This is a genomic window from Allocoprococcus similis, assembly GCF_054660775.1.
The window spans coordinates 57,672-115,342 of the sequence record NZ_BAAHSG010000007.1; the positions used below are offsets into that span (position 1 = coordinate 57,672).

General features: G+C 44.6%; 44 protein-coding genes (2 of these 44 cut by a window edge). 40 read left to right on the plus strand and 4 right to left on the minus strand.

The genetic code is table 11. The features are described 5' to 3' along the window. The 14 genes from ACYQ5K_RS04135 to ACYQ5K_RS04200 form a co-directional block, all read left to right on the plus strand. Window positions 1–533: the final stretch of a nitrogenase component 1 gene (locus ACYQ5K_RS04135; protein WP_173688625.1), read on the plus strand. It extends 583 nt beyond the left edge of the window; only the last 533 of its 1,116 coding nucleotides appear in the window; its start codon lies beyond the left edge, outside the window; the stop codon is at window positions 531–533. A gap of 455 nt (window positions 534–988) precedes the next feature. Next, window positions 989–4,045: a prepilin-type N-terminal cleavage/methylation domain-containing protein gene (locus tag ACYQ5K_RS04140; protein ID WP_459777281.1), complete on the plus strand. Its 3,057-nt coding sequence runs from the start codon at window positions 989–991 to the stop codon at window positions 4,043–4,045. Then, window positions 3,997–10,800, plus strand: coding sequence for an autotransporter outer membrane beta-barrel domain-containing protein (locus ACYQ5K_RS04145; RefSeq protein WP_459777282.1), 6,804 nt, complete (start codon window positions 3,997–3,999; stop codon window positions 10,798–10,800). The genes ACYQ5K_RS04140 and ACYQ5K_RS04145 overlap by 49 nt, the downstream gene beginning before the upstream one ends. 14 nt (window positions 10,801–10,814) lie before the next feature. After that, complete coding sequence (locus tag ACYQ5K_RS04150) at window positions 10,815–11,654, plus strand: hypothetical protein (RefSeq protein WP_178024735.1); 840 nt, start codon at window positions 10,815–10,817, stop codon at window positions 11,652–11,654. Then, on the plus strand, window positions 11,641–12,054 hold the full coding sequence (locus tag ACYQ5K_RS04155; RefSeq protein WP_178024733.1) for a type IV pilus modification PilV family protein: 414 nt from the start codon (window positions 11,641–11,643) through the stop codon (window positions 12,052–12,054). Before ACYQ5K_RS04150 ends, ACYQ5K_RS04155 begins: the two co-directional genes overlap by 14 nt. A 2-nt stretch (window positions 12,055–12,056) precedes the next feature. Then, window positions 12,057–12,812 (plus strand): hypothetical protein, encoded by a 756-nt coding sequence (locus ACYQ5K_RS04160; protein WP_178024731.1) that lies wholly within the window; start codon window positions 12,057–12,059, stop codon window positions 12,810–12,812. 96 nt (window positions 12,813–12,908) lie between these two features. Then, window positions 12,909–13,358 carry a prepilin-type N-terminal cleavage/methylation domain-containing protein gene (locus tag ACYQ5K_RS04165; RefSeq protein ID WP_178024729.1) on the plus strand — a complete coding sequence of 150 codons (450 nt, stop codon included), beginning with the start codon at window positions 12,909–12,911 and terminating at the stop codon, window positions 13,356–13,358. Window positions 13,359–13,429: 71 nt separating this feature from the next. Then, a complete protein-coding gene (locus tag ACYQ5K_RS04170) occupies window positions 13,430–13,876 on the plus strand; it encodes a hypothetical protein (RefSeq protein WP_195230317.1) in 447 nt (148 codons plus the stop codon). Between the two features lies 1 nt (window position 13,877). Continuing rightward, a complete protein-coding gene (locus tag ACYQ5K_RS04175) occupies window positions 13,878–14,660 on the plus strand; it encodes a prepilin peptidase (protein WP_178024726.1) in 783 nt (260 codons plus the stop codon). 85 nt (window positions 14,661–14,745) lie between these two features. Continuing rightward, the gene (locus ACYQ5K_RS04180) at window positions 14,746–15,939 is read left to right on the plus strand and encodes a type II secretion system F family protein (protein WP_178024724.1); all 1,194 of its coding nucleotides are present in this window, start codon (window positions 14,746–14,748) and stop codon (window positions 15,937–15,939) included. A gap of 45 nt (window positions 15,940–15,984) precedes the next feature. Next, window positions 15,985–17,412 (plus strand): hypothetical protein, encoded by a 1,428-nt coding sequence (locus ACYQ5K_RS04185; protein WP_178024722.1) that lies wholly within the window; start codon window positions 15,985–15,987, stop codon window positions 17,410–17,412. Beyond that, window positions 17,409–18,074, plus strand: a complete 666-nt coding sequence (locus tag ACYQ5K_RS04190; protein WP_459777283.1) for a hypothetical protein — start codon at window positions 17,409–17,411, stop codon at window positions 18,072–18,074. The genes ACYQ5K_RS04185 and ACYQ5K_RS04190 overlap by 4 nt, the downstream gene beginning before the upstream one ends. 6 nt (window positions 18,075–18,080) lie before the next feature. Continuing rightward, on the plus strand, window positions 18,081–19,751 hold the full coding sequence (locus tag ACYQ5K_RS04195) for a GspE/PulE family protein (protein ID WP_459777284.1): 1,671 nt from the start codon (window positions 18,081–18,083) through the stop codon (window positions 19,749–19,751). A 47-nt stretch (window positions 19,752–19,798) separates the two neighbouring features. After that, a complete protein-coding gene (locus tag ACYQ5K_RS04200) occupies window positions 19,799–20,869 on the plus strand; it encodes a type IV pilus twitching motility protein PilT (protein WP_459777285.1) in 1,071 nt (356 codons plus the stop codon). A gap of 88 nt (window positions 20,870–20,957) precedes the next feature. Here the strand turns inward: ACYQ5K_RS04200 and ACYQ5K_RS04205 are convergent, their stop codons facing one another. Both ACYQ5K_RS04205 and ACYQ5K_RS04210 read right to left on the minus strand, forming a co-directional pair. Next, entirely contained in the window at window positions 20,958–21,767 is an 810-nt protein-coding gene (locus ACYQ5K_RS04205; protein ID WP_459777286.1) for an ABC transporter permease, read from the minus strand. Beyond that, complete coding sequence (locus ACYQ5K_RS04210; RefSeq protein ID WP_173688612.1) at window positions 21,760–22,527, minus strand: ABC transporter ATP-binding protein; 768 nt, start codon at window positions 22,525–22,527, stop codon at window positions 21,760–21,762. The genes ACYQ5K_RS04205 and ACYQ5K_RS04210 overlap by 8 nt, the downstream gene beginning before the upstream one ends. 187 nt (window positions 22,528–22,714) lie before the next feature. On the opposite strand from ACYQ5K_RS04210, the gene ACYQ5K_RS04215 reads away from it, so the two are divergent. From ACYQ5K_RS04215 to ACYQ5K_RS04275, 13 genes are all read left to right on the plus strand, one after another. Then, the gene (locus tag ACYQ5K_RS04215; protein ID WP_459777287.1) at window positions 22,715–23,377 is read left to right on the plus strand and encodes an epoxyqueuosine reductase QueH; all 663 of its coding nucleotides are present in this window, start codon (window positions 22,715–22,717) and stop codon (window positions 23,375–23,377) included. Window positions 23,378–23,453: 76 nt separating this feature from the next. Continuing rightward, on the plus strand, window positions 23,454–24,833 hold the full coding sequence (gene argH / locus ACYQ5K_RS04220; protein ID WP_008372312.1) for an argininosuccinate lyase: 1,380 nt from the start codon (window positions 23,454–23,456) through the stop codon (window positions 24,831–24,833). Between the two features lie 183 nt (window positions 24,834–25,016). Next, entirely contained in the window at window positions 25,017–26,102 is a 1,086-nt protein-coding gene (gene asd / locus ACYQ5K_RS04225; protein WP_459777288.1) for an aspartate-semialdehyde dehydrogenase, read from the plus strand. Window positions 26,103–26,202: 100 nt separating this feature from the next. Further along, window positions 26,203–28,308, plus strand: coding sequence for a polyphosphate kinase 1 (gene ppk1, locus ACYQ5K_RS04230; RefSeq protein WP_173688608.1), 2,106 nt, complete (start codon window positions 26,203–26,205; stop codon window positions 28,306–28,308). A 115-nt stretch (window positions 28,309–28,423) separates the two neighbouring features. Then, window positions 28,424–30,475, plus strand: a complete 2,052-nt coding sequence (locus ACYQ5K_RS04235) for a DNA topoisomerase (RefSeq protein ID WP_195230325.1) — start codon at window positions 28,424–28,426, stop codon at window positions 30,473–30,475. Further along, window positions 30,472–31,143 carry an LbetaH domain-containing protein gene (locus tag ACYQ5K_RS04240; protein WP_195230328.1) on the plus strand — a complete coding sequence of 224 codons (672 nt, stop codon included), beginning with the start codon at window positions 30,472–30,474 and terminating at the stop codon, window positions 31,141–31,143. The genes ACYQ5K_RS04235 and ACYQ5K_RS04240 overlap by 4 nt, the downstream gene beginning before the upstream one ends. Before the next feature lie 6 nt (window positions 31,144–31,149). Beyond that, window positions 31,150–31,953 carry an MBL fold metallo-hydrolase gene (locus ACYQ5K_RS04245; RefSeq protein WP_195230330.1) on the plus strand — a complete coding sequence of 268 codons (804 nt, stop codon included), beginning with the start codon at window positions 31,150–31,152 and terminating at the stop codon, window positions 31,951–31,953. Window positions 31,954–32,380: 427 nt separating this feature from the next. Next, on the plus strand, window positions 32,381–32,602 hold the full coding sequence (locus ACYQ5K_RS04250; RefSeq protein ID WP_195230332.1) for a hypothetical protein: 222 nt from the start codon (window positions 32,381–32,383) through the stop codon (window positions 32,600–32,602). Window positions 32,603–32,712: 110 nt separating this feature from the next. Further along, on the plus strand, window positions 32,713–33,786 hold the full coding sequence (gene recA / locus ACYQ5K_RS04255; protein WP_459777305.1) for a recombinase RecA: 1,074 nt from the start codon (window positions 32,713–32,715) through the stop codon (window positions 33,784–33,786). 8 nt (window positions 33,787–33,794) lie between these two features. Further along, a complete protein-coding gene (locus ACYQ5K_RS04260; RefSeq protein ID WP_195230456.1) occupies window positions 33,795–34,406 on the plus strand; it encodes a regulatory protein RecX in 612 nt (203 codons plus the stop codon). Window positions 34,407–34,478: 72 nt separating this feature from the next. Beyond that, entirely contained in the window at window positions 34,479–36,029 is a 1,551-nt protein-coding gene (gene rny / locus ACYQ5K_RS04265; RefSeq protein WP_008372294.1) for a ribonuclease Y, read from the plus strand. Between the two features lie 180 nt (window positions 36,030–36,209). Next, window positions 36,210–36,749, plus strand: coding sequence for an NUDIX hydrolase (locus tag ACYQ5K_RS04270; RefSeq protein WP_459777289.1), 540 nt, complete (start codon window positions 36,210–36,212; stop codon window positions 36,747–36,749). 65 nt (window positions 36,750–36,814) lie between these two features. Next, window positions 36,815–37,357 (plus strand): stage II sporulation protein M, encoded by a 543-nt coding sequence (locus tag ACYQ5K_RS04275; protein WP_459777290.1) that lies wholly within the window; start codon window positions 36,815–36,817, stop codon window positions 37,355–37,357. A 97-nt stretch (window positions 37,358–37,454) separates the two neighbouring features. Here ACYQ5K_RS04275 and ACYQ5K_RS04280 read toward each other — a convergent pair whose 3' ends face one another. Next, a complete protein-coding gene (locus ACYQ5K_RS04280; RefSeq protein ID WP_459777291.1) occupies window positions 37,455–38,762 on the minus strand; it encodes an oligosaccharide flippase family protein in 1,308 nt (435 codons plus the stop codon). Between the two features lie 136 nt (window positions 38,763–38,898). On the opposite strand from ACYQ5K_RS04280, the gene ACYQ5K_RS04285 reads away from it, so the two are divergent. From ACYQ5K_RS04285 to ACYQ5K_RS04330, 10 genes are all read left to right on the plus strand, one after another. After that, a complete protein-coding gene (locus tag ACYQ5K_RS04285) occupies window positions 38,899–39,342 on the plus strand; it encodes an RrF2 family transcriptional regulator (protein WP_008372284.1) in 444 nt (147 codons plus the stop codon). Further along, the gene (gene nifS, locus ACYQ5K_RS04290) at window positions 39,335–40,519 is read left to right on the plus strand and encodes a cysteine desulfurase NifS (RefSeq protein ID WP_173688602.1); all 1,185 of its coding nucleotides are present in this window, start codon (window positions 39,335–39,337) and stop codon (window positions 40,517–40,519) included. Before ACYQ5K_RS04285 ends, nifS begins: the two co-directional genes overlap by 8 nt. A 35-nt stretch (window positions 40,520–40,554) precedes the next feature. Continuing rightward, window positions 40,555–40,998, plus strand: a complete 444-nt coding sequence (gene nifU / locus ACYQ5K_RS04295; RefSeq protein ID WP_008372281.1) for a Fe-S cluster assembly scaffold protein NifU — start codon at window positions 40,555–40,557, stop codon at window positions 40,996–40,998. Between the two features lie 23 nt (window positions 40,999–41,021). Next, window positions 41,022–42,101: a tRNA 2-thiouridine(34) synthase MnmA gene (gene mnmA, locus ACYQ5K_RS04300; protein WP_173688601.1), complete on the plus strand. Its 1,080-nt coding sequence runs from the start codon at window positions 41,022–41,024 to the stop codon at window positions 42,099–42,101. Between the two features lie 107 nt (window positions 42,102–42,208). Continuing rightward, window positions 42,209–43,012 (plus strand): histidinol-phosphatase HisJ family protein, encoded by an 804-nt coding sequence (locus ACYQ5K_RS04305; protein ID WP_173688600.1) that lies wholly within the window; start codon window positions 42,209–42,211, stop codon window positions 43,010–43,012. A gap of 137 nt (window positions 43,013–43,149) precedes the next feature. Further along, complete coding sequence (gap, locus tag ACYQ5K_RS04310; RefSeq protein WP_195230343.1) at window positions 43,150–44,163, plus strand: type I glyceraldehyde-3-phosphate dehydrogenase; 1,014 nt, start codon at window positions 43,150–43,152, stop codon at window positions 44,161–44,163. 193 nt (window positions 44,164–44,356) lie between these two features. Continuing rightward, a complete protein-coding gene (locus tag ACYQ5K_RS04315; RefSeq protein WP_178025176.1) occupies window positions 44,357–45,550 on the plus strand; it encodes a phosphoglycerate kinase in 1,194 nt (397 codons plus the stop codon). A 127-nt stretch (window positions 45,551–45,677) separates the two neighbouring features. Next, complete coding sequence (gene tpiA, locus ACYQ5K_RS04320; protein WP_173688597.1) at window positions 45,678–46,427, plus strand: triose-phosphate isomerase; 750 nt, start codon at window positions 45,678–45,680, stop codon at window positions 46,425–46,427. A 149-nt stretch (window positions 46,428–46,576) separates the two neighbouring features. Continuing rightward, a complete protein-coding gene (gene gpmI / locus ACYQ5K_RS04325; protein WP_195230344.1) occupies window positions 46,577–48,115 on the plus strand; it encodes a 2,3-bisphosphoglycerate-independent phosphoglycerate mutase in 1,539 nt (512 codons plus the stop codon). A gap of 379 nt (window positions 48,116–48,494) precedes the next feature. Beyond that, a complete protein-coding gene (locus tag ACYQ5K_RS04330) occupies window positions 48,495–49,799 on the plus strand; it encodes a PLP-dependent aminotransferase family protein (RefSeq protein WP_173688595.1) in 1,305 nt (434 codons plus the stop codon). Between the two features lie 945 nt (window positions 49,800–50,744). On the opposite strand, the gene ACYQ5K_RS04335 is transcribed toward ACYQ5K_RS04330, so the two are convergent. Continuing rightward, entirely contained in the window at window positions 50,745–54,986 is a 4,242-nt protein-coding gene (locus ACYQ5K_RS04335) for a 2-hydroxyacyl-CoA dehydratase (RefSeq protein ID WP_173688107.1), read from the minus strand. A gap of 261 nt (window positions 54,987–55,247) precedes the next feature. Between ACYQ5K_RS04335 and ACYQ5K_RS04340 the strand changes: the two genes are divergently transcribed. The 3 genes in view from ACYQ5K_RS04340 to ACYQ5K_RS04350 are tightly spaced (at most 44 nt apart) and all read left to right on the plus strand, a layout consistent with a single transcriptional unit that may run on beyond the window. Continuing rightward, window positions 55,248–56,081 (plus strand): hypothetical protein, encoded by an 834-nt coding sequence (locus ACYQ5K_RS04340; protein WP_195230346.1) that lies wholly within the window; start codon window positions 55,248–55,250, stop codon window positions 56,079–56,081. A 44-nt stretch (window positions 56,082–56,125) separates the two neighbouring features. Then, on the plus strand, window positions 56,126–57,562 hold the full coding sequence (pyk, locus tag ACYQ5K_RS04345; protein WP_173688109.1) for a pyruvate kinase: 1,437 nt from the start codon (window positions 56,126–56,128) through the stop codon (window positions 57,560–57,562). A 20-nt stretch (window positions 57,563–57,582) separates the two neighbouring features. After that, window positions 57,583–57,671, plus strand: the beginning of a protein-coding gene (locus tag ACYQ5K_RS04350; RefSeq protein WP_173688110.1) for a diaminopimelate decarboxylase. The gene runs 1,213 nt beyond the window's last position; the window shows 89 of its 1,302 coding nt (coding positions 1–89); it begins with the start codon at window positions 57,583–57,585; the stop codon falls past the right edge of the window.

Sequence of the window (57,671 nt, forward strand, 5' to 3'; positions counted from 1 at the left end):
TGGGAGATGAACCGGATGCATTTTTGCAGGCAGGAGAAGCAGAGGTGAATCTGGTGGTATCTTCAGTCGGACTTCGTGCAGCGAAGGTGCTGGAAGAAAAGTTCGGAACCCCGTATGTGGTTGGAACGCCGATTGGTTCTTATACAGAGCGGATTGCGAAAGCACTGGAAGAAAAAGAGCAGATATCATATCGAAAAGACCGGATGCAGGGAAGAAAAGATCGGAAGGTGACGTTGATCGGGGAGCCTGTGATCATGGAATCCCTGGCGGCAGGAATCGAAGAAAAGTATGACTGCCGTGTGGAGGTGCTTTGTCCACTGGAAGAAACAGATGGCTTACTGGCAGATGGGGACAGATGGGTTCATGGAGAAGAAGAGATGGAAGAGGCATTGAAAGCTGCTGAGATCATTGTGGCAGATCCGTTATATAAACCGATCTGTCCGAAGAACTGTGAATTTTATGAGCTGCCGCATATTGCATTTTCCGGAAGGATTTATCTGAAAAAGCTTCCGGTGCTGGGAAAACTGGTTTAAGGACCGGATATGCGTGCCGAAGCAGCGGTTATGAAAAAAGAATATCTGTAAAAAGAGAAAATGCTTTTTGGAGAAAGATCTGAGAAGGATTTTCTTTTTTTATTTCCTAGGAAATTCCGAAGGAACTTCCTAGGAAATAAAAGGCACTACGTGCCGGAGATGCGCACTCGCACGAAGATGAAGAAAGTCGCAAGCGACTGCGCTCGGCGCGAGAATATGCCAAGGCACATTCTTTTTTCTTTCATTTTATGGGTTACTGACAGACCGTCTTTTTTGAAGGTTAAAATAGCAGAAGAACGTGACAAATGGCGGAGAAATGCAGAGTAACGAGGTAAAAGGTGAGAAAAAAATTACAAATAACATTAAAAATGATGCTGTTTTTTTGCGAAAGAACTGCTATAATCTACTATGTATAATTAGAATTTGACGAATGAATATATAGTAGGTGTACGAATATGAGGAAAAACAGAAAAAAAGGATTTACAATGGTCGAACTGATTGTAGTACTCATCATCCTTTCGATCATTGCAGCAATCGCAGTTCCGTTTTTTATCAATTACTGGCGGAAAGCGGAATTTAGAAAAAATGAGGAGAATGCCAAGACAGTCTATCTGGCAGCAGAGTCGAAGCTTACCTATTACCGGTCATCCGGTCAATGGGACAGCTTTAAGAAGCAGGTTGAGAAAAAAGGGATCAAGTATAGCGGCTCGGATCTGAAGCTGAATGGTAAAATTTATGCGATCACGCTGGATGCAGATTTTTATGACAGCAAGAATTCAAAGAAGAATCCGGTGCTTACGCTGATCGATGATTATACCTATGATAAAGATATATACAAAGGTGCGATCGCAATTGAAATTGATATCGAATCCGGTGAAGTGTATTCTGCATTTTATGCAACAAAATGCGACAGTCTGAATTATGCCGAGAAAGATGAAAACCATTCGCTTACCATGCTTGACAGGGAATATGAAAGCAGAAGCAAACGACTGCTTGGTTATTATTCTGCAGATGATACGGTAAATGCAGTCAATCTTGGTACAACGAAGCTTCGTATTGCAACGATCAGTCTTCAGAACAGTGAACGGTTGTCGCTGAACTGGTCAAGTAATGTCGGCAACAGTCTGGACGTAAGCTATGAGATTACTTTCTATTTAAAAGGAAGTGACAAAAAGCTTTTCAGCATGGTTGTATCGCCATATGATCTTCGGAAAAACGGATGGTCCATTGATCAGAATAAGTCGGACCGTGGACAGATGGCATCGGTTACTCTGAAGGATGAAAACAATAAAGAAAGTGAAGGATGGGAGTTCCCACTGACCTACAGCGATAATAAGTACTCTCTGGTTCTTGATGCCATGATGTCTGCGAAGACACAGGCAACGCTGGCATCGGATCCATCTGCTTATGAGAAAACGTTGAGCACAAGCATCTGCCGTCTTGCTTCGATGACATCAGCAAAAGATCTTGCAAAGGCACAGAATATTTATGCGACGGTAAAAGCAACATCTTACGCAGGAAAGGATTCGGCAAATCTGATCCAGAAGGAATATAAAGACAGTGAGTCGGTATCATCTAATACAGCGAATACCATGTATGCGGACAGCACATCCAAAAATGATGTAAAGATTGCTGCGTACCGTCATCTTTCCAATATCCGGTATTATGCAGAGGAAGGAAATCCGACCTTCACACTTACCAATAAAAATATGGACTGGACTTCAGCCGGTACCGGTGTGTATCAGCTGACGCAGCAGGCTTCGGGTAATGTCTCCGGACAGAAGAATGTCCTGAAGCTGTCCTGGAAAGAAAACAGTAAAACTTCGGTCAGTGATTTCCCGGTGATTGCAGAGCTTCCTGCAGGCTATACGTTAAAAGGAAAGGGAGGAAGTACGCTGCTCTCGAATCTGAAGCTGGGTGAGGACTCGATTATTGATGATACAACAGCAGACGAACTTCAGACTGCTGCAGCAGTACAGAAAACCAGGAGAACCGAAACGAAGGCAGCAGGTCAGGTGAGCAGACCAGAGTATCTGGGACTGTTCTGTGAAGTAAAGGGAACAATCGAACAGGTGACGATCCAGAATCCGAAACTGACCTTTGGAACGGAAAAGGCAGATACCAGGAAGTATTCGTCACTGAAAGGAATCGGAATCCTTGCCGGGCGAAGCGAGGGAAATATATCAGATACGGCAGTGACCGGAAAAGATACGGCAGTCAATGTATCGCTTGAACAGACTGGTGCAGGGGCATCCGACAGATCTGCTATGGTAGCGGTCGGCGGAATGATCGGAACGATGGCAAATGCAGATGGCACTACGGTAGCAACAGGGAAGGCAACAAAGCTTTCTATGTCAGGGACTATGAATGTCACGATCCCGGATACTAACTCCCAAAGTGCGGCAAGAGGTATCGGCGGGATTGTCGGATATGCAAATCTGCCAACCAAAAAGAATGGTGCCAAAATTGAAAAATGTGAAAACCATGCGAATATTAACGGTAATTACTGTACAGGCGGAATTGCCGGAAAGGTAACCGGTACATTAGAGGCTGCGACCTATCAGGATGGTGTGTTAAGAGAAATGTCGGACCTGACAGACTGCAGTAATGACGGACTTGTACTTTGCACCGCTTCTTCCGCTACAGACGGCTCAGAAGAAGGAAAATATTTTGGCGGCGTTGTCGGGTACGGGAAACAGACGCTTCTTTATGGAGCTTCGAGTGCAGCCGGACAGACGGGGTATGTTTATGATGTAACCCAGAAAGATGAATTACTTCGTGGAGAATATGTTGGTGGAATCATTGGATACGGAAACATTTCCATGCTTGCCAACTGTTCTACAAAGAGCGGTGGATATGTTCTGGGATCTAGGTATGTCGGCGGAATCGCCGGTGGCCTTAGAGGTCTTGACCAGGCGATCCGGGCGCACGGCGGAGTCTCTGTCACAACCAATGGAAACTATGTGATCGGAAACAGTTATGTGGGAGGAATCGTTGGTGAGAATGCAGATGCGGTTGTACTTACGGACTGCATCAACAATGGTGTGGCAGCAGGTTATGAGGAATATGTTGGAGGGATTGTTGGATATAATGCCAGCGAAGCGACAATCTCAGACTGCGCAAGCTACTTATCCGATTATGATAATTCTATTTACAATACGATCGTAAATAACTGGGAAGCAAAAGCGGATTATGCAGGTGGAATTGCAGGATATAATGATGGCACCATTCTGTTTTCCGAGGAAAGCCAGAATATTACGGTCAAATCTGTTTCCAGTATCGTGGTTGGAGAAGATTATGTCGGGGGCGTAGTTGGATTCAACGATGTGAATGCCACGATCAAGGTAAACTATACCCTGATTGGTGGACGCATTTATGCATTCGGAAAATGTGCAGGCGGTGCCTTTGGATTAAATGCGTCGGCGTCTGTGACGGAATCAGACTTAAAGATCCGTCCACAAGTGTGGAAGGTCAGCTTTTTGTCGGCGGATGTATTGGAGCGAATCTGGTAAATACAAATAACGATCTTGTGATGGATGGAATCCATACAGATAACATCCTTGGTACGATCAAAGGAAAGGCATTCTGTGGTGGCGTGGTTGGATATATCAGCACCTATTCTACAACAGAAGGAGAATTGCGGGAAAATGCAGATAAACTGCTGCCGGAGCTGAGTGCGGACAATATCCCGGTATATGCGAGTGGATATACCAATACCAATACGGCAAAGATCACAGTCACAACAACGAATAATCTTCCGATCACTGCCAGTCTGTATACAGGAGGGATTCTTGGATACAGCGAAAAGAACAGTAAGATCGTAGTGAAGAATTGTACCAATTCAGGAAATATTTCTCTGACATCTGCGGCGTTTGGTGAATCGGTCGGAACGGTGAAGCTGGGGACATTTGCAAAAAAAGAGATTGATTCGGGCATAGATCTGCCAGATGAGGCGGAAAATCTGGAGCTGCACCTGGTAGGTGGAATTGTCGGAGTCAATCTGAAGAATCAGATCATCGACAACTGTACCAACAAGGGAAGTTTATCCGGCTTCACAGGAATCGGCGGAGTGGTCGGACTGAATGCGGGACTCATTTATCAGTGTACTCTCAGCGAGCATTTTGGAAATGCAGCGCTTAGTTATGTCGGTGGAATTGCCGGACTGAATATCGGAAGCGATACGACATTTACAGATGGAACAAGAAACTACACAGCAGGAACCATTGAAAAATGTAGTACCATGTCAGGAAAGACCATTTCCGGTAATCAGAATCTGGGGGGAATCGTCGGCTGGAATCTGACCAAAGGTGTGATAAGAGAGAACACCAGCTATGCAAATATTTCTGCTGCCAGTGATAATGTCGGTGGAATCGCAGGTAGAAACAGCGGTACGATCCAGGTTGCTGAAGACGAGAATATCAGCCGCAGCATTATGAGCAGTCACGGAACAAATGTGGGCGGTATTATTGGTATTAATGAAAAAACAGGAACTCTGCGTGTTACCGGAGATGGCGGAACAAACGGAGAAATTGTAGCTGTCGGAAGCGGAGCACGGATCACCGGCTATGAAAATGTCGGTGGAATTGTTGGAAACTATCTGGGTCAGGATTCTCTTGGCCAGTCCGGAACACAGTATCTGATATGTAAGGCGAGTCAGGTACGGGCAACCCATGGAATGGTCGGAGGAATTGTCGGTACAACCAGTGGAAATGTGACCAATACAATCAACCGGGCAGGAAAAGTAACTGCGGATTCCGGATATGCGGGAGGAATTACGGCAGTTAATGCGGCAAAGATTTCAAACAGTAAAGATTACGGAAGTGTGAGCAGCAGTTCCGGATATGCCGGAGGAATTGCGGCACAAAATGAAGCCGATGGAATCATTGAGAACTGCAACGTTCAGGGAACAAAAACGAAAAAGGCAGAGATTTACAGTCTGGGCGTTATGGACGCAGGAGCAATCTGTGCGGTGAATAACGGGACGATCCTTGGAAGTGCACCGGAAGAAAACGTAGTGATCAGCGGAAGTGCGGTCAATATCGGAGGAATTACCGGATTGAATAACGGAACCGTAGGAGATTCCCAGGCGACCGGAAGAGTGACAGAAATCACAACCATGCCGGAAATCAATGTACAGCAGACTGCGCTGGTTGTCGGAGGCGCTGTCGGCATGAACCAGGGGACGGTGGCGAGAGTTTCAGTAAAAGGTGTGGACTTTAAGAATTTCAGTGGATATAAATATCTTGGCGGAGTTGTTGGGAGCAATGGAAATGCTACTGTTTTACAGAATGGGGCAAATGATGTTTCGGTTATCAATTGTACTTATTCCGGAGAAATAAAAGAAGCAAGTAGTGAAGCGGGAAACTCTTATGGCGGAATTTCCGGAATTAATTATGCACTGCTGAGAGATAATGAAGTTACTTATATTAAAATGAATATTCAAGGAGTTTACAGTGCCACAAGTTCAAATACAGCAGAACAAAAAGAAGCACTTTCAAGTCATGCCGGTGGAATTACTGGGAAAAATGAGGAAAATGGCTGTATTGAGGGGTGTATGCTTGCAGATAATGAGTCAAGCAGTCTGAGTGCAGAGGCTGGTATGCTCGGTGGAGTAACCGGATTCAATAAGGGCGAGATCGTGATGTCAGGAAGTGGAAAAACTTCTGAAATAATCTATGATAATGAACAAGAAGATACGCTTGATGCGATGAATCTGAGAGCAAGAAATTCCGGATTGAAAGAAGATGGAAGTAAGTACATCAACTATAATAATTGGCTGAGTCGAAAAATATATTCTGATAATACAAGTATTACATCCGTAAAATTGCAGATGTATATGAATGCAAATGGAAATTTGGGAGGAATTACTGCATTTAACGGAACTACAGGATCTGTTAATAAGTGCGTATCGGGAAACTGGTTCATCTTGAATAAGTCACAGGCGCTTAGTGTAGGTACCGGTGGAATTATCGGAATGAATGAATCGGAAAATGATTCGACATATTTGATTAATGGTGCGTTTGTAGGACGTGAGCTGTCGAACGGAATTTCTAACCGATTTGCGGGTGGAATCATTGGAAATCAGAACAATTCGACATCCAGTGACTGGAATATTAAAAACTGTATTAATTACGGAACAATATATTGTTATAATACCCATTATTCTGGTGGAATTATGGGACAGTGGACAGGAACCGGAGGAACCATAGAAAAATGCCGCAATTACGGAAATTTGCAGACAACCTTTGGTGCAGACTGGATTGGTGCATCCGGAGGAATTGTAGCACAGCTATATCATCCATATGAACAAAATACATATAATGTTATAAGTTGTAACAATTATGGAAGTATTTACAAACAAAATGGCTCAAGCGGAAGCGGTGCAAACGATAGTGCGGGAATACTAGGGAATATCACAACTTACAGAACAGCTAATGTCAGTCGGGGACAAAGTTTTATAGTACAGATTCTTGATTGCGTAAATGAATCAGGTGTACAGATTTATTCGGCATCTATGGCATCGGGGATTTTTGGCTTCTTGTCCTGTGATAATGCGAATGGTACAGCTATACAAACATCGACGCAGAATGTTGTTATGCGAATAGAAAGATGCCGGAATTTTGGTAATAAGTTAAATGGCGATAATTTTGCTACTGGTATTTTTGGAGACCGGTATAGTGAAAATAATGCGGCCGGTGCATCATGGTCGGAAAATACGATTGTAAAGGATTGTTATTCGCTGAATCTGGGAAGTAATAATTATAACAAAACAAAATATCCGATTTATTCAGTTGCAAGTGATTTTACAAAAAAAGGAAGACCAAAGGCTATGCCTGAAGAAAACCGGAAAGGCAATTATTATCTTGATGGATCAAATTCTACGAATCCATGGGCATTTACTAATATTAGAATTTCCAAAAGTAAATCGGGGAGTGGAAGCGCTCAAAATGGTTTGACGGAAGGTGGCTTGCAGTCATACGGAAAAGGCGACTGGAAAGATTTTAATACCTATACATTTGATTATTTCTTTATGTATGATATGGATAGAGAACAATATTTTGCTACATACATCTATCCGCAAAAGACGGTAAATGGATCTTCATGCCGGCTGGATGATCGTTACATAAAATATAATAATGAAGTTATAGGTGAAGTCTTATTTTATCTGGATAAAGGGGAAGTGCCAACATGGAATAAATTATATGGAACTTATATTTCAACTCCGGATAATGTGCTTGTAGAAGATACCAGAACCAGTTATCGGCGTTTGGAAGGAATTGTTTCGAATTCCGGAACTGAGAAGATCCTTGCTCCGGCTTCGGCAGAAGCCACAGTTGCTGATGGAAAGATTTTGATGCTGGTTACGCCAAATGATCTTGTGGGGGCTGCAACACCGGAAAAATGCGATCCATTTGCTTATGTTGTATCAATCACGGATGAACAAGGTATGACAAAAGAACATGTGATGTATACAGAAGAAGCGAGCTTTGATATACCGGCAGGAATGTCAGGGACGCTAAAGATTGCAGTCAGATCAAAGAGCATGTACGATAATATAGAAGAGTCAGAGCCTATAACAGCAGAGGTGAGACAGGGAGAAGGAATACTGCCGACTCCGGATGTAAAAGTAGAGCTGATTGAAACCGGAACAGGATCGGGACAATATACCTATCGTTATAGTTTAAATAATCTGGATGTTTATAACAAGAAGTATTCAGGATGGCAGGTAAAGATCAGCCTGTTTGGTCGGTATGAAACATTGATTCTAGATGCTAAAAATCCTACAGGAAAGCTTTCCATTGATTATTCTGAAAAGTGGTATCAGATTAATGCGCAGGCGATAGGAGAAGACTATCAGTCATCAACACTTACTTCTGTACCCGTATATCTCCCGAATTATCAGCCGCAAATTAAGGTGGGAACTTATAACGGCAATGACAGAGTAAAAGCAACAACATCAATCAGTGGTAGCAGCCTGGATGATCTGAAGATTGATGTTACGCTTGAGGGAGCAAATACAAATATTGTAGAAATCCCTACCATTTATCGTGCAGAACTGATTGGAACATGGAAGAGCGGAACTTCAGAAAAACAGAATGTTGTGTTTGCAAAAACCGATATGATGTCAGTATCCAAAGGAAATGCAGTAGCAACATTTGCAAATCTTCCAGATTATCTGCGGGATGCATCGAACCTGAAGATTCGTCTCTGGTATTCACAGTCTGGTCTTGGACCGGTCTACACTTATTATGATGTAGATACAGAAAGTGCTGCAAATATAACTGAGCTGGCTGGTGTTGAAGAGCAGACCGACGGAACAGAAAAATGTGAATGGAAGTATAGTTTCAGTACGGTTTTGAAGAATAACAGTGGATATTTTAATGATTATAACTATACTTCGGGCAGACTGTTCACCTGGCTTGCAGCCCCGGTACTCGATCAGAAAGACGGATCCAACCTGGAACCGACCTACGATGATGAGAACCGGATGCAGTATACCTTCTCATGGGACAAGAATGTAGCTGCGACATCCGATCCGAAGTACAAGATCGAGATGACCGGTATTGATGCAGACGGAAAGGAAGTTACGATTGATACAAGCGCATATAAAGAGAGCGGGCGAAGCTTTACCGCAGACGGAGATGACTGGAATTACACTCAGATCCGGTTGAAAGTAACCCGTATCGGAGATGCATCAAAAGGTCAGATCGGACTTTCTACCACAGCGACCTACAACGTATCACAGCGTCTGGAAAAACCGGGACAGCCATCGGTAGTGAATGTGGATGAAAATGAACTGAACTACAGTGTCAGCTGGGAAAAAATCGCAGATGAGACGTATTGTATGGGATATCAGATTTATGTTCGTGAGTACAGCAATTCTGGCGAGCCTGGAAAAGAAACAGCCATGGGAGATGTGGTCTCGAAGCGTGAAGCAAAAGATGGCAGCTATTCAAAGACGATCGATCTGGAAGCTTATGCGGGTAAACGAATCGTTGTCTATCTGGTAGCCAAAACAAGTAATAAGAATGTCTATGTAGACAGTGCTCCGGGTGTGACCTATGAACTGGAGATTCCGAGCAGACTTGCAGCTCCGGTACTGAATAGATGGCAAGTCAGCTGGACACACGATAAGGAGAAGCCGGTAGATGCGGAAGATTTCAAAAATGGAACAGCAGATGGTCTGAGAATCGACATTACCGCATCAAAAGAGAGCATTCCACCTGGAGGCAGTGCATACCTTCTGAAAGCGTATGTATATAATACACAGGCAGATGCAGAAGCTTCTACGGTAGAAAATCCAGGTAAGAATGTAGTAAAGATTTATCCGCAGACTTATGAGGATAATTTCGTTCCGGTTCAGATGAACATGGAAAACGCACAGGATTATTACCACTTTATGAATAATTTCTCGATTCGCTATGCCGGTAAATGGATCGCGTATTACACCAGAATTTCTTCCGGTAACAGCAGTGTCAGCTCACGGTGGGTGAAAGTCGGAACGGTACAGCTTCCGTATGCAAAACTGACAGCACCGGAAGTAGAAGCAGATACCGTGGGAGAAGAAGAGAAGGTAAAAGTAACCGATACGCCGGAAGTGCCTTCCCATGAAGAACAGTGGAATGCAGAGCGTACGGTGCTGAAATGGAGCAGTATCGACTGTGCAGAAGTCTATTCGATCAATCTGAAAGGAAAACTGACAGAGACAGAAGCCGGACAGGATAATAAGCTGGAAGGAAAACTCCGGGTTATCGAAACGACAGAAACGGTGGAGGGAGAAGAACAGAAGAAAGTAGAACTTCAGCAGTATGTATACCGCAAGGTAAAAGAGAAGACAGAGACTTCTGAGGAAGAATGGAAATGGATCTGGGAGAATGTGAAGGAAAAAGAAGATGATTCACAGGAAGATGTACCGGATGAGGAAAAAATCCATACTTTTGAACCGGAAGTATACAATGTGACGATTGAGTCAAATTATGTTTCAGACAGTGGAGCTTATAATTATTACACAATTACGCTGAAACCGGTGATTATCGCCGAGCCAGACGGAAAAGGCGGATTCCGTTACACTTTGAAACTTCCGGATCTGGAATCTGTGAAAGATACGAATGAAGTTTCTGTGGAACATGGTAATTTTATCGTGACAGAAACGGCAGTGTTTAAAGCAGATGTACTTGCAAATGTAAAAGCAGAAGACGCGGGAAGTGGCAACGGAAGTGATGCATATGTGGCATCAAAGGAAACTGAGATCAAATGGAGTCGGTAAATATGGAGGAAGCTATGAGACATACAGGCTGGCAGCAGCTGAAAGCAAATGAAAAAAAAGGTGTATCCATGGCAGTGGTGCTTTGCGTATCCGCGTTCTTTATCGCTTTTGCGGCTGCCATTCTGTACACGGCGGGACTCATGACGGCGCAGTCGAATCTGCGCCTGAAGGAGGAGCGCTGTTACCAGCTGGCAAAAAGCTATGCAAAGGTATTGGATGGAGAACTGAAAGCCGGAAATACTTCTTCGGGTACGAATTTCTATATTTTTGCGAACAGCTTTCTGGAAAATTCCCAGTACGCGGTTTATAACGATGAAACAGCGTCCAGTGCAGAGGCGACGAAATACAAATTTGTTGCAGATGGGACGAATATAGAGGATCTTTCGAAAGGGCAGATTGAAGACGGATATGGGAATCTATGTATTTCTCTTGCAAAAGAGAAGGTTGGAAGTTCTGCAGGGGATTTGAAAAACGGAGAACTTGATGTCAGTACGGCAACTGATTACACGGCACAGATCGAGGCACTGCAGAATACAGTAGTCAGGCAGTATGTGCTGATGGTTGGAGTGACCGCTTACTATGAGGATGCATCGTATACTTATACCGCAGAATATACAAGAGAAGAAACTTATGATGTGAAGTTTACCTATAAGGGACAGAATATCATATGGGTAGCAAATGAGACCGGAGGGGGCGTCTGGAAGGTCGGAAGTACGGCCGGAAACGAGTGCGTTTTTTCAGATGGTGGAAAAATCGAATATACATACCAGACCAGTGAACCGCTTTCACGGAAATTTGTGGAAGACACGGGAGAGATTACGATAACAGGAGGCGATGGCGATGCACAGAATTAAAAGAATAAAAGCGAAAGCCGGAGAAACCCTGGTAGAAGTCATGGCGAGTATGTTCATTTTCCTGATCATGTTCGGAGTGCTGGAGGGAGCCATTTCCTACAGCAATTCGGCATTGAAAAAGAATAAAGAAATCCGTGCAGACAATGCGGCTGTCCTTGAGGGACTGCAGTCTTCGGAAGAAACGGTAACGGGAAGCCAGAAGAAGATCCGGTTCCGTGCGGCGGATTCCGGTCTGACACAGATTGGAAATGTAGTATTTTCCGTAGATGCAACTCTGGATAGCAAACAGGTCACTTATACAGATGCTGAAAACCGGAAGCAGAATACAATCTTTTATCTTTATGGACCGGTGGCAGCTTCATCAGAGTCCAGACAGACAGATGCTGAAGGAGGAGACTGATCATGAAACGACTGAGGAGCCTGCTTCAAAAAAAAGAAGGAACGACGCTGGTCGAGACTATGGTATGTCTGCTTCTGATCAGTATTATGCTGGCGATGGCAGCATCCGCTTTAAGTGCAGCATCCCGCATTTTTGTCCGGGTGCAGAGGATGCAATATGCACAGTCTATACTGGATACCGCAATGACGGAATTGAGAACAATTACCCAAAATGCGAGTGGGTATGTGAAAATCTATGATATTCCGGCAGATTCAGTAGAAAAAAGTGAAAACATTACAGGAAACATTACAAAAAGTACTGGAAATTTGCGCGGAAATACGGTAGAATTTATAAATGAAGAGGGTTATGTCGTCCTTGTTTCTACGAACGGATGCGAGGATACGGACCTGTATATTCAGAACAATCGAACCGGTCAGGCGTCGGCTGTGGACAGTGGGCAGTTACTGACCAGATATTATTTCCGCAATAGCTCAGAGAACAGTTATATCTATTTGAAGGATGGAGTTCCGGTGGCGCGCGCAGTTGCCACGGTATTTGGAACAGGGTTTTATATGAACAATTATCTGGAAGTGATCTATTCTTTTCCGGAAGGAACCAAAAGTGGTGATCAGGTAGACTGGATCAGCGCGACCGTGAATCTGTACAGTGACAAAGAACTGACGAATCTGGTTGCTACGGACTCAGAAATTCTGGAGTTTAAGCACAGTGTGCTTTGCTGCGAGGAGATTACGGCAAAGGAGGAGACAGGTTCAGATTGAGAAAATTTATATTTATATGATATGAGCGCATGCACCGAAGCGTTTATATAGAAACAAAAGATACTTTAAGAGGAGTGACGAAACATATTTAAGAAAATGAAAGAGAACAAGAAAAAAGGTTTCACACTGGTAGAACTTATCGTTGTACTGGTAATTCTTGCAATCCTGGCAGCTCTGCTGATCCCGGCACTGACTGGATATATTGATAAGGCGAAGAATAAATCAGTTGTTGCTGAAACACGTCAGGCTGTAATGGCTGCTCAGACATTGTATGATGAAGAATATGCTAAAATTAAAACTGGTGAAACAGTTACACTTGATACTACTGGAAAATTTACAAAAGAAGAAATTGCATCATTAGCAGAATTAGGTAAAGATACAATTATTAATGTAACGGTAGAAAATAATAAAATTAAAACATTGGTTTATGATAATGGTCAGAAGAGATGTACATATAATCCTGCTAATAGCAAGAATAATTCAGATGGCGATTATAATGTTGGAAAATCTGGTGAAGATACAACAACTGGTGGGAATACAAATTAAATTGTAATTTAACGAGAACATTGATTTTTATCGTACATAAAAAGTGAAAGATTAGAAAAGGAAACGAAAGCGTGGCTGTTAACAAAAGTGTGCAAAATGCAATTAAATACCGTTGGATAAGGTCGGCACTTAACGTTTTACTTATTCTTCTGCTTACGATCGTCCTCATTATACCTGGGGTGCTCCGGTTGATTTATCGGGCAGACTCCCAGGTGGCTTTGGGAAATGCAAAATCGGTGCGGGTAGCATTCCAGGTAATCGGGACTGAGGCGTACGGCAGTAATGGATCATTCGGTGACACTTCCCATAAGGGAGGTGTCGCCGACGGTTTATATGATGAAATCATTAAACTCAGTAAAGCACCCGGAGATTTCTGGGTATTACAGACCGATGAGACCGGTTATCAGGTCCTTCGGTTTATTTATCAAGAAGGGGAATATACTGTCTGGTATCAGGCAGACGATCCTTCACCATATAAGGTGTATCATGAAGAGACCATGATCGATACCGGAGATTGAGATGTTAGTAGTTTTAGAAGGAATTTTATGGACGATACGGTTCTTTTTCGGAGCCTGTATCTTTAGTTTTTTAACGGTCGTGATCGACCGGTTACCCCGTGGGGAAAATTTAGTACGCGGGAGAAGCCACTGTACAGGCTGTGGCAGAGAACTGACTGCATGGGAACTGATCCCGTGTGTGAGTTTTCTGTGTCTGGGCGGAAAGTGCAGAGGATGTGGGGAGCGGATCCCTTTAAGATGTTTTTGGACAGAACTTACAGGTGGAGCAGCTTTTATCGGCTGCGTGACCAGATATGGCTGCGGCAGATCAGGCGTAATATCGCCAAGAGGCGCAGTGATTTTTGCATATTTAGGAATATTACTTGTGGTAGCCCTGATTGACTGGGATACACAGATGATTTATGATAGATTTCATATTATGATTTTGATACTTGCAGTTTTTGATTTCCTGCTTTATCCGGAGCGGGGAATTGTGACAAGATTGATCGGTGCTCTGATCATTTCCGTACCGATGCTGATCCTGGCACTGGTGATCCCGGGAGCATTCGGGGGCGGAGATATCAAGCTGATGGCAGCAAGCGGACTGCTTCTTGGCACGGCATCTACCGTGTGCGCGATGTTTATCGGAATTGTAACCGGAGGCGGTTATGCGGCGGTGATGCTTGCCGGAAAGAAGCTTGAGAAGAAAGACCAGTTTGCATTTGGACCATTTCTTGCACTGGGACTTGCAGCAGCCGTTTTCTGGGGAGATCAGATTGCAGCGTGGTATCTGCATTTTCTGTAGAGGAACTGCAAAGAAGTGAAATAGAAGATCCATCATGTGAAAATGACATGGTTTGATGTTAGACAGAAGAGAGGATTTGTGGAGGATGGCGAAATTTCGATATGTCGCAAAAGACATGGGCGGAAAAACCTACAGAGGAACGACAGAGGCGACTTCAGAGGCGGCACTGATCCAGCAGCTTCGGGAACAGGAGCTGTTTCTGGTAGAATCGAAGAACCTGACAAAAGTAAAAGGATATAAGAAATTAAAGGCAAAACAGCTGGCAGCATTTTGCCGGGAGCTTTCTACGCTTCTGGCATCTGGTGTCAGCCTTGTGCGTGCTATGGATATTCTGGTGGACCAGGAAGGACTGGATCCAAAAGAAAAGGAGATCTATAAAGATGTACTTCAGGATCTGAGAAAAGGGGTTCCTCTTTCTGAGGCGATGGAGTCCAAACAATGCTTCCCGGATCTGATGATCGGAATGCTCCGGTCAGGGGAGGGAAGCGGAAATCTTGATCAGGTGACAGACCGTCTTGCCGTGCAGTATGAAAAAGAATATAAGCTGACACAGCAGGTTCGCTCTGCAATGACTTATCCTTGCATTCTTCTGGTGCTGTGTGTAGCGATCGCAATTTTGATCGTTACCTTTATTCTGCCACAGTTCCAGTCTTTGTTTGATCAGATGGACAGCCTTCCGTGGGTGACGACCGTTCTGATTGCAGCTTCTGATTTCCTGACAAAGAAATGGTATCTTGCGATCCTGATCGTAGTGATTGTTTTTGCACTGGTCCGGATTATTATGGGAATCCCGGCAGTCCGACATCAGATCGATTACCGGAAGGTTCATCTTCCAATATTTGGAAAACTTTTCAAAGTTGTCTATACGGCACGTTTTGCCCGTACTTTAAGCAGTCTGTATTCCAGTGGTATGCCGATTGCACTTGCAATCAGTGTTGCCGGGAAAACGATCGGCAATGTCTATATCGAGGAACAGTTTGAAGAAGTTGTGACCGAGGTCCGGAGTGGTGTGCCGCTTTCACGGGCACTCAGGCAGGTGGATGGACTGATGAAAAAACTTGCCAGTACGATCCTGGTCGGTGAGGAAAGTGGACGGCTGGATGTGATGCTAGATTCGATTGCCGTGTCTATGGAAGAAGAGGCAGAGCAGGCGACAAAGCAGATGGTTACATTACTGGAACCGATCCTGATCATTTTTATGGCGCTGATCGTCGGATTTATTATGATTGCAGTCATGCTTCCAATCTATCAGTCTTATGCAGCAATTGAAAATGCATAGCAGGTGATTACAGGAAGCTGAGTTTAGATACAAAGGAGGAACAAGATGAGCGATACCGTCATCATTTTGCAGGATGAATGTATTCTTGCTGCTGAAGGAAAGGCAGGCAAATCACCAAAGATCCAGAAGGTAGAACGGATACCGATCGATGTATTTGGAGATCCTTTTGAACAGTGGAAAGAGGCATTGGATAAATATAAAAAGAAACACAACCCATCCCAGGTGAGACTGGTGCTTCCGACATCCTACTCATCTGCCAGAGTAACGCAGATCCCTTATGCCAAGGGAAGACAGCTTACCAGGCTTGCGGAGAATGTCATGGCGGAAAATGGCAGTGACTGGGTACAGGATTATGCGGTGATCAAAGCAGACAGAAAGAAAGGAATCTGTCTGTGCTGCGGAGGCGCGGAAGAGGATGTCCTGAAAAAGATCCGGGAGCTGACAAAAGAGGTCGGGATTTCGGTTCAGTGGATTTCTGTCCCGATGGAGTGTTATCTGAATACACTGGGACAGTTGAAATCCTACCAGAATGATACTGAGATCGTTCTCCTGTTTGAAGAAGGAAGTGTGACGAGCATTTTGTTCCGGGAAGGCCAGTATCTGTATTCTACAAGAAGCCGCATCTTCAGTGAGAGAGGAACGCTGGATTTTGGTACGGAGATCGTGCGGAATATTTCCGGTATTTTGCAGTTCTACTCCACCACAAAATCTGATGTGCCGATCACAAAAGTATTTTACGCCGGATGCAGTACGGATGATTTTGAAGTCAGTGAGGACGGAATCCATGCGATGAATCTGGAAGTAGAACCGTTGGATGCAGAATTTGATTTTGCCCCTCCAGAAAATGTGGATGACTGGCTGATCTGCATTGGTGCCATGATCAGTACCAGGCAAAAAGAGATCAATTTAAACAAGGTCTGGAAAGGAGAGGGCACGGCTGGTGTAACGAAAAAAGAAAGTCTTGCAAAGCATCTGATGTTTCAGGCGATTACGTTTGGTATCTGCCTTGTGGCCTTGATCGCAGTGATGGTCTGGAATTATGCAGAATCTCACAAGAATGAGAAAATTGAAGACTGGATCAACGATCCGCAGATCCAGAGCGAATATCAGGAAGCAAATGCGGTACGTGAAGAGAGCGACCGGCTGGATTCCATACAGAATCAGGTCGAACAGACGAAATCCAATCTGGCAACCTATCCGGATCTGGATGCGGAGATGATCGCGAAGATCGTGGATGTGGGCGGAAGCGCCATGACAGTCCAGATTAAGACGATGGATTCCGAGACGGGAGAGCTTACATTTAATGCGGTCAGCTCGGCGGTTATTGATATTCCGGCATATGTAAGAAAACTTTCCGAGACAGGGCTGTTTTCAACGGTAAATTACAGTGGATATTCGTACAATGACGGAGAATATTCGCTGATGCTTTCCTGTGTGTTAAAGGGAGCAGAGACAGGAGGTGAGGATCAGTGAAAATCGATATGGAATTAAAACCAGGTGACGTGGTCCTTTTAAAGGTGCTTGCCTGTGTATTGATCCTCTTTTTCATGGCGCGTTTTCTGATCTTTCCGGGAATGGAAAAACATCAGGATCTGGTGGCAAAAAAAGACGACCTGACGATCGAGAAGCAGGAAATGCAGTGTACGATCAGCAGTAAGGCATCGACGGAGAAGAAAATCGCGACGCAGAAAGAAAATCTGAAAAAAGCACAGGAAGGTTTTTATGACCTGATGGAAAACCGGGAGGTCGATTCCCTGATTACGGGGCTTGCACTGAAACACGATCTGTTTCCGGTGTATTTGAATATTGAAGATCCGGTGGCAGGTATTCCGGCGGCATATCAGCTTTCTGAAGCTTCAGAAGATTCTTCGGCAGAAGAGTCGCAGAGTACACTTCCGTATGTTCAGTATGTGAATACGACAACGGTTACGATCACTCTGCAGGGACAGGAAGCGCAGATCCGGGAACTTCTGGATGATATTGCGAAGAACTATCCGGGAATCCAGGTGCGTTCTTTTGATATGCAGTCCGGCACTTATGTGGACAGCAGCCTGCAGAAGACAGAGCAGATGAACTGTAATTGTGTACTGGCTGTATACACCTGTGGAGAACTTAGTAATACTAAAGGAGAGTAAGCGAACGTGAAAAAGAATCTGAGAATCGGAGAGATTCTGGAAGAAAAGGGTTATGTGACCGGAGAGCAGATGTCACAGGCACTTGCCTATCAGAAAGAACATAGAGAGATGCGAGTTGGACAGATTCTGATGGAACTGGGATTTGTCACGGAAAATCAGGTACTTGAAGCACTGGCGAACAGACTGAACCTGGAAATTGTAGAAGTATCACAGATCCAGGTCAATCTGCAGGCAGTAGGGATGATTTCGAGAGAGCTTGCGGAAAAAAATCTTTTCCTTCCGGTCAGTCTGAAAGGAAAAGTACTGGGACTTGTCACTAATGATCCACTAAATTATTTCGCACTGGAAGAAGTCAAGCAGCAGACCGGGTGTCAGCTGGAGATTTATTTGAGTGAGGAAGTACCGCTGCGTAAGGCGATTTCCTACTATTATGCGGAAGTCAATGCGCGGAATGCGGCAGAGCAGGCGAATGTGGGATTTGCGACAACGGAGGAACTGGAGATCGAAGATCTGGATGCTTCCAATGATGAGGCACCGATCATCCGGCTTTTAAATTCGCTGATCGAGCGTGCAATCAAAACCGAGGCGAGTGATATTCATATTGAACCATTTGAAAAAGAGACGAAAGTCCGTATGCGTATCGACGGTGTGATCATGGAATATGTCACGATCCAGAGAAATATTCATGCACCATTGATCGCCCGTATCAAAATCCTGTCCAATTTGGATATCGCAGAGAAGAGAATCCCGCAGGACGGACATTTCCGTGTTAAGATCAATGACAGTTTTGTCAATATCCGTGTTTCCGTTTTGCCGACAGTGTTTGGGGAAAAAGCGGTTCTGCGTATCATGGCAGCAACCGGACATATGGAGCATGCAGATCATTTTGGAATGGATGATTTCAGCTATAATCAGTTTTTTCCGATGCTGAATTATCCGAATGGAATTATTTATATTACAGGACCGACCGGAAGTGGAAAATCAACGACACTTTATATGGTTCTGGAATATTTGTCCGGAAGACATGTCAATATTTCCACGATTGAGGATCCGGTGGAAAAGAACCTGCCGGATATCAACCAGACACAGGTTAATCCGGTAGCCGGTCTGACCTTTGATGTAGGACTGCGGGCCCTGATGCGTCAGGATCCGGATATCATCATGGTCGGAGAGACTCGTGACGGTGAGACTGCCGGAACATCGGTCCGGGCTGCGATCACAGGGCATATGGTTTTAAGTACCCTTCATACCAATGATGCGGTATCAAGTATTGTCCGTCTGGAAGACATGGGCGTGGAGACGTATCTGGTTGCCAATTCTCTTGTCGGACTTGTAGCACAGAGACTGGTTAGAAAAGTGTGCCCGCACTGTGCAAGACAGATGGAGACAACCGAACAGGAACGTCTTTTCCTTGGGGAGGATGTGCGTGTGGTTACAAGGGGAACCGGATGTACCAAGTGTAATAACACCGGATATAAAGGTCGGGTTGCAGTTCATGAGATCCTTGCGATCAACAATGATATCCGGCGGATGATCATCAATCATACATCGATCGAAGAGATCACACGATATGCAAGAGAAGTGCAGCATATGCGGACGCTGAAGGAAAGTGGACTGATCCTTGTGAAGGAAGGGAAGACAACGCCGGAAGAGCTGCTTAAGATCAGTTACGAATAAAGCGGTTCTGCTTTTTGGCAGAACGGGGAAGATGGAGGAAAGAAGAGATGTCACAGCTTGGAAACAGTCAGGAAAAAATAGATACGATCATCCGTGAGGCAAGAGAAAAAAAGGCTTCGGACATCCATCTTTCGGAAGGAATGCCGGTCTGGTACCGTGTCAACGGACGCCTGATCCAGGCAGAGACACAGATACCGTCAGAAGAAATGGCAGAGATGCTGACGGACATTTTAAGTGAGCGTCAGAGAAAACTGTTTGATACGGGAAAGGATGCGGATTTTGCGATCCGTACTTCAGATGGTCATCGCCAGAGAGTCAATGTGTTTCGTCAGCAGAAGAAGATGGCGGCAACGATCCGCCTTCTGAACGCGCATATTCCGACGCTGGAAGAACTGAAGATGCCAACGCTTCTTTATCAGCTGGCAGAAGAGCCACGCGGTCTGATCCTGGTGACAGGACCGACCGGAAGTGGAAAATCAACCACACTTGCGGCAATGATCGAGCATATGAACCAGGTCAGTGACCGCCATATTATTACGATTGAAGATCCGGTTGAGTATGTCTATGAGAATAAAAAGTCCCTGATCCATCAGAGGGAGGTAGGAGAAGATGTGGAAAGCTTTGCAGCGGCACTTCGCAGTGCACTCCGTGAAGATCCGGATGTGATCCTGGTGGGAGAGATGCGTGATTATGAGACGATCCAGGCAGCACTTCTTGCAGCAGAGACAGGACATCTGGTGCTTTCAACACTGCATACGACCGGTGCGACGCAGACGGTAGAACGTATCATTGATGCCTGCCCGACCAGTGGACAGAATCAGGTGCGCATCCAGCTTGCCGGGACCTTAAAGGGGATCATCAGCCAGTGCCTGATCCCGTGTGAGGGCGGTATGGCGCGTGTGGCGGCGACAGAGCTTCTGACCGGTACGGATGCGATCCTGAATCTGGTCAGAGAGGGAAAGACACATCAGATCGGAAGTATCATGCAGGTCAGCGGAAATGCAGCGATGCATACCCTGAATATGGATCTGTCAAGACTGGTAAAGCAGGGCTATATTTCCAGAGAAAATGCGCTTGCCTATACGAATAATAAGGCGGAGATCCAGCAGTATCTGTAAGGACGGAGCCGGAAAATCATAACAGAAAAGTGGAGCAGTACCACGGAGAAAATCCGGTGGTTACTGCTCCATTATGATTCGAGCAAGATTATCCGGAAATTTTACACCGGCCCAGATACCATTTTTCAACCAGTCCGATCAGTGCGTACAGCAGCATGGCGATCACGCAGAGGATACAGATACTCATCAGCAGCCAGTCGAGCTTGAAGACCTGGCTTCCATAAATGATCATATAGCCAAGCCCTTCCCTGCCGCCGATAAATTCTCCGATGATCACACCCACCAGGCAGAGCCCGATATTGACTTTCATGGTGCTGATGATCGCCGGAATACAGCTTGGAATGACCACTTTGGTGAGCGCATGAAGCCGGTTTCCGTGAAGTGTATAGATGAGCATGATCTTATCGGAATCTACTTCGGAAAATTCGGAGTAAAGGTTCAGGATACTTCCGAAGATCGCAACCGACATTCCGGCTATAATGATCGTTGTGCGGTTTGCACCGAGCCAGACGATGAGCAGCGGGGCGAGGGCAGATTTTGGCAGGCTGTTCAGGACCACCAGATAAGGCTCCAGGATTTCCGAAAGCTTCCGGAAGAGCCAGAGAAGGACGGTGACAAAAAGGCTGAAGAAGATCACCAGGATAAAACTGACCAGGGTTTCGTAAAGGGTTATTCCAATATGACGGAAAATACTGCCGTCACCGGTCATTTCCAGAAAACACAGGGCAATCCGGGAAGGGCTGCTGAAAATGAAAGAGTCGACCAGCCCTGTATTTGCTGCAAATTCCCAAAGGAAGAGAAAGGCAAGCAGGATGGAGACTCTGGAAACGGCAACGATCCGTTTATGTCGGCGGTGCATATTCAGGTAATGCAGCTGGTTTTTAGATAGTTCATTCATCCGGGTTCAGCTCCTTCCAGATCAGATTGAAATAAGTCTTAAATTCCGGGGCATTGCGGCGGGCAAGCGGGGAAAGTCCCGGATCAGAAAAGGAAACATTGACCGTCTGCCCGATGGTTGCCGGTCGGCTTGTGAGAACAAGGATCCGGTCGGCGAGACTGACTGCTTCGGCAAGGTCATGGGTGACAAGGATCGCTGTTTTTTTCTCTTTTTTGATAATCTGCCCGATGTCATCACTTACATTTAACCGGGTCTGATAATCCAGGGCAGAAAACGGTTCATCCAGAAGCATGATATCCGGTTTCAGGACCAGTGTGCGGATCAGTGCGGCTCTCTGGCGCATTCCACCGGAAAGCTCGGACGGTCTTGCATTTGCAAAGGCATTCAGACCGTATTGTGTAAGAAGGGCTCTTGCCAGTGCGCGGGAACGGGTGGTCAGTGCGTGTTGGATCTCGAGACCGAGAAGAACGTTCTGATAGATGGTACGCCATTCGAGCAATTCATCCTTTTGCAGCATATAGCCGATGCAGGAGGTATTGTCCGGATGATAGCTGCCGTTTATTTTGATGAGACCTTTTTCCGGGGTGAGAAGACCCGCAATCAGGTGGAGCAGCGTGGATTTTCCGCACCCGGAGGGACCGACCAGAGCAATAAATTCTCCTTCGCGGACCGAAAAGGTGATGTCTTTCAGAGCGTAGGTTTCTCCTTCCAGTGTATGGTAAGCATAATGAACGTTTTTCAGTTCCAGTGCATATTGCATGATAATCCTCCAGATACAGAAACGATCACTTTCTTTTACTTTCAGTTTATGAGAAATAAAAAAAAGCGTGTGTGAATCCGGCGGGAATGGAGTGGAAAAAGAAAAACAGGGCAGAAAAGATATTGTGCGAAGAGAATAGCTGCACTATAATAAGAAGCAAATCTGCAATATGAGGAGAGATGAACAGATGCAGAAAAAAAATTACCAGAAAGAACTGGATAAAAAGATAGAACAGATCGTATCGGAAAAGAAGGTTCCACGCCTGTTCCTTCACAGCTGTTGTGCACCATGCAGCAGTTATGTGCTGGAATATCTGTCGGAATATTTTGAGATTACGGTTTTTTATTACAATCCAAATATTTTTCCTGAGACCGAATTTGAAAAGCGGATCCATGAACAGGAGAAGTTGATCCGTGAGCTTCCGGCGAAGCATACGATCCATTTTCAGGCGGGAAATTATGACAGTGAAAAATTTTACGAGATGGCGAAGGGACTGGAGATGATTCCGGAAGGCGGTGAGCGGTGCTTTAAGTGCTATGAACTCCGGCTACGGGAGGCGGCAAAGCTTGCCAAAGAGGGTGACTATGATTATTTCACCACCACACTTTCCATCAGTCCGCTGAAAAATGCGCAGAAGCTGAATGAGATCGGGGAAAGACTTGCCGGGGAATATGGAGTGGCTTATCTGGTTTCGGATTTTAAAAAGAGAAATGGATATAAGCGTTCAACCGAGCTGTCAAAGATTTACGGACTTTACCGCCAGGACTATTGTGGCTGTATTTATTCCAAAAATCAGAGAGAACGGGAAAAGAAACTCCGGGAGGAAGAGGGAAGTTCTGTGAAAAGTTAAGAGGGGAACTTTACAGAATCCGACATTCTGTGGTACACTAAAGCACAGAATTACGTTGAAGAAAAGAGGGAAAGCTATGGCACAGTTATGGGGAGGACGTTTTACGAAAGAAACCGACAAACTGGTTTATAATTTCAATGCGTCCATTTCATTTGATAAACGATTTTATGAGCAGGATATCCAGGGAAGCAAGGCACATGTTATGATGCTGGCAAAGCAGGGGATCCTGACAGACGATGAGAAGCAGCAGATCCTGGACGGACTGGAGAGTATCCGCAGGGATGTAGAGAGCGGAAAGCTTGAGATTACAGAGGAATACGAAGATATCCACAGTTTTGTAGAGGCAAATCTGATCGACCGGATCGGGGATGCAGGGAAGAAGCTGCATACCGGAAGAAGCCGTAATGACCAGGTTGCACTGGATATGAAGCTTTATACAAGGAGCGAGATCACAGCACTGCAGGGACTGGTTGTAGATATGCTCCGCGAACTTCTTGCGATCATGAAGGACAACACCGAGACGATCATGCCGGGATTTACCCATCTGCAGAAAGCACAGCCGATCACACTGGCACATCATATGGGCGCTTATTTTGAGATGTTTAAAAGAGACCATATGCGTCTGAAAGATATTTACAAGAGAATGAATACCTGTCCGCTTGGATCCGGAGCACTTGCAGGAACCACTTATGATCTGGACAGAGCATACACCGCAGAGCTTCTCGGATTTGACGGACCGACACTGAACAGTATGGATTCGGTATCGGATCGCGATTATCTGATCGAGCTGATGAGTGCACTATCTACGATCATGATGCACTTAAGCCGTTTCTCGGAAGAGGTGATCATCTGGAATTCCAATGAATATCAGTTTGTCGATATCGACGACAGCTACAGCACCGGAAGCAGTATCATGCCGCAGAAAAAGAATCCGGATATTGCAGAACTTGTTCGTGGAAAGACAGGACGTGTATACGGTGCGCTGACTTCGATCCTGACTACGATGAAGGGAATTCCGCTTGCTTACAATAAAGATATGCAGGAAGACAAGGAACTGGTATTTGATGCCATCGACACTGTCAAGGGATGTCTGGCTTTATTTACCGGAATGCTCGCAACCATGAAATTCAATAAAGAACGTATGCTGGAAAGCTGCAGACACGGATTTACCAATGCAACAGATGCAGCTGACTATCTGGTAAATCATGGCGTACCGTTCCGTGATGCACATGGAATCGTAGGAAAGCTGGTACTTTATTGCATTGATAAGAAGATTGCGTTAGATGATATGTCGCTGGAAGAATATAAGGAGATATCTCCGGTATTTGAAGAAGATATTTATGATGCGATCAGTATGGAGACCTGTGTCAATAAGAGAAATACGATCGGTGCACCTGGACCGGAAGCTATGAAAAAGGTGATCGCGCTTCACGAAGCGTATCTGGAAGAGTGCTAATCGTTATAAGGAAAATGCGCATTGCTGGTCACAGGTACTGGGAACAGTAACATGAGCGTTAATAAGTAGACATAGTTTTTCAATTGTCAGGGTTGAAAAATGTCGGAAAATGCGCTATGATATACAAATCACGCGTACAAATGTGCGCATCAAAAAGACAAAACAGGAAATGAGGACATAAAAATGGATCAGAAATTAAGAGTAGGTATTCTTGGTGCAACAGGAATGGTAGGACAGAGATTTATCTCTCTGCTGGAAAATCATCCGTGGTTTGAGGTAGTAACACTGGCTGCAAGCCCGCGTTCCGCAGGAAAGACATATGAAGAAGCAGTCGGAGACCGCTGGAAAATGGACACTCCGATGCCGGAAGCAGTCAAGAAGATCGTTGTACATAATGTCAACGAGGTAGAAGAAGTTGCAAAGACAGTTGACTTTGTATTCAGTGCAGTTGATATGTCAAAAGATGAGATTCGTGCGATCGAGGAAGCATACGCAAAGACAGAGACACCGGTTGTATCTAATAACAGTGCCCACAGATGGACACCGGATGTACCGATGGTAATCCCGGAAGTAAACCCGGAACATTTTGCAGTTATCGAAGACCAGAAAAAGCGTCTTGGAACTACAAGAGGATTTATCGCAGTAAAACCAAACTGTTCGATCCAGAGCTATGCGCCTTGCCTTGCAGCATGGAAAGAATTCGGACCGAAAGAACTGGTTGTTACAACCTACCAGGCAATTTCGGGTGCAGGAAAAACCTTTAAAGACTGGCCGGAAATGGTAGAGAATATCATTCCATTCATCGGCGGAGAAGAAGAAAAGAGCGAGCAGGAACCGCTTCGTGTTCTCGGCAGAGTTGAAAATGGACAGATCGTAAAAGCAGATTCTCCGAAGATCACATGCCAGTGTGTACGTGTACCGGTTCTTAACGGACATACCGCTGCCGTATTTATCAATTTTGAAAAGAAACCAACCAAAGAGCAGCTGATCGAAAAACTGGAAAGTTTCAAAGGCTTCCCGCAGGAAGCAGAGCTTCCGAGTGCACCGAAGCAGTTCATCCGCTATATGACAGAAGACAACCGTCCGCAGGTAAAACTGGATGTAGATTATGAGAACGGAATGGGAATCTCGATCGGACGACTCAGAGAAGATTCTATTTATGATTACAAATTTATCGGACTTTCCCACAATACAGTCCGTGGTGCGGCAGGCGGAGCAGTTCTGTGCGCAGAGACTCTGACTGCAAAAGGATTTATCACAAAGAAATAGCTTTTGCGGGGAAGTTTAAAAGAAGTTAACTTTTCTTTCTTCTGATTCAGTGGTAGAATGAAATCATACCAGTGTAAAGGAAGATTGAAGGTGGGCTAATATGAAAAAAGAAATGCAGAACTATACACAGAACAGAGAACTGTCCTGGCTGAAGTTCAATCAGAGGGTACTGGAGGAAGCAAAGGATTCTTCAGTACCCCTTCTTGAAAGAATGAAGTTTGTATCCATTTTTACAAGCAACCTGGACGAATTTTTTATGATCCGCGTAGGAAGCCTGTATGATATGTCGCTTACGGATAACAGCACGATCGACAGCCGTTCGGGGATGAATCCGAAAGAGCAGCTGGATGCAATCTTTGCGGCTGTGGCACCATTGTATAAAGAGAGGGACAAGACCTACTCGGAGATCAAGAAGCTGCTGAATCCATACGGTGTCTGTGGACTATCGATAAAAGAGCTGGAGCAGCAGGAAAAGAAGTATGTGAAAAAGTACTTCAAAGACCAGATCCTACCGATTCTGTCTCCACAGATCGTGGATGCCAATCATCCGTTCCCGCATCTGCTCAATAAGGAACTGTATGTGATCGCAAGTCTGAAGCAGAATGGAACTTCCATGATCGGAATCGTACCGGTTCCACAGTTTGTGTCAGATATCTTATATCTTCCGGGCCATGATATCCGTTATATCCGTATGGAAAAGGTGATCATGGAATATCTGGATGTGGTGTTCGACAAATACGAGGTATCGAACAAGAATTATATCTGCGTGACAAGGAATGCAGATGTGTCGCCGGATGATGAGGCACTGGAGATCAATGATGATTTCCGCCTGCTGATGCAGGAAACCCTTCACAAGCGCCGCAGAATGGCAGTTGTCCGCATGGAGACAGCGGAGCCGCTGGATAAGGAACTGGAAAAGTATTTCTGTGACAAATTTAAGATCATACCGGCACAGATCTACCGGACCAAGATGCCGATGAAGCTGGATTATATTTTTTCGATTATGGATAAGGTTCCGGCATCGTTGAAACGTTCTCTGATCGACGAACCGTTTACTCCGCAGCCGTCCCGCTATCTGACGGATGGAAAAGTGATTCCGCAGGTAAAGAAAAAAGATATACTTCTTTCTTATCCGTATGAGAGTATGGATCCGTTTCTGCGTATGATCAAGGAAGCGGCTTATGATCCGACCGTTCTTACGATCAGGATCACAATCTACCGTCTGGCAAAGAAGGCACGGCTGGTAGAGTACTTATGTGCAGCGGCCGAGAACGGCAAAGAGGTTACGGTTTTGATCGAGCTGAGAGCCAGATTCGATGAACAGAACAATATTGACTGGTCCGAACGTCTGGAAGAAGCAGGATGCCGTGTGATTTACGGATTTGAAGGTTATAAGGTGCATTCCAAGATCTGCCTGATCACTTACCGGAACCGCAACAATATCGAATACATTACGCAGGTGGGAACCGGAAACTACAATGAAAAGACGGCAACCATGTACACTGATGTATCGCTGATCACAGCGGATAAGGGAATCGGAGAGGATGCAGCCATCTTCTTCAAGAATATGTCCATTGGCAATCTCAATGGAAGCTATCAGCACATTATTGTTTCACCGACCAGTCTGAAACCAAAGGTGCTTTCGCTGATGGATGAGGAGATCAAAAAGGGAACGAACGGGCGGATCATCATGAAGATGAACTCTGTGACGGATGTAGATTTTATCCAGAAGGTTTCCGAGGCATCAAATGTAGGGGTGAAGGTGGATCTGATCGTCCGTGGGATATGCTGTATCCTGCCGGGAGTCAAAGGGTACACAGAGAATCTCCGTGTGACCAGTATTGTCGGACGTTATCTTGAGCATCCACGTATTTTCCTTTTTGGAACCGGAGCGGATCAGAAGATCTATATCGGTTCCGCAGATATGATGACGCGTAATACGGAAAAACGCGTGGAAGTGGCATGTCCGGTTTACGATGAAACTATCAGGAAACAGCTGACACATATGCTGAAGATCATGCTGGCAGACAATGTAAAAGCGCGTGAATTAAAGAGTGACGGCAAATACTACAAGAAAGAAAAAGGAACTTCAAAAGTCAATTCCCAGGAATATTTTATGCGTGAAGCAATCACCGTCAGACATCCGGAAGGACGGACAAGAGAAAGCTTCATTGATAAAATCCGGAAGATTTTTCGAAGAAAATAATTTGTTTTATGTTCTGAATATGATATGATAAAAAAGTGGAGCTGGTATCAGCTTCACTTTTTAAACGCTGTGAGAGCGGTTATGGCGTGAAAATACAGGAGTACAAAATTATTATATGGGTAAATCGGTATATATTGCAGAAAAGCCGAGTGTGGCACAGGAATTTGCCAAGGCACTGCATTTGAATTTGAAAAGAAAAGACGGATATCTGGAATCAGATGAGGCGATCGTAACCTGGTGTGTTGGTCATCTTGTCACGATGAGCTATCCGGAAGTATATGATGAAAAGTATAAGAGATGGTCTTTGCAGACACTGCCATTCATTCCGCAGGAATTTCTCTATGAGGTGATACCGGGAGTAAAGAAGCAGTTTGAGATTGTAAAAGGAATCCTGACCAGGAAGGATGTAGACCGGATTTATGTCTGTACCGACTCGGGAAGAGAAGGAGAATACATTTACCGTCTGGTGGAACAGATGGCAGGCGTAAAAGGGAAAGAACGCCGGCGTGTGTGGATCGACTCCCAGACGGAGGAAGAGATCCTCAGAGGAATCCGTGAGGCGAAGGATCTGTCGGAATACGATAATCTGTCAGCGTCGGCCTATCTCCGTGCGAAGGAAGATTATCTGATGGGAATCAACTTTTCCAGACTTCTGACACTCAAATATGGAAACAGCATTTCCAATTATCTTGGGAATAAATACACGGTTGTATCTGTCGGACGTGTGATGACCTGTGTCCTTGGAATGGTCGTAAGGCGGGAACGGGAGATCCGTGAATTTGTGAAAACGCCGTTCTATCGTGTGATCGAATCGGTAAATGTAGACGGACATACTTTTACCGGTGAGTGGCGTGCGGTGAAAGGCTCGGCTTATTTTGAGTCTCCAAAGCTCTACAAAGAGAATGGGTTTAAAGAGAAAGAGGAGGCCAAAAAGCTGATAGCTGCTTTGAAAGAGGGAACATCCCCTCTTACATGCCGGATTGTATCCATCGAAAAGAAAAAAGAGAAAAAGAATCCGCCACTTCTGTTTAACCTTGCAGAGCTTCAGAACGAATGCTCCAAACGCTTTAAGATCAGTCCGGATGAAACGCTCCGCATTGTGCAGGAGCTTTACGAGAAGAAGCTTGTCACCTATCCGAGAACAGACGCCAGAGTGCTTTCGACGGCAGTATCAAAGGAGATCACAAAGAACCTGAACGGACTGAGTAAATACCAGACGGCTGCACCATATATGCAGGATATCCTGCAATACGGAGCATATAAAAATCTGGCAAAGACGCGTTATGTCAATGACAAGCAGATCACGGACCATTATGCGATCATCCCGACAGGACAGGGACTTTCAGCGCTGAATTCGGTATCTGCAACGGCTCATCATGTATATGATGTGATCGTCCGGAGGTTTCTGAGTATCTTCTATCCTCCGGCAGTTTATCAGAAAGTGGCACTGGTAACACAGATCGGAAAGGAACAGTTTTTCTCCAACTTCCGTGTGCTTGCGGAAGAAGGATATCTGAAGGTGGCAGGGGTCCCTGCACCAAAGAAAAATGCAAATGGAAATGACGCGGAAGGAGATGGAAGTGATAACAATGTGGATCTGGATGCCGCATTTTTCGCATCCATCCAAAAGTTAAAAAAAGGTGATATCCTGGATGTGAAATCACTGGATATCAAAGAGGGAGAAACTTCACCGCCGAAGAGATACAATTCCGGTTCCATGATCCTTGCAATGGAAAATGCAGGTCAGCTGATCGAGGATGAGGAACTTCGTGCGCAGATCAAAGGAAGCGGGATCGGAACCAGTGCGACCAGGGCGGAGATTCTGAAAAAGCTTTTCAATATCAAATATCTGGCACTGAATAAAAAGACGCAGGTGATCACACCGACGCTTCTTGGAGAAATGATCTATGATGTGGTGTTGAATTCTATCCGTTCACTTCTGAATCCGGAGCTGACGGCAAGCTGGGAAAAGGGGCTTAACTATGTGGCAGAGGGAGAAATTACATCGGATGAATATATGACAAAACTGGATCATTTTATTGTCAGCAGAACCAATGGGGTATTGGGACTGAATAACCAGTATCAGTTAAGAAGCTGCTATGACAGGGCAGCAGCATTTTATAAAAAAGAAACCAAAGGCAGAGCATCGAAAGGAAAGAAAGAATGAAAGAAATAACGGTTAAAGAAATGTATACACTGGAAGAGACGATCGCAAAGGATTTGTTTGAAGGAGTGACCTACCCGTGGGAAGTACTTCCGAAAATCAGCAGTTTTATCCTGGAACTGGGTGCGTCTCTTCCGGAAGAAGAGTATGAAAAACGTGGAGAAAATGTGTGGGTTGCCAGAACCGCAAAGATTGCACCGACTGCATTTATCGGCGGTCCGGCGATCATCGGAAAGGACGCAGAGGTAAGACACTGTGCGTTTATCCGTGGAAATGCGATCGTAGGAGAAGGCGCAGTTGTCGGAAATTCTACCGAGCTGAAAAATGTGGTTCTCTTCAATAAAGTACAGGTTCCACATTATAATTATGTGGGGGATTCAATCCTTGGATACAAGTCACATATGGGAGCAGGTTCTATCACATCTAATGTGAAATCCGATAAAAAACTGGTGGTTGTAAAGACGCCGGAAGGAAATATCGAGACCGGTATGAAAAAGTTCGGTGCGATGCTGGGTGACCATGTAGAAGTCGGATGTGGAACCATTCTGAACCCGGGAAGTGTAGTAGGACCGCATACCAATATTTATCCACTTTCTTCGGTGAGAGGATTTGTGCCGGGAGGAAGTATTTACAAATGTGCAGGTGAAGTGGTTGAAATGAGACAGGAGTAATGACGGATGAGGCTTACAATACTTGGAACGGGAAATGCAACAGTAACGGAATGCTATAATACCTGTTTTGCCCTCTCGGATGGAAACAGGCATTTTCTGGTGGATACCGGCGGCGGAAACCGTATTTTAAAGACGTTAAAAGACACCGGGATCCAGCTGGAAGACATTCACGATATTTTTATTACCCATGAACACATCGATCATCTTCTGGGCGTGATCTGGCTGATCCGGATGATCGGGCAGAAGAAGATCGGCCAGGGAAAATATGAGGGGAATCTGCGGATCTACTGCCATGAAGAGCTGGCAAGATCGATCCGCACGATCGCAGAACTTACGATCCAGAAAAAGGTGACGAAATATTTTGATGACCGGATTCTTTTTGTGCCGGTGCATCACGGAGAGACAAAGGAAATCCTTGGCTGTCCGGTCACTTTTTTCGATATTTTTTCCACGAAGGCAAAGCAGTTCGGGTTTACGATGCTGCTTCCAGACGGAGTGAAGTTTACCTGCTGCGGTGACGAACCATACAATGAGAAAGATTATGAATTTGTGAAAGGCAGCGACTGGCTGACCCATGAGGCGTTCTGCCTGTATGGAGAAGCAGATAAGTTCAAGCCTTATGAAAAGCACCACAGTACCGTGAAAGAAGCATGTCAGCTTGCCGAGGAGCTTCAGATTCCGCATCTGATCCTGTATCATACGGAGGAGACGCATCTTAAGGAGAGGAAAGAGCTTTATACGCGGGAAGGACGGGAGTACTATCGCGGGGAGTTGTTTGTGCCGGATGATCTGGAAGTGTTTGAGCTTTAGATTGTTGGACGGGCGGTCTGCGGGGATAGAAGACGGACGCGATTTTAATAAAATAAACCGGGCAGATTTAGTTGTGCAGGGCATTCCGATGAGCCTCTGAATGCGAAAATTATGTCAGCAGTGGCTTCCATAATTTTTGAGTCTCATCTCCATTGCACAAAAGACAATCTGCCCGGTTTATTTTATCTCAGTCGAGAAGACTCCCACCTCTTCAGGTGGTGAGTAATAGCAAATTTGTCTCAGTGGGAGTCCAATCTCCGACTGAGATAAACGCTCCGCGAGGATGCGCAGTGATTCTGATAGGAATATGTCAGCTTCGCTGACCAGAATCACGCGCCAAGTCTCACGGATGTTCGACTTGTATAAAAGCGCTGTGCGCTGGCTATGAGGGGCAGACCCTGGGTGCTGGAGAGTTGAAAGCTGTGATGTGAGAGAAAGGGAGATATCCGGCGCAAAGAGGGGGAATTATGAGAGGTTCAGAAGGAGAGGGAGGAAAAGAGAAGAAGTGTTCTGGTTGTGGGGAAAGGGGGAGATGTGTTATGATGGGGAAGTCAGAAGCTTTGGGGATCTGGGCGTGAAAGGTTTTCGGGAGGGGTTCGGTTTCTTCTCCGGGAGAGCGTGGGCGCGAGGATCTGTTTTAAAAATGTAGTTGACAAACCAGAACATATGTACTAATATAGAACCAGAACAAACATTCGTTCGATGGAGAGCGTGGGCGAAGAATCTGGGATAAGGAGATTAATGATGGCGAATAACACAATGAATGATGAGAATAAAAAGAAAGCATTAGACGCAGCAATTGCAAAGCTTGAGAAAGATTTTGGTAAGGGAGCAGTTATGAAGCTGGGTGATCCGGCGGCACAGGTGCATGTTGAGACGGTTCCGACCGGTTCTCTGAGTCTGGATCTGGCACTTGGTGTTGGTGGTGTTCCGAAAGGACGTATTATTGAAATTTATGGACCTGAATCAAGTGGTAAGACGACCGTTGCATTACATATGATCGCAGAAGTACAGAAAAGAGGCGGCATTGCGGGATTTATCGATGCAGAGCATGCACTGGATCCGGTATATGCGAAGAATATCGGTGTAGATATTGATGAACTTTACATTTCGCAGCCAGACAGCGGAGATCAGGCACTGGAGATCACTGAGACAATGGTACGTTCCGGTGCGATTGACATTATCGTAGTCGATTCTGTTGCGGCACTTGTTCCGAAGCAGGAGATTGAGGGTGATATGGGTGATACACATGTAGGTCTGCAGGCAAGACTGATGTCACAGGCACTCAGAAAGCTGACACCGGTTATCAGTAAATCAAACTGTGTTGTAATCTTTATCAACCAGCTGCGTGAGAAGGTTGGTGTTATGTTCGGTAATCCGGAGACAACAACCGGGGGACGGGCACTGAAGTTCTATTCATCTGTCCGTATGGATGTCCGCAGAACTGAGACTCTGAAGCAGGGCGGAGAGATGGTTGGTAACCATGTCCGCGTGAAGATCGTGAAGAATAAAATTGCACCTCCGTTCAAGGAAGCAGAATTTGATATCATGTTCGGAAAAGGAATTTCCAGAGAAGGAGATATTCTGGATCTTGCGACGAAGATCGATCTGGTCAATAAGAGTGGTGCGTGGTATGCATACAACGGAGAAAAGATCGGTCAGGGACGTGAGAATGCAAAGTCTTATCTGACTGCACATCCGGAGATTATGGAAGAGATTGAAGAAAAAGTCCGTGCGCATTACGGAATCGGTGCAGAAGGGCAGGAAGCAGCAGAAGAACCGGCACAGGCTGCTCCGGCAGATGCTGAAGAAGTGATGGATGAGGAAGAATAAAACATATGATGAGAATTACCCGAATCGAGCCAGTTACAAAGACAAAGTATCGGGTATCTGTTGATGAGCAGTTCGCCTTTGTGGTTTACAAAGGCGAACTGTCCCGTTTTCACCTGAAAGAAGAGTGTGAACTGACAGAGGATACTTATGCAAAGATCAAAGAAGTCCTTTTGAAGCGGGCAAAGCTTCGTGCGATGCACCTGCTCAATGACATGGCAAGAACTGAATTCCAGCTCAGGGATAAACTAAAGCTGGGCGGTTATCCATCGGAGATCACAGAAGCGGCGGTTGCCTATGTGAAATCATTTGGATATATCAATGATGATGCCTATATCCGAAACTTTATAGACAGCAGGAAAGATAAAAAGAGCAGACGGGAGATTTATGCCCTTCTGAGACAGAAGGGCGTGGATATGAACCGGGCGGAAGAGATCATGGAAGAGATGTATGAAGTGCATTCTGATCAGGAAGCAATCCGGGAGCTTCTTCGCAAAAAACACTGGGATTTTGCCTGTACAGATCCGAAAGAAAAGCAGAAAATATATGGATATTTGGTGCGGAAAGGATTTCGTTACGAAGATATCCGTCAAGTAATACAAGTTTGCGATTGGAATGCTTGACATATTTGTGAAAACAGTATAGAATTTAAGTGTTGTATTTGTACAATGAAAACTAAATAAGGAGGTGCTCCTGTGCTGATACCTATAATTATTGCTGTAGTTGTTACGCTTATAGTAGTAATGCCGGTTACTTATTTTGTTACTGTTTCCAAGCTGAAGAACGATGCGAATTCTAAGATTGGGAACGCTGATGTAAAAGCAAGGGAAATTATTGATGATGCTTTGAAGACAGCAGAGACAAAGAAGAAGGAAGCACTTTTGGAAGTAAAGGAAGAGTCCATCAAGACAAAGAATGAACTTGAAAAAGAGACTAAGGAACGCAGAGCTGAACTTCAGCGTTATGAAAAGCGTGTACTTTCAAAAGAAGAATCTCTGGATAAGAGATCTGCGGCAATTGAGCAGAGAGAGACTGCATTTACTGCAAAAGAGACAGCGATGAAGCAGCGGGAGGCTGAAGTTGAAGAACTCAGCCAGAAAAGAGTACAGGAACTAGAAAGAATCTCAGGACTTACCTCCGAACAGGCAAAGGATTATCTATTAAAAACTGTTGAAGAAGATGTGAAACATGACACTGCCAAGATGGTGAAAGAGCTTGAAACACGTGCAAAGGAAGAGGCTGACAAGAAGGCGAAAGAATATGTTGTCACCGCAATCCAGAGATGTGCGGCAGATCATGTGGCTGAAACTACGATCTCGGTAGTTCAGCTTCCAAGTGACGAGATGAAGGGTAGAATTATCGGACGAGAGGGACGGAATATCCGTACTCTTGAGACACTGACAGGAGTAGAACTTATTATTGATGATACTCCGGAGGCAGTTGTTCTTTCCGGATTTGATCCAATTCGAAGAGAAGTGGCAAGAATTGCACTGGAGCGTTTGATCGTAGATGGACGAATCCATCCTGCAAGAATCGAAGAGATGGTTGAGAAAGCGCAGAAAGAAGTAGAGACTATGATGCGCGAAGAAGGAGAGGCTGCAGCACTTGAAGTTGGTGTACACGGCATCCATCCAGAACTGATTCGTCTTCTTGGACGTATGAAGTTCAGAACGAGCTACGGTCAGAATGCACTGAAGCATTCGATCGAGGTTGCTCAGCTTTCCGGATTGCTTGCGGGCGAGATCGGGCTGGATGTCCGTATCGCAAAGCGTGCAGGTCTTTTACATGACATCGGTAAATCGATCGATCACGATGTAGAAGGTTCACATGTTCAGATTGGTGTAGACCTTTGTAGAAAATACAAAGAGTCACCGCTTATAATCAATGCGGTAGAAGCACATCATGGTGATGTAGAACCACAGTCTCTGATTGCAGGCGTTGTTCAGGCAGCAGATGCGATTTCAGCTGCAAGACCAGGTGCAAGAAGAGAAACCTTGGAGACATACACAAACAGATTAAAACAGTTAGAAGATATTACCAACCAGTTTAAAGGGGTTGAAAAGTCATTTGCTATTCAGGCGGGTAGAGAGATTCGCGTAATGGTAGTTCCAGAACAAGTATCTGATGATGATATGGTATTGCTGGCAAGAGATATTTCAAAACAGATTGAATATGAATTGGAATATCCAGGTCAGATTAAAGTAAATGTAATCCGGGAATCCCGTGTTACAGATTATGCTAAATAACACGATAATCAGAAAATGACAGCCGTTCAAAAGATTAGATCTTTTGGATGGCTGTATTTAATTTGCGCAAGCAACGAGCCAAAGTCCGTGCTTGCACGAGGCTCTGGCGACTGCCGCGATAACTTGAGAAATTCGCGGAGCGTGTTTCTCATAATTATGTGAAAAGGGAGTGTAAAACGGATGGAAAAAGAGATCAAACGTGTAAAAAGAGAGCGGGTATATCAGGGAACGATCGTTGATGTATATAAAGATTATATGGAATTTTCCAATGGAAACCATGAGGTGTGGGATTATATCCACCACAAAGGGGCTGCGGCTGTGATCCCTGTGATGGATGACGGCAGACTCCTGATGGTAAGACAGTACCGGAATGCACTGGACCGCTTTACACTGGAGCTTCCGGCAGGAGGGCTGGACCAGGCGGATGAACCGGGACGAGACTGTTCGGCAAGAGAATTGGAAGAAGAGACCGGTTATCGCAGTGATGATCTGGAATGGCTGATCACTCTTCGGACAACCGTGGCACTTTGCAACGAAAAAATCGAAGTTTATGTGGCACGAAACCTGATCCGTACCCATCAGCATCTGGATGAGAATGAATTTGTGAATATAGAGGCACATACGGTTGAAGAATTGAAGCAGATGATCTTTGAAGGAAAGATTGAAGATTCCAAGACTGCAGCCGCCATCCTTGCCTATGATGCCAAGTATAATAGATAAAGTGCACGCATAATTGACAGCTCCGGTCATATAATGAACTATGTGAAATTATTGGAGGCCGGAATGTGGAATTTTATCGGAAGAAATATCAGCTGCCCATGCTATATCTGATCGGTTTTGGAACGGGTATCTTATATGCTAATTTTATTGCGAAAAATTATGTTACGATGACTGGAATTTTCCATGAATATTTTCTAAATCAGTATACACAGGTGAAAATCATAAATGAAGATTACCTGTGGTACCTGCTCAGATGGAGAGTGATGCCTCTGGCGTTAGCGGTCTGTGTGGCAAATCTGGGGTTTCGCAGACTGACAGCAACCGGAATCCTCCTTTGGACAGGCTTTGCGGCAGGGATACTGTCTGTAGCGGCAGTTTTAAGGATGGGACTTCGCGGAATGCTGCTGTGTATTGCCGGTATTTTCCCGCAATATATTTTTTATGTACCGGCATATCTGCTATTGATCCGGTATTATTACCGTTATCCGCAAAGTGAATGGAATGGAACAAAAACAGGATTTACTGTTATGATGATTGTGGCGGGAATTTTGTCTGAGGTATATTTAAACCCCGGGATTGTACGTTGGTTTGTTAAGGTTCTTACATAGCAGGAATGTGTTCAGCCACATTTTAGCGTCAGGCGATAGAAAATGACAGAAAGCCCTCTTACTGAACAATTCGGTAAAGAGGACTTTCTACCGCTTTCTATCGCCCTTGTTTTATCAGGAGAAATATGCAGCAGCCAAATGTAAGAAGCTGGCTTGCAAGCAGTGCCCACAGATAGCCAAGAATCCCGAACTGCGGAATCAGAAACAGAACACCACAGATTCGTACTGCCAGGGAGAACAGATTGATCAGAAAAGTTTTTCCGGCAAGATCCAGACCGTTTAACACACTGATCAGTGCGGTGTTACTATAGAGAAAAGGACAGATAAATGCCAGTGTTAAGATATAATTCCCGGCTTCTGGTGTATGAAAGATCCGACTGCTGATAAAGCCGGATGCGGTAAAGAAAAATAGCAGGCAGGCAAAACCAAGAAACAGGCAGAAAAAAATAACTTTCCGTAAAAGCTGCGGAAGAGCATGCTTTTTCTGAGTATCCGGCATACTGGCAACTTCAGGGAGGAGCATTGTGGAGATGGAATTGGTGAGGGCAGATGGAAATAAAATGCAGGGAAGGGCAATTCCGGTCAAAATTCCGTAGGTGCTAAGAGAAGCGGAAATACTCATTCCATACTTTTGCAGGGCAAGCGGAATGGAAATTGCTTCCAGACTCTGAAAAAGATTCAGAAGAACTCTGCTTGCGGTCAGTGGAAGAGCAGAAAAAAGCAGGGCAGGAACAGCAGAAAGAGCCGGCTCCTGGCGTGAGGAGAAAGGCTGCCCGGCAGTTCTGAACGTATGGATGCAAAGAAATGCGGCTGCAATTTCACCACCGACAATTCCGAGGACAGCAATTGCGACAGATGGTGTAAAAGCGGTATGAACACCGGCTATATAGAGGAGGATAACAAAAAAGATCCGGACCAGCTGTTCAAATAATTGGGAGAGGGCAGGAAGCCGGATCTGCTTGAGCCCCAGAAAGTAACCACAGCTGCAACTGTGCAGAGCTGCGAATGGAAGTGCATATGCTATCAGGGAGATGAGAGAGGCACAGCGGGGATCGCCAAGTATGACTGTGGCGAGAAAAACAGCATTTTTCTGCAACAGAAAAAGACAGCAGATGGAAAGAAAAAGAGAACAAAGCAGTGCTGCTTTCAGGTAAGAATAAGTTTTTGCGGACTGCTTTTTTGCAGAAGAGGCGGCAACCAGGCGCGCCAGAGCCGTCTCGATCCCTGCTGAAGCTGCGGCATAAGTAAGTGTGTAGACAGGGAAAATCAGCTGATACAGACCGATTTCTTCGGCAGGGAAAGATCTGCTGAGAAAAATACGGTAAAAAAATCCCATTACACGAGTGAGAATGCCGGTTACAGTAAGGATAAAAGTTCCTTTCAGGAGAAAATGTTTTTGTGACATAGCAGCTCCGAAGGCATTTTTGTTTTAAAATATATGCAAGAAACAGCCTTGACAGAACATAGCAGAGGTGATATCCTCAGTTTGATAGAAATCCTAGTAAAACAGTGGGATATAAAAATAAAGAGAAGGTGATGGATTGAAGATCTCAACGAAGGGACGTTATGGTTTACGCGCCTTTATCGATCTTGCGTGTTATGGCGCAGAAGAACCAGTTTCCATCAGCAGTATATCAGCCAGGCAGGAGATCTCGGAACGATATCTGGAACAGCTCATGGCGAAGCTGAAAAAGGCAGGTCTTGTCAAGAGTATCCGTGGAGCGGGAGGAGGATATCGGCTGGCAAAGGATGCGGCGGAAGTTTCTGTTGGCGATGTACTCAGAGCACTTGAAGGAGACTTGGAACCTGCGACTTGTGCAGCACTTCATTCGGAAGACAGCTGTGAGATCCAGGGCAGCTGTATCACGAAATATGTCTGGAAGAAAGTCAATGAAAGCATGGCACAGACGGTAGACAGTATTATGATAAATACCCTTGTGGAAATGAATAAAGAAGTAAAGAAAGAAGGACAAAAAGATGAGTAAGTTAATTTATTTGGATAACGCAGCAACAACAAAAACTGCACCGGAAGTTCTGGAAGCAATGCTGCCATATTTTACAGAGCAGTACGGCAATCCGTCTGCGATCTACAGCTTCGCATCCCATAACAAAGATGTTGTGGCAGAACAGAGAGAAAGAATCGCAAACGCACTTGGCGCAAAGAGCAACGAGATTTATTTTACGGCCGGCGGATCAGAGTCTGACAACTGGGCACTCAAAGCAACAGCAGAGGCTTATCAGAATAAAGGAAAACATATTATCACAACCAAGATCGAACATCATGCGATCCTGCATACAGCAGCTTATCTGGAAGAACGCGGATTTGAAGTGACTTATCTTGATGTGGATGAATACGGAAAAGTAAATCCGGCAGATGTGGAAGCAGCAATCCGCCCGGATACCATCCTGATCTCTGTAATGTATGCAAACAACGAGATCGGAACGATTGAACCGATCAAAGAGATCGGTGAGATCGCCCACAAACATGGTATTCTGTTCCACACAGACGCTGTACAGGCTTTCGGACAGGTTCCGATCAATGTAGATGAATGTCATATTGATATGTTAAGTGCCAGCGGACACAAGCTGAACGGACCAAAAGGAATCGGATTCCTCTATATCAGAAAAGGCGTGAAGATCCGTTCTTTCGTTCATGGTGGGGCGCAGGAAAGAAAACGTCGTGCAGGTACAGAAAATGTTCCGGGTATTGTTGGAATCGGTACAGCAACAAAACGTGCGGTTGCTACGATGGAAGAACGTACAGCAAAAGAGCGCGAGATGAGGGATTATCTGATCAAACGTGTGATGGAAGAAATCCCGTACACCAAGCTGAACGGACATCCGACAGACCGTTTGCCAAATAATGCAAACTTCTGTTTCCGTTTCATTGAGGGTGAATCTATGCTGATCCGTCTTGACATGGCAGGAATTTGTGGATCCAGTGGATCTGCATGTACATCCGGATCTCTTGATCCATCCCATGTACTTCTTGCAATCGGACTGCCACACGAGATTGCACATGGATCTCTGCGCCTGACTCTGAATGAAGAGATCACAAAAGAAGACATTGATTATGTAGTAGATCAGCTCAAGACAATCGTAAGCGATTTGCGAGGAATGTCACCACTTTATGAAGATTTTGTAAAAAAACAGAATAAATAATACGATAGAAAATACAGCTTTAGGAGGAATTTACAATGTATACAGAAAAAGTAATGGATCATTTTCAGCATCCACGTAATATGGGAGAAATCGAGAACGCAAGTGGAGTGGGTACTGTTGGTAACGCCAAGTGTGGTGATATCATGAGAATCTACCTTGATATTGATGATAACGGAATCATCAATGATGTAAAATTTAAGACATTCGGATGTGGCGCGGCTGTTGCAACAAGCAGTATGGCGACAGAACTTGTAAAGGGAAAACATATTTCAGAAGCAATGCAGGTGACAAACAAAGCCGTTATGGAAGCACTTGACGGACTGCCGCCGGTTAAGGTACACTGTTCTTTACTGGCAGAGGAGGCAATCCATGCAGCGCTGTGGGATTATGCAGAGAAGCACGGGATCAAGATCGAAGGACTCCAGAAGCCGAAGAACGATATCAGTGAAGGTGAAGAAGCAGAAGAGGAAGAGTATTAGAATTTTCTGCGGGAGAAAAGAGAATGGCAAAAAAGAAAGTGGTAGTCGGGATGTCGGGTGGTGTCGACTCATCGGTAGCGGCATATCTTCTGAAAGAACAGGGGTATGATGTGATTGGTGTTACGATGCAGATCTGGCAGGACGAAGAATCGAAAATACAGGAAGAAAACGGCGGATGCTGTGGACTCAGTGCGGTAGATGATGCCAGAAGAGTTGCGGCACAGATCGGCATTCCGTATTATGTGATGAATTTCAAGAAGGATTTTCAGGAGAAGGTAATCGATTATTTTGTGGATGAATATCTGCATGGTCGGACACCGAATCCGTGCATTGCGTGTAACCGTTATGTAAAATGGGAATCCCTTCTTACGCGGAGTATGGAGATCGGAGCAGACTATATTGCAACAGGTCACTATGCGAGAGTAGAACAGTTGCCGAACGGACGCTATGCGATCCGGCATTCGGCAACCTGGTCAAAAGACCAGACCTATGCGCTTTATAATCTTACCCAGGATCAGCTGAGAAGAACGCTGATGCCTGTCGGTGAATACGAAAAAGACCAGATTCGCGAGATCGCAAAAGAGATCGGATTGCAGATTGCGAACAAACCGGACAGTCAGGATATCTGTTTTGTATCCGATGACGATTATGCATCTTTTATTAAAGAAGAAAGTAACCAGAAAATCCCGGAAGGTAATTTTGTAACACCGGACGGAAAAATCCTGGGACGACATAAAGGAATCATCCACTATACAATCGGACAGAGAAAAGGACTTGGACTTTCTCTCGGGTATCAGGCATTCGTGCTTGAGATCCGCCCGGATACGAATGAAGTTGTGATTGGGACAAATGAAGATCTGATGACGACGCGGGTCCGTGCAAATAAGCTGAACTTTATGACAGTAGAGGACCTGGAAGGCGAGATGCGCGTATTTGCTAAAATCAGATATAACCATAAAGGGGACTGGTGCACAGTCCGCAAAACGGGAGAAGATGAGATAGAGTGCATCTTTGAGACACCGCAGAGAGCGGTTACACCGGGGCAGGCACTGGTACTGTATGATGGAGATTATGTACTTGGAGGCGGAACAATTCTGGGATAGCTCAGAATTGTTCTGTTTTTTGTATATTGGGACCGGACTGCGATCCAACCAATGATTTGCAGGAAAGCCGGGGATTTACACATGAAGAATGGCAAGGAGGGGGAAATATGAGAGCGGACTGCCATATGCATACTTATTTTTCCGGAGATTCAGAGGCAAAACCGGAAGATATGATTCTTGCAGCAATCGATAAAGGACTGGAAGCAATCTGTTTTACGGATCATGAAGACATTGATTATTTTTGTGATGATATTGAATTTGTGTTTGATCCGGAAACCTATTTTAAAGAGCTTGGAGCACTGAAGGAAAAGTATGAGGAGAAACTGGATATTCGGATCGGTGTAGAGTTTGGACTTCAGCCGCACCTTGCGAAGAAAGCAAAAGCATTTACCACGGCAAATCCGTATGACTTTGTGATCGGATCCATGCATGTGGTTGGCGGGAAGGATCCTTATTATCCTGAGTTCTTTGAGGGGATTTCGGATGAAGAGGCCTACCGGATGGCACTTCGGGAGACAATAGCCGATATCAGGGCTGTAGCGGATTTTGATGTTCTCGGACATCTGGATTATGTGGTACGCTATGGAAAACACCGGGAACGGGAATATTCTTACAGCAGATTTGCGGATGAAATAGATGAAATCCTGCGGTATCTTATTGAACACGGGAAAGGGCTGGAAGTCAATACGGCAGGACTGAAGTATGGCCTTCCTTTTGCACATCCGCATCCGGATGTGTTAAAAAGATACAAAGAGCTGGGTGGAGAGATCGTCACCGTCGGCGCAGATGCACATAAACCAGAGCATGTAGGGTATGATTTTAACATAGTTGACAATATTCTCGAAGCATGTGGTTTTAAATATTATGCAGAATTCATAAAAAGGACCCCGGTTTTCAGGAAAATAAAGTGAAAAAAGGGGATTGAATTTTTGTTCTGAATTTAGTACAATAAATTACAGTTGATAAATCTTAAACAATGATAAGATTTATCAAGAAAAATGTAACTGTTATATACAGTAATACAATTTATCTTTAGGAGGACTAAATCATGGCAGTAAAAGTAGCAATCAATGGATTTGGACGTATTGGACGTCTTGCATTCAGACAGATGTTTGGAGCAGAGGGATTTGAGATCGTAGCAATCAACGACCTTACATCTCCTAAGATGCTGGCTCACTTATTAAAATATGATTCAACACAGGGAAAATATGAATTAGCTGATAAAGTATCTGCTGGAGAAGACTCCATCACAGTAGACGGAAAAGAAATCAAAATCTACGCTAAAGCTAATGCAGCTGAACTTCCATGGGGAGAAATCGGAGTAGATGTAGTTCTTGAATGTACAGGATTCTACACATCTAAAGCAAAAGCTCAGGCACATATCGATGCAGGTGCTAAACACGTTATCATTTCTGCACCGGCAGGAAATGACCTTCCTACAATCGTTTACAATGTAAACCATACACAGCTTACAAAAGATGATGCAATCATCTCTGCAGCTTCTTGTACAACAAACTGTCTTGCACCGATGGCTAAGGCTCTTAATGACCTTGCTACAATCAAATCTGGTATCATGTGCACAATCCATGCATACACAGGTGATCAGATGACTCTTGACGGACCACAGAGAAAAGGTGATCTGAGAAGATCTCGTGCAGCAGCAGTTAACATCGTTCCGAACAGCACAGGAGCAGCTAAAGCAATCGGACTTGTTATTCCGGAACTGAACGGAAAACTGATCGGATCTGCACAGCGTGTACCAACCCCTACAGGATCTACAACAATCCTTACAGCTGTAGTTGAAGGAAATGTAACAGTTGAACAGATCAATGCAGCTATGAAAGCAGCTTCTAACGAATCCTTCGGATACAACGAAGATCAGATCGTTTCTAGCGATATCGTAGGAATGAGATTTGGTTCTCTCTTCGATGCTACCCAGACAATGGTACTTCCGCTTGAAAACGGAACAACAGAAGTACAGGTTGTTTCTTGGTATGACAATGAAAACTCTTACACAAGCCAGATGGTAAGAACAATCAAACACTTCGGAACATTACTTTAATCCGCAGCGTTTGCTTGGACAGAGTGAATTGATTCTTACTGGAGTATTCCAGAGATAGGCTCAATCAAGGGTCCGGTCTTCAGGGACCGGATCCTTTTATATTGCACAGGAGATTTTGCTTTCTAGGCAATATAAAAGGCACGATGTGCCAGAACACATTCTTTTAAATGAAATGTAAACAGGAGGCAGGATTATGCTTAACAAAAAATCTGTAGATGATATCAATGTAAAAGGGAAAAAAGTCCTTGTAAGATGCGATTTTAACGTACCGCTGATCGACGGAAAGATCACAGACGAGAACCGTCTTGTTGCAGCACTTCCTACAATCAAGAAACTGATCGCTGACGGAGGAAAAGTAATCCTCTGCTCACATCTTGGCAAACCGAAGGGGGAACCGAAACCGGAGCTTTCTCTTGCACCGGTTGCAGTAAGACTTTCAGAACTTCTCGGACAGGAAGTAAAATTCGCAGCAGATCCTGAAGTAGTAGGACCAAATGCAAAAGCAGCAGTTGAAGCTATGAAAGACGGAGAGGTAATCCTTCTTGAAAATACACGTTACAGAGCAGAAGAAACAAAGAACGGAGATGAATTCTCTAAAGAACTCGCTTCTCTTTGCGATGTATTCGTAAACGATGCATTCGGAACAGCTCATCGTGCACACTGTTCTAACGTTGGTGTTACCAAATATGTTGACACAGCAGTTGTAGGATATCTTATGCAGAAAGAAATCGACTTCCTTGGAAATGCAGTAAACAATCCGGAAAGACCGTTTGTGGCAATCCTTGGTGGAGCTAAAGTTTCAAGCAAGATTTCTGTAATCGAAAACCTGATTGATAAAGTAGACACTCTGATCATTGGTGGAGGTATGTCTTATACATTCAGCAAAGCACAGGGCGGAACCGTTGGAAAATCTCTTCTTGAAGAAGATTACTGTGAATATGCACTGAACATGATTCAGAAAGCTAAAGACAAAGGCGTAAAACTTCTTCTTCCGGTAGACAACGTAATTGCAGATGATTTCTCAAATGATGCAAATATCAAAGTTGTTAAAACTGGTGAAATTCCGGAAGGATGGGAAGGACTTGACATCGGACCAGAGACGATCAAGATCTATACTGACGCTGTAAAAGATGCAAAGACAGTAGTATGGAACGGACCTATGGGTGCATTCGAGATGCCGAACTTTGCAAAAGGAACAGAAGAAGTCGCAAAAGCACTTGCTGAGACAGATGCGGTAACAATCATCGGTGGTGGTGATTCGGCTGCAGCAGTTAACCAGCTCGGATACGGTGACAAGATGACTCACATCTCTACAGGTGGTGGAGCTTCTCTTGAATTCCTTGAAGGTAAGGAACTGCCAGGTGTAGCAGCTGCTAACGATAAGTAAAAAGCTTAGTGAAAGTAAGCGCAAGCGCGGCTTGAGCTTAGCGTTTACTTAGTTCACCGCACTTGGCGAGGTGTTTTCGAGCCTAGTAAGGTGAACATTCATTATCAAGATAAGGGAGATTATTGCAATGGCAAGAAAGAAAATTATTGCAGGTAACTGGAAAATGAATATGACACCTTCAGAGGCTGTAGAGCTTGTGAATACACTCAAACCTCTGGTTGTGACAGAAGAGGCTGACGTGGTATTCTGCGTACCGGCAATCGATATCATTCCGGTTGTAGAAGCTGCAAAAGGAAGCAACATCCAGGTTGGAGCAGAGAATATGTACTTTGAAGAAAAAGGTGCATACACAGGAGAAATCTCTCCGAATATGCTTACAGATGCCGGTGTTAAATATGTTGTTCTCGGACACTCTGAAAGAAGAGAATACTTCGCAGAGACAAACGAGACTGTGAACAAAAAGATGCTGAAAGCATTTGAACACGGACTTACACCGATCATGTGCTGTGGAGAAACTCTTGAACAGCGTGAACAGGGTGTGACAATGGACTTCATCCGTCAGCAGGTTAAAGTTGGATTCCAGAACGTAACAGCAGATCAGGCTAAGACAGCAGTCATCGCTTATGAGCCAATCTGGGCAATCGGAACTGGAAAGACAGCTACAACAGAGCAGGCACAGGAAGTTTGTAAAGCAATCCGTGAATGCATCGCTGAAGTTTATGATGAAGCTACAGCAGAAGCAATCCGTATTCAGTACGGTGGATCTGTAAATGCAGCTACAGCACCGGAATTATTCGCACAGCCGGATATTGATGGCGGGCTTGTAGGTGGTGCTTCTTTAAAACCAGATTTTGGCAAGATCGTAAACTGGAAATAGTCAATTATACCAAGGCGCAGGCAGAAATGCCTGCGTTTTTCAACTGTCAAAGTTTTAACAAGTGCTTGCAAGCATACATAAAATCATGTACAATATTTAACTGAAAGAGAAATCAAACGCTTTAAGACAAAATGAAGGAGTGTAAGACGATGAGTAAAAAACCAACAGTTTTGATGATCTTAGACGGTTACGGTCTGAGAGATGAAAAGAAAGGCAACGGTATTGCAGAGGCAAACACACCGGTTATGGATAAATTAATGGCTGAATATCCATTTGTAAAAGGAAATGCAAGCGGACTTGCTGTAGGACTTCCGGACGGACAGATGGGTAACTCAGAAGTAGGTCATATGAATATGGGCGCAGGACGTATCATTTACCAGGAACTCACCAAGATCACAAAAGCAATCGATGATGGTGATTTCTTTGAAAATAAGGCACTTCTTGCTGCCTGTGAAAATGCGAAGAAGAACGGTACAGCTCTTCATCTGATGGGACTGGTATCTGATGGTGGTGTACACAGCCACATTACACATATTTATGGAATTTTGGAACTTGCAAAGAGACAGGGGCTGGACAAAGTATATGTTCATTGCTTCCTTGACGGACGTGATACACCTCCGGCATCTGGAAAAGAATATGTTGAACAGTTAGAAGCAAAGATGAAAGAAATCGGTGTAGGTGAAGTTGCAAGTGTTTCCGGACGTTACTATGCAATGGACCGTGACAACCGCTGGGACCGTGTAGAAAAGGCATACGCAGCACTTACACGCGGCGAAGGTGACACAGCAGCATCAGCAACAGAAGGAATCCAGGCTTCTTACGACAAAGAAGTAACTGACGAATTCGTAGTACCATTTGTAGTAACAAAAGACGGTGCACCGGTAGCAACTGTAAAAGACGGAGATTCTGTGATCTTCTTCAATTTCCGCCCGGACCGTGCAAGAGAGATCACCAGAACATTCTGTGCGGATGAATTTGACGGATTTGACAGAGGAGAACGGATCAAGACGACTTATGTATGCTTTACAGAGTATGATGAGACAATCCCGAACAAGACCGTTGCATTTGTAAAAGAAGGTATTACCAATACATTTGGCGAATTCCTTGCAGCAAACAACATGACACAGGCAAGAATCGCTGAGACAGAAAAATATGCACATGTTACGTTTTTCTTCAACGGCGGAGTAGAAGAACCGAACAAGGGCGAGGACAGAATCCTTGTCAAATCTCCAAAGGTTGCAACTTACGACTTGAAGCCGGAAATGAGCGCATATGAAGTATGTGACAAGCTTGTAGATGCAATCAAGGCTGATAAGTACGATGTGATCGTAATCAACTTTGCTAACCCGGATATGGTTGGTCATACCGGTGTAGAAGCCGCTGTGATCAAAGCAATCGAAGCAGTTGACGAATGTGTAGGAAAAGCAGTTGATGCAGTGAAGGAAGTAGGCGGACAGATGTTTATCTGTGCTGACCACGGAAATGCAGAACAGCTGATCGATGAAGAGACAGGAGAACCATTTACCGCTCATACAACCAATCCTGTTCCGTTTATCCTTGTAAATGCGGATCCGGCGTACAAGCTTCGCGAAGGCGGATGCCTTGCAGATATCGCTCCGACACTGATCGAGCTGATGGGAATGCAGCAGCCGGCAGATATGACTGGAAAATCATTATTAGTAAAATAGTAAATATATTTGCCCGGAATCATGGAAATGGTTCCGGGTGTTTTGTTGTCAGAAGAGCAAAACATACCGCAGGAGAAAAGGAAAATATGCTGCATATAAATCTGTTCCAGTTTTTTTGAAAAGCGTTAAAATGAAAAAATGCATGAAATGAAAAGCAAAAATTCAAAAAATCACATTTAAATCAACAAAAATCACGATATGTCATATTTATATGCAAGAATTGGTTGACGAAAAATCATTTTTCCTATATACTTACTACTTGTAGTGAGTTTTGATGTTGTCAAAACAGCTGAAAGAAACTGCAGATAGCAGATTTCGGAAGTATAAAGTACGGCAGGAAACACACAATGGTTAGTGATGATTATGGGAGGTTTTCAAGATGACTGCATATAAAGATATGAGTAGAGAAGAACTGCTTGAATTAAAGAGCAGACTGGAAAAAGAATTTGAAGATGTTAAAGGAAAAGGTCTGAAACTGGATATGTCCAGAGGTAAACCGTCCAAAGCACAGCTTGACCTTTCTATGGGGATGATGGATGTACTTAAGAGCACATCGGATCTTGTCTGCGAAGAAGGAGTAGATTGCCGTAACTATGGAGTGATCGACGGAATCAAAGAAGCAAAACAGCTTCTTTCTGATATGATGGAAGTACCGAAGGACAATATTATCATCTTTGGTAACTCCAGCCTGAACGTAATGTATGATACTGTTGCAAGAGCGATGACACATGGTATCATGGGAAGCACCCCTTGGGCAAAGCTTGACAAGGTAAAATTCCTCTGCCCGGTACCTGGATATGACAGACATTTTGCAATCACCGAACATTTTGGAATTGAGATGATCAACATTCCGATGACATCGGATGGACCGGATATGGATCTGGTAGAGCAGTATGTGGAGAATGATCCGGCTGTAAAAGGTATCTGGTGTGTACCGAAGTACTCAAATCCACAGGGAGTTACCTATTCTGATGAGACAGTACATCGTTTCGCCAAATTAAATCCGGCGGCAGAAGATTTCCGTATTTTCTGGGATAATGCTTATGGAATCCATCATTTGTATGAGGATAAACAGGATTATCTGATCGAGATCTTGATGGAATGTAAAAAAGAGGGGCATCCGAACATGGTTTACAAATTCGGTTCTACTTCCAAGATCAGTTTCCCAGGTTCTGGTATTGCAGCGATTGCAGCATCGGATGAAAACCTTGCGGAAATCCGCAAGATGATGTCCGTACAGACCATTGGACATGATAAATTAAACCAGCTCAGACATGCGCGTTTCTTCGGTGATATTCACGGAATGGTTCAGCATATGAAGAAACATGCAGATATCTTAAGACCGAAATTTGACACCGTATTAAGTGTACTGGAAGGTGAGCTTGGCGGACTTGAGATTGGTTCCTGGATGGCACCGCGTGGAGGATACTTCATTTCCTTCGATGCGTTGGAAGGATGTGCCAAAGCAATCGTAGCAAAAGCAAAAGAAGCCGGACTGATCATGACAAAAGCGGGAGCAACTTTCCCATACGGAAAGGATCCAAAAGACAGCAATATCCGAATTGCACCGTCTTTCCCGACACCAGAAGAACTGGAAGTCGCAGCACAGGTATTCGTGCTCAGCGTAAAACTGGTAAGTATTGATAAAATTCTTGGCGAAAAAGTAGAAGTTGAAGAAGCTTAATATATGTGAGAAAACAGTGGATTTTCCGGAAGGAGAGTTCACTGTTTTTTTAAATAAAGGTTGTGTGGTCGATTTTACAAAAGAAAGTCCTCCAATTCCATTGTGCAAACCATTCCGATGAGCCTCTTAGAGCGGAAATCATGTTCAGCAAAGGCTTCCATGATTTCTGAGTCTCATCTCCATTGCACAAAAAGTGAATTGGAGGACTTTCTTTTGTAAAATCGACCGTTTAACTGTACTGGCGAAAATGACGGTGCTGAATTCGGAGAGAAAAACACTGTAGATAACGAAGAAGCTTCGATGAAAGATACGCTTTTTCAGTAGGGGAGAGTGAATTTTATCAATGAGGGGAATTCATGGGAGTGCTGTGGCAGAGGGGAGATTTTTGGAGGATATTAAAAAGATAATTTTTGAGGGGATGGAGATATAGATATACTAATGTGTTTGTTTAGTGCTATGGGGAGATTGTGAGGGAGGAATGGAAGATTTTGGAGTAGAAAATATCCAAAAGATAAAAATCTGTAATTAGAGTAATCTTTTATTGGGAAGTATATCGAAAAGAGAGTAAATCTTATCAAAAAATAAAAAAGTTTGTCATAGAATCTCCACACACACCTTCCTTCTGACTAAAATTTCCTAAATCTTAGTCATTATCACACACTTCCCTTCCGGCTGCGACTCCTAAACCCTAGTCAACCACGCTCAAAAAACTTTCGCATATGTAAAACAAAGTTACCAATACACAGACCAGAGGAAACAAAGTACTCCCTCACATGAATTTGCACTACGGAGTTCAAGACTCAGGAATCGTGGAAGCCTTTGCTGAACACGATTCCCGCCCTAAGAGGCTTGAACGAAGTGGTTAGTGCAACTGAATGTGAGGGAGTACTTTGTTTCCTCTGGTCGTCTTATCGCAACCAAATATATTTTACATATCCTAAAATTCTACATCTTCTTCTGCGCAGTCGAAAGCATCAGTTTGATACGGTTCAGCTGGTTTACTTCGCTTGCTCCCGGATCATAATCGATTGCAACGATGTTGGATTCCGGATGACGGCGGCGCAGTTCTTTAATAACACCTTTTCCGACTACGTGGTTTGGCAGGCAGGCGAAAGGCTGTGTGCAGACAATGTTTGGTGCACCACTGTGGATCAGCTCCAGCATTTCTCCGGTCAGGAACCATCCTTCACCGGTCTGGTTTCCAAGAGAAACAATTTCTTTTGCCATCGAAGCCAGGTGTTCAATATGTGACGGTGGATCGAAGCGTTTACTTGCTTTTAAGGCATCAACGGCAGGCTTGCGGAACCATTCCAGAACCTTGATTCCGAGATTACCCATGCGGGCGGTTGATTTCTTCATGCCGAGATGTTCTGCTTTAAAGTTTGTATTGTAGAAGCAGTAGAGCAGGAAGTCGGTCAGATCCGGAACCACGGCTTCGGCACCTTCCTGTTCAAGAAGATCTACCAGGTAGTTATTGGCAGCTGGAAGGAATTTGACAAGGATTTCTCCGACAACTCCAACACGTGGTTTTTTGACATCTTTTAATGGAAGAGAATCAAAATCTTCTACGATCTGGCGGCAGAGACGCTTAAACTCACGTCTGCTTGGATAGCCTTTCTTGATAAATTCGATAACTGTCTTTTCCCATTTCTTATGCATGGCATTGGCAGAGCCTGGAACAGCTTCGTATGGGCGGACACGGTACAGGCAGCGCATGAAGAGATCGCCAAATACCAGACCATACACACCCTTCAGTACAAGCGGAAGGGTAATCTTGAATCCAGGATTGCTTTCAAGCCCGCTTAAGTTGATTGAAATAACAGGGATATGTCCGTAACCGGCTTTTTTAAGAGCGCGGCGGATAAATCCGATATAGTTGGAAGCACGGCATCCGCCACCGGTCTGTGAAATAATGACAGCCAGGTGGTCGGTGTCGTATTTACCGGAAAGGATAGCTTCCATGATCTGTCCAACTACCATCAGAGATGGGTAGCAGGCGTCATTGTTTACATATTTAAGGCCCATGTCAACTGCATGCTTGTTATCATTTTTCAGTACTTCCAGTTTGTAACCTGCTTCCTGGAAAGCTGGCTCAATCAATGAAAAATGGATCGGCGACATCTGCGGACACAAAATTGTATAGGTTTCTTTCATTTCCTTTGTAAAAGGAATTTTTTCGATATTTGCCGGACGAATGGTGCGCTCCATATGCTTCTGCTCGCGGACGCGGATGGCGGCAAGAAGAGAACGGATACGGATACGTGCAGCACCCAAGTTATTTACCTCATCAATCTTGAGAGAGGTATAAATCTTGTCAGAACCGGTCAAAATATCTGCAACAGCATCGGTTGTTACGGCATCAAGACCGCATCCGAAAGAGTTCAGCTGGATCAGATCCAGATCATCTCTAGTCTTCACAAAATTGGCTGCTGCGTACAGTCGGGAATGATACATCCACTGATCCATAACGATTAGCGGACGTTCTACCGGATTCAGATGTGAGATGGAATCTTCCGTCAGAACGGCAAGTCCGTAGGAGGTGATCATCTCCGGGATACCGTGGTTGACTTCCGGATCGTAATGGTATGGACGACCGGCAAGTACGATGCCGCGGGTTCCTGTCTTTTCCATGTATGCGAGAGTTTCTTCACCTTTTTTGCGGATGTCCTGACGGCATGCAGCAAGCTCTTCCCATGCAGCATGAGCGGCATTTTTGATTTCTTCTGCTGGAAGATTCTTTGCAGAAGTAAATTCACGGACCAGTCCGGCGGTGATTGTCTCTTCACTTGTGAGGGCGAGGAATGGATTCATGAAATCCACTTCACCGTGTACGATCGGATCCATATTGTTCTTGATGTTCTCCGCGTATGAGGTGACGATCGGGCAGTTATAATGATTGTCGGCGTCGGCAAATTCACTACGTTCGTATGGTATACAAGGGTAGAATATAAAGTCTACACCCTGGTTGATCAGCCACTGTACATGTCCGTGCGCCAGCTTTGCCGGATAACACTCGGATTCGCTCGGAATAGATTCAATACCAAGTTCATAAATCTTATGTGTAGAAGCAGGAGAGAGTACCACATGATATCCCAGCTTTGTGAAGAAAGTAAACCAGAACGGATAGTTCTCATACATGTTCAGAACTCTCGGAATACCAACCGTTCCGCGTTTTGCCTCGGATGGAGCTAATGGTGTGTAACCAAAATAACGTTCATTTTTATAAGCGAAAAGGTTTGGCACATCACTCTTTGCTTTCTCTTTTCCAAGACCGCGTTCACAACGGTTTCCGGAAATAAAACGACGTCCGCCACTGAATTTGTTGATGGTCAGACGACAGTTGTTGGTACAGCCGTTACATTTTGCCATTGAGGTTGTATAGGTAAGTTCATTGATTTCATCAATGGAAAGCATGGTTGTATTTTTGCATTCTTTGAAACCATAACGTTCTCTTGCGATCAGTGCAGCTCCAAAAGCACCCATGATTCCTGCAATATCCGGACGGATTGCCTGACATCCGGCGATGGTCTCAAAGCTTCTGAGTACGGCATCATTGTAGAATGTACCACCCTGTACAACAATTTTTTTACCAAGCTCAGATGCATCGGATACCTTGATAACCTTGAAAAGGGCATTTTTGATAACCGAATAAGCAAGTCCGGCTGAAATATCGGATACTTCAGCACCTTCTTTTTGCGCCTGTTTTACCTTTGAGTTCATAAATACGGTACAACGGGTTCCGAGGTCGATCGGATGTTTCGCAAAAAGTGCTTCATGTGCAAAATCCTCTACGGTGTAGTTCAGGGATTTGGCAAAAGTCTCGATAAAGGAACCGCATCCGGAAGAACATGCTTCGTTGAGCTGTACGCTGTCCACAGTCTGATTCTTGATCTTAATACACTTCATATCCTGACCACCGATATCGAGGATACAGTCTACATCCGGTTCAAAGAAAGAAGCGGCGTAATAGTGAGATACAGTTTCAACTTCGCCTTCATCCAGAAGAAGTGCGGCTTTAATGAGCGCTTCTCCGTAACCGGTTGAGCAGGAGTGAACGATCTGTACACCTTCCGGAAGCTGGCTGTAAATATCTTTGATCGCACCGATGGTCGTACCAAGCGGATCACCGTCATTGCCATGATAGAAGGAGTACAAAAGAGTACCGTCTTCTCCGACCAGAGCAGCTTTTGTGGTGGTAGAACCGGCATCGATTCCAAGGTAGGCATTACCACGGTAGCTGGCAAGATCACCAACCGGCACCTGATGCTTTGCATGGCGGTTCTTAAATTCATTGTAATCTGCTTCACTGGAAAAGAGCGGCTGCATACGCTCAACTTCAAAGTCCATTTCAATATGGGCATCCAGCTTTTTCTGCATCTCACCAAGAGAGGTGACTACATCTTTTTTAGAGTTCAGCGCAGAGCCGACAGCTGCAAAAAGATGGGAATACTTTGGCGCGATAATGTGTTCGTCATCCAGTTTAAGAGTACGGATAAATGCTTCTCTCAGTTCGGAGAGGAAATGAAGCGGTCCACCGAGGAAAGCAACATGTCCGCGGATTGGTTTTCCGCAGGCAAGACCACTGATGGTCTGGTTGACCACTGCCTGGAAAATAGAAGCGGACAGATCTTCTTTGGTAGCACCGTCATTGATCAGCGGCTGGATATCTGTCTTTGCAAATACGCCACAGCGGGCTGCGATCGTATAAAGTGCTTTGTATTTTTTGGCATATTCGTTCAGACCGGTTGCATCTGTCTGGAGAAGGGATGCCATCTGGTCGATGAAAGATCCGGTACCTCCGGCGCAGATTCCGTTCATACGCTGCTCAATATTTCCATTTTCAAAATAGATGATCTTGGCATCTTCGCCACCCAGTTCGATTGCTACATCAGTCTGCGGTGCATAATCCTGAAGAGCGGTGGAAACGGCAACAACCTCCTGGACAAAAGGTACGCCAAGGTGCTTTGCCAGAGTAAGACCACCTGATCCGGTAATCATTGGAGATACCTTGATCTGACCGAGCTTGTAGATAGCACGACCGAGCAGATCAGAAAGGGTTTCCTGAATATTGGCGAAGTGACGCTCGTAATCAGAAAACAGAACATCATTATTACTGTCCAGAACTGCGATTTTAACAGTTGTAGAACCGATGTCAATCCCCAGGGTATGTAATTCTGTCTGATTCATGATTTAACTACTCCTTATTACAATTAAAAAATTTGTCTGTGTTTTTACCTATTAAATGTAGTTCGCAGAGAACTACAGTATCTTACATTATACGACAGAACCTTCGAAAATACAAACAGAAGTTGTGTATGGCGTTGTAGAAAAAAGTGCCTGGAAGTGAACAAAAGATGTAAATTATGTGAAAAGAGAGTAAAGAGGTGGAATGGAATTGACAAAGTAAAAAGCAGACGATAAAATAACATACGTGGAAGGAGATTTTGAATGAAGAACTGGTTAGATAAAATGGAGCGCAGATTCGGGCGCTATGCAATTAGGAATCTTACGATGTATCTGCTTGCAGGCTATGCGATCGGATATCTTTTGAGTTTTACGATGCCACAGCTTCTCACCTATTTTACACTGGAACCGGCACTGATTCTGAAAGGGCAGGTGTGGCGACTTCTAAGCTGGGTGATCATCCCGCCGAATGACAATATTATTTTTGTTATCTTTATGATGCTGTTATACTATTCCCTTGGTAATACGCTGGAAAGCTACTGGGGGGCATTTCGTTACAATGTTTACATTTTTTCAGGGATATTATTTACGGTTATCGGAGCTTTTATTGTGAATGGACTGATCGGAGGCGTTACCGGATTTGGAAGCCTTTACAGTACTTACTATATCAATATGTCCATTTTCCTTGCCTGTGCATCCATCATGCCGGATTATCAGCTTTTGCTTTATGGCATTATTCCGGTCAAGATGAAGTGGCTTGCAATTCTGGATGTGGTTCTGCTTGCGGTAGACGCAGTGCAGGGCGGTCTGATCATACGGATCGTGATCATCGCATCCCTTTTGAATTTTATTATTTTCTTTTTCTGCAACCGGAATCTGCGTGGACACAGTCCGAAACAGGCTGCCCGCAGAAAGAAATTCCAGAAGCAGATAAGCCGTCCGCAGAATCAGTATGCAGGCGGTGCAAAGCACAGATGTGCAGTGTGCGGACGTACTGAACTTGACGATCCGACACTGGAGTTCCGTTATTGCTCAAAGTGTAATGGGAATTATGAATATTGCCAGGACCATCTTTTCACACACGAACATGTGAAGTAGATGTTCTACCATAGAATCAAATTGAATGATAAGAGGAGGAAACAATGAAAAAAACCAAGATTGTTTGTACAATGGGACCAAACACCAACGACAGAGAAATGATGAGAAAGCTGATCCAGAATGGAATGAATGTGGCGCGTTTCAATTTCTCACATGGTGATCATGAAGAACAGAAGTTCAGAATGGATATGCTCAAAGAACTTCGTGAAGAGGAACATACAAACACTGCAATCCTTCTAGATACAAAGGGACCGGAAATTCGTACAGGAATCCTGAAAGACGGAAAGAAGATTAGTTTAAAAGAAGGAGAAACCTTCACTCTGACAACAGAAGATATCGTAGGAGATAATAAGAGAGTATCTATCACATATAAGGGACTGGTACAGGATATTTATAAAGGCTGCACCATTCTGATTGACGACGGTCTGATCGGACTTCGTGTAGATAGCAAGACAGAGACAGAGATTGTCTGTTCTGTAGTAAATGGCGGAGAACTTGGCGAAAGAAAAGGTGTTAACGTACCGAACGTAGCCATTCGTCTTCCGGCTATTACAGAAAAAGATAAGGATGATATCCGTTTCGGTGTAGAGCAGGATATTGACTTTATCGCTGCATCATTTGTAAGAAATGCAGAGTGTGTACTTGAGATCAAGGCATACTTAAAAGAACTCGGCGCTCCGTATATTCCGATCATTGCAAAGGTAGAGAACGCAGAAGGTATCGAGAATATTGATGAGATCATCCGTGCGGCTGATGGTATCATGGTGGCACGTGGAGATCTTGGTGTAGAGATCCCGGCAGAGGAAGTGCCGCATCTCCAGAAAATGATCATCCAGAAATGTAATGACAACTTTAAGACGGTTATTACTGCAACACAGATGCTGGATTCTATGATGCGTAATCCGCGCCCGACAAGAGCAGAAGTGACGGACGTTGCCAATGCGGTATACGACGGAACAGATGCAGTTATGCTTTCCGGTGAGACTGCACAGGGTAAATACCCTCTGGAAGCACTGCAGATGATGGTTCATATTGTAGAGACGACAGAGGAACATCTGGATTATGATTCCATTCTTGTTAAAGCCGGAGATCATCTGAAATCAGGTGTGTCCAGTGCGATTGGATATGCTTCTGTACTTGCAGCTGCAAACCTGAATGCAAGATGCATCATCACTCCATCTGTATCCGGAGCAACAACAAGGGTTGTATCCAACCTTCGTCCGAGACAGGAAATTCTTGGAATCACACCGAACGAGCGTACCCTTCGTCGTATGTCGATCTACTGGGGCGTAAGAGCACTGAAGTCTCTGGAATTCCATACAACAGATGATATCTGCAGTGGGGCAATTGATCTTGCACAGGCAAAGAAATGCGTGGACAGTGGAGATATTGTTGTCCTGACAGCTGGTATTCCTTCACCAAGCGTACAGCGTGAAAAGGGTTCTGTAAGTAATATGATGCGTATTGCAACCATCGATTAGACGAAAGAGAGATGAACAGGATGAAAAAAGAACCATTCGTAACAAAGACACAGTTAGATGAAATCGTAAAAGAATATCCGACTCCGTTTCATCTTTATGATGAGAAAGG

What these genes read in the sequence shown, in the direction of transcription:
- ACYQ5K_RS04140 (WP_459777281.1), top strand. Translation starts at nt 989, where the DNA reads ATGAGGAAAAACAGAAAAAAAGGATTTACAATGGTCGAACTGATTGTA.
- ACYQ5K_RS04150 (WP_178024735.1), top strand. Translation starts at nt 10,815, where the DNA reads ATGAGACATACAGGCTGGCAGCAGCTGAAAGCAAATGAAAAAAAAGGT.
- ACYQ5K_RS04155 (WP_178024733.1), top strand. Translation starts at nt 11,641, where the DNA reads ATGCACAGAATTAAAAGAATAAAAGCGAAAGCCGGAGAAACCCTGGTA.
- ACYQ5K_RS04160 (WP_178024731.1), top strand. Translation starts at nt 12,057, where the DNA reads ATGAAACGACTGAGGAGCCTGCTTCAAAAAAAAGAAGGAACGACGCTG.
- ACYQ5K_RS04165 (WP_178024729.1), top strand. Translation starts at nt 12,909, where the DNA reads ATGAAAGAGAACAAGAAAAAAGGTTTCACACTGGTAGAACTTATCGTT.
- ACYQ5K_RS04175 (WP_178024726.1), top strand. Translation starts at nt 13,878, where the DNA reads ATGTTAGTAGTTTTAGAAGGAATTTTATGGACGATACGGTTCTTTTTC.
- ACYQ5K_RS04180 (WP_178024724.1), top strand. Translation starts at nt 14,746, where the DNA reads ATGGCGAAATTTCGATATGTCGCAAAAGACATGGGCGGAAAAACCTAC.
- ACYQ5K_RS04185 (WP_178024722.1), top strand. Translation starts at nt 15,985, where the DNA reads ATGAGCGATACCGTCATCATTTTGCAGGATGAATGTATTCTTGCTGCT.
- ACYQ5K_RS04200 (WP_459777285.1), top strand. Translation starts at nt 19,799, where the DNA reads ATGTCACAGCTTGGAAACAGTCAGGAAAAAATAGATACGATCATCCGT.
- ACYQ5K_RS04205 (WP_459777286.1), bottom strand. Translation starts at nt 21,767, where the DNA reads ATGAATGAACTATCTAAAAACCAGCTGCATTACCTGAATATGCACCGC.
- ACYQ5K_RS04210 (WP_173688612.1), bottom strand. Translation starts at nt 22,527, where the DNA reads ATGCAATATGCACTGGAACTGAAAAACGTTCATTATGCTTACCATACA.
- ACYQ5K_RS04215 (WP_459777287.1), top strand. Translation starts at nt 22,715, where the DNA reads ATGCAGAAAAAAAATTACCAGAAAGAACTGGATAAAAAGATAGAACAG.
- argH (WP_008372312.1), top strand. Translation starts at nt 23,454, where the DNA reads ATGGCACAGTTATGGGGAGGACGTTTTACGAAAGAAACCGACAAACTG.
- asd (WP_459777288.1), top strand. Translation starts at nt 25,017, where the DNA reads ATGGATCAGAAATTAAGAGTAGGTATTCTTGGTGCAACAGGAATGGTA.
- ppk1 (WP_173688608.1), top strand. Translation starts at nt 26,203, where the DNA reads ATGAAAAAAGAAATGCAGAACTATACACAGAACAGAGAACTGTCCTGG.
- ACYQ5K_RS04235 (WP_195230325.1), top strand. Translation starts at nt 28,424, where the DNA reads ATGGGTAAATCGGTATATATTGCAGAAAAGCCGAGTGTGGCACAGGAA.
- ACYQ5K_RS04240 (WP_195230328.1), top strand. Translation starts at nt 30,472, where the DNA reads ATGAAAGAAATAACGGTTAAAGAAATGTATACACTGGAAGAGACGATC.
- ACYQ5K_RS04245 (WP_195230330.1), top strand. Translation starts at nt 31,150, where the DNA reads ATGAGGCTTACAATACTTGGAACGGGAAATGCAACAGTAACGGAATGC.
- recA (WP_459777305.1), top strand. Translation starts at nt 32,713, where the DNA reads ATGAATGATGAGAATAAAAAGAAAGCATTAGACGCAGCAATTGCAAAG.
- ACYQ5K_RS04260 (WP_195230456.1), top strand. Translation starts at nt 33,795, where the DNA reads ATGAGAATTACCCGAATCGAGCCAGTTACAAAGACAAAGTATCGGGTA.
- ACYQ5K_RS04270 (WP_459777289.1), top strand. Translation starts at nt 36,210, where the DNA reads ATGGAAAAAGAGATCAAACGTGTAAAAAGAGAGCGGGTATATCAGGGA.
- ACYQ5K_RS04280 (WP_459777291.1), bottom strand. Translation starts at nt 38,762, where the DNA reads ATGTCACAAAAACATTTTCTCCTGAAAGGAACTTTTATCCTTACTGTA.
- nifS (WP_173688602.1), top strand. Translation starts at nt 39,335, where the DNA reads ATGAGTAAGTTAATTTATTTGGATAACGCAGCAACAACAAAAACTGCA.
- nifU (WP_008372281.1), top strand. Translation starts at nt 40,555, where the DNA reads ATGTATACAGAAAAAGTAATGGATCATTTTCAGCATCCACGTAATATG.
- mnmA (WP_173688601.1), top strand. Translation starts at nt 41,022, where the DNA reads ATGGCAAAAAAGAAAGTGGTAGTCGGGATGTCGGGTGGTGTCGACTCA.
- ACYQ5K_RS04305 (WP_173688600.1), top strand. Translation starts at nt 42,209, where the DNA reads ATGAGAGCGGACTGCCATATGCATACTTATTTTTCCGGAGATTCAGAG.
- gap (WP_195230343.1), top strand. Translation starts at nt 43,150, where the DNA reads ATGGCAGTAAAAGTAGCAATCAATGGATTTGGACGTATTGGACGTCTT.
- ACYQ5K_RS04315 (WP_178025176.1), top strand. Translation starts at nt 44,357, where the DNA reads ATGCTTAACAAAAAATCTGTAGATGATATCAATGTAAAAGGGAAAAAA.
- tpiA (WP_173688597.1), top strand. Translation starts at nt 45,678, where the DNA reads ATGGCAAGAAAGAAAATTATTGCAGGTAACTGGAAAATGAATATGACA.
- gpmI (WP_195230344.1), top strand. Translation starts at nt 46,577, where the DNA reads ATGAGTAAAAAACCAACAGTTTTGATGATCTTAGACGGTTACGGTCTG.
- ACYQ5K_RS04330 (WP_173688595.1), top strand. Translation starts at nt 48,495, where the DNA reads ATGACTGCATATAAAGATATGAGTAGAGAAGAACTGCTTGAATTAAAG.
- ACYQ5K_RS04335 (WP_173688107.1), bottom strand. Translation starts at nt 54,986, where the DNA reads ATGAATCAGACAGAATTACATACCCTGGGGATTGACATCGGTTCTACA.
- ACYQ5K_RS04340 (WP_195230346.1), top strand. Translation starts at nt 55,248, where the DNA reads ATGAAGAACTGGTTAGATAAAATGGAGCGCAGATTCGGGCGCTATGCA.
- pyk (WP_173688109.1), top strand. Translation starts at nt 56,126, where the DNA reads ATGAAAAAAACCAAGATTGTTTGTACAATGGGACCAAACACCAACGAC.